Source organism: Ramlibacter cellulosilyticus (assembly GCF_014297465.1).
Taxonomy (GTDB): Bacteria; Pseudomonadota; Gammaproteobacteria; order Burkholderiales; family Burkholderiaceae_C; genus Ramlibacter; species Ramlibacter cellulosilyticus.
Map to the genome: position 1 here is coordinate 53,859 of NZ_JACORT010000005.1, position 53,901 is coordinate 107,759.

Genomic DNA, 53,901 nt, shown 5'->3' on the forward strand with positions numbered 1-53,901 from the left:
TCGTCCTCGCGGGCGGCGGCGCCGCCGTCGGCCTCCTGTTCGGGTTCTTTGCCCAGCGTTCCGCCTTCTGCCTGCGGGCCGCCGTGATCGAGTTCGCGCGCGGAACCCCCGGCGAGCGGCTCGCCGTCTGGCTGCTCGCCTTCTCGGCGGCGGTGGTCACGCTGCAGGCCCTGGTGCTGGGCGGGTGGGTCGACGTGAGCGGCACGCGCCAGCTCGCCGCGCGCGGCAGCCTCTCCGGCGCCATCGTCGGCGGCCTCCTGTTCGGCGCCGGGATGATCATGACGCGCGGCTGCGCCAGCCGGCTGCTGGTGCTCTCGGCCACCGGCAACCTCCGGGCGCTGCTCTCGGGCCTCATCTTCGCGGTCACGGCGCAGGCCGCCCTCGGCGGCGCGCTGGCGCCGGCGCGCGAAGCGGTCAGCGCCTGGTGGACCGTCGACGGTGGCAGCGCGCGCGACCTGCTGGCGGTGGTGCACGTGCAGCGCTGGGCCGGCCTGGCCTTCGGGCTGCTGTGGCTCGTGGCCGCCCTCTGGTATGCATGGCGCAGCCGGCGCGACGCCTGGAAGTGGCTGGGCGGGCTGGGCGCGGGCATCGCCGTGGCCTTGGCCTGGGCCTTCACGGCGCGGGTGGCGGCGGCGTCCTTCCAGGTCGTGCCGGTGCAGGGGCTCACCTTCAGCGGCCCGTCGGCGGAATGGCTGATGCGGGTGCTGGCGCAACCGGCGGCCCCCATGGGCTTCGACTTCGGCATGCTGCCCTCCGTCTTCGCCGGCTCCTTCCTCGGTGCGCTCGCGGGCGGGCAATGGCGGCTGGAGGGCTTCAAGGACGGCTACGGCATGCGCCGCTACATCGCCGGGGCCGTGGCCATGGGCTTCGGCGCCATGCTGGCGGGCGGCTGCGCCGTTGGCGCGGGCGTGAGCGGCGGGGCGATCTTCTCGCTCACGGCGTGGACGGCCCTGGTGGCGATGTGGGCCGGCGCCGCACTCACCGACCGCCTGCTGGATCGCGAAGGCCACCGGGCGCCCTGAGCCCCCGCGCGGGCGAGGCCTTCCCGCCGGACGGTAAACTCCGCGGCTTCGCCGCGCGGAGCCTCCGCGCGCCTTTCCTTTCCAGAGCAGTACCGCCAGAGCCATGCGCCCAACCGACCCCGCCACCCTCGCCCAATTCGTCGTCTGGGGCGGGCTCGTGCTCGGACTCGCGCTCGGCGCCGTCGGCCAGGCCACCCGCTTCTGCGTGCGCGGCGCCATCGCGGACTGGGTGCAGCTGCGCAGCCCCGGTCGCTTCGTTTCCTGGATGCTCGCGGTCGCCGTGGGCGCCCTGGCGCTGCAGGCCCTGATCAGCGCGGGAAGCTTCGACGCGACCCGCACCATCGCCTGGGGCGAGCGCTTCCCCTGGGTGTCCTACCTCGTGGGAGGCCTGCTGTTCGGCTACGGGATGATCCTCGCCGGCGGCTGCCCGCAGCGCTGCCTCGTCAAGGCGGGTTCCGGCAACCTCAAGGCGCTCGCGACGCTGGTGATCGTCGCCGTCGTGTCCCTCATGACCTTGCGCGGCGCCTTCGCGCCCATCCGCGCGAACGGCCTCGATGCCGTCGCGGCTTCCCTCGGTGGCTCGCAGGACCTCGGCGCGGTGCTCGGTCGCGCCCTCGCCTCCTCCGCCGGCACGATGCGCTGGATCGTCGCGCTGCTGGTCGCCGCCGCCGTGCTCGCCCTGGCCTGGCGCGTGCGCGCCCAGCTGAAGCCGGCCCACTGGTTCGGCGGCGTGGCCGTCGGCCTGCTGGTCGCGGCGGCCTTCTGGCTCACGGGCACGATCGGCTTCCTGCCGGAGCACCCGGAGACGCTGGAGCCGGCCTGGCTCGGCACGCAGTCGAAGCGCCCCGAAGGCCTCTCCTTTTCCGCGCCCCTGGGCCACGCGCTGGACCTGCTGACGCTGTGGACGGACAGGAACACCGTCGCCACCTTCGGCGTGACGGTCGCCCTCGGCGTGCTGCTCGGCGCCTTCGTGAGCGCGAAGCTGCGCGGCGACTTCAAGCTGGAGTCCTTCCAGACCCCGCGCGAGCTCGGCGCCCACACGGCCGGCGCGGCGCTCATGGGCTTCGGCGGCATCACGGCCCTGGGCTGCTCGCTGGGCAACGGCGTGACGGGGCTGGCGATGCTGTCCTCCGGCGCACTGCTCGCCACGGCCGGCATCACCGCGGGCGCCTGGCTGGCGCTGCTGCGGCAGGCGCCGCGCGTCGCGGCTTCGGCGCTGCCGGCGTCGCGAGCTGCCGGATGAAGAACTCGCGCAGCGGCTGCAGCGCCGGGTTGCGCTCCGCCGCCCGCCACGCGAGATAGATCTCCGCCACCACGTCGCGCCGCCACAGCGGCTTGTAGACGACGTTCTCCAGGCGCAGCTGCGCCGCCGACGCGGGCACGATCGCCAGCCCGATCCCTGCCCGCACGAGCGCCATGATCGTGTGCGTCTGGCCGATGTGGTGCACGTACTGCGGCTGCCCCGCGGCGGCCATGAAGAGGGCAGTGATCCTGTCGTGGAAGTAGCGGCCTTCCTTCTGCGAGTACATGATCAGCGGCTCGCCCGCGAGGTCCTGCATGCGGATGCGCTCCCGCGCCGCGAGCGGATGCGCCGCGGGTAGCGCCAGCAGCATGGGCTCGCGCGCGGCGAGGTGGTAGCGCAAGGGCCCGGATGCGTGCTGCGGCCGCACGAAGCCGATGTCGATCGTCCCCGCCTCCAGCGCATGCAGCTGCTCGGACGACACCATCTCCTCCAGCACGATCTCGATGTCCGGCAGCGCCTGGTTCGCCGCCGCGAGCAGCGCCGGCATGAGCGCGTAGCCGGCGACGGCGGTATAGCCCACCACCACCCGCCCCGCGAGCCCCTTGCCCGTGCGCTCCGCCGCAGCGGCCGCATCCTGCGCCAGGCGCAGGATGGCCGCCGCGTCGCGGTACAGCACCTCGCCCGCGGCGGTGAGGCGCACGCTGCGGCTGGTGCGTTCCAGCAGCCGCACCTTCACCGCGTGTTCCAGCAGCTGGATCTGCCGCGACAGCGGCGGCTGCGTCATGTGCAGGCGGGCGGCGGCGCGGCCGAAGTGCAGTTCCTCGGCGACGGCGACGAAGCAGCGGAGCTGGAACAGGTCGAGCATCGATCCACATTCTGCATCGAGCCATCCACATTCTGGCTTGGACTTGCATCGATCGCCTCCCTACACTGCGCCGGAACACCAGGAGACAAAGCCATGAAGAAGATCGCTTCCGCGCTGGCGCTGGCCCTCGCCGCCGCCGGCGCCTGCGCCCAGGGCGCCGCCGCCGGCTGGCCCTCGCGCCCGGTGACGGTGGTCGTGCCCTTCCCGCCCGGCGGTGGCACCGACACGGGCGCGCGCATCGTCGCGGAGCAGCTGGCGAAGAAGTGGGGCCAGCCCGTCGTGATCGACAACAAGGGTGGCGCGGCCGGCCAGATCGGCGCCGACGTGGTGGCGAAGGCGAAGCCGGACGGCTACACGCTCCTCATGGGCAACATCGGCACGCAGGCGATCAACCCCTCGCTGTACGCGAAGATGCCGTACGACCCGGACAAGGCGTTCGCGCCGGTGGCGCTCGTGGCGGACCTGCCGCTCGCGATGATGATCAACCCCAGCGTGCCGGCGAGGAACGTGAGGGAGTTCGTCGCCCTTGCCAAGGCGCAGCCGGGCAAGCTGACCTACAGCAGCTCCGGCGCCGGCGGCGGCCCGCACCTCGCGGCGGAGATGTTCAAGGACGCGACCGGCAGCTTCATCCTGCACGTGCCGTACCGCGGCGGCGGCCCCGCCATCGCGGACCTGCTCGCGGGCCACGTGCAGCTTTCGTTCATGACCGTGCTGGAGGCCAGCGGCCACATCAAGGCCGGCAAGCTGCGCGCGCTGGCGGTCACCAGCGACAAGCGCGTCCCCGCGCTGCCGGACGTGCCGACGCTCTCCGAAGGCGCCTTGCCGGGGTTCAACAGCATCTCCTGGATCGGCATCCTCGCGCCGGCGGGCACGCCGCGCGAACTGGTGGAGAAGATCTCCGCCGACATCCGCGAAGTGGTCGCGCGCGAGGACGTGAAGGACAGGCTGGTGCAGCTCGGGGCCGTGCCGAACGCCACCACGCCGGACCGGTTCTCCGCCTTGATCGACAATGACCGCAAGCGCTACGCCCAGATCATCCGCGAGCGCAGGATCACCGTGAACTGAAAGACCCATGCAACAGCGGCCCGTCCTCCTGCAAGTCCTGCCCCTGCTGCCCGCGCTAGAACGCGGGCTCGCCGAAAGCTACACCGTCCACCGCCTGCCGCCCGCCGGCACCGAACGCGAGGCGTTCCTCGCGCAGCGGGGGAAGGAGATCGAAGGCGTGGTCACGTCCGCGCAAGGGGGCGCCAGCAGCGCGCTGCTCTCGGCGCTGCCCAACGTCCGCGTGATCTCCAGCTTCGGCGTGGGCCTCGACCAGCTGGACCTGGCCACCGCGGCGCGACGCAACATCCCCGTGGGCTACACGCCCGACGTGCTGAACGACTGCGTGGCGGACATGGCGTTCTCGCTGGTACTGGCCAGCGGCCGTCGCATTCCGGAGGCGGACCGCTTCGTGCGCGCGGGGCGCTGGGCGCGCAAGGAAGCGTTCCCGCTCGGACGCCAGGTGAGCGGTGCCAGGCTCGGCATCGTGGGCCTGGGCCGCATCGGCCGCACGATCGCGAAGCGCGCCAGCGGCTTCGACATGGACGTGCGCTACCACAGCCGGCGTCCCGTGGAAGGCGTGGCGTGGACCTACGAGCCGCAGCTGCTGGAACTCGCGCGCTGGGCCGATTTCCTGGTGGTGATCACGGCGGGCGGCGCCGAGACGCGCCACCTGATCGACGCAAGCGTGCTCGACGCGCTGGGCCCGCAAGGCTTCCTGGTGAACGTGTCGCGCGGGACGGTCGTCGACGAAGCCGCGCTCGTGCGCGCGCTGCAGGAGAAGCGCATCGCGGGCGCCGGCCTCGACGTGTTCGAGGACGAGCCCAACGTGCCGCAGGAGCTCTTCGCCCTCGACAACGTCGTGCTCGCGCCTCACATCTCCAGCTCCACCGCCCAGACGCGCCAGGCGATGGCGCAGCGCGTGCTGGACAACCTCGCGGCCTTCTTCGCCGGCCGCGAAATGCCGAGCCGCGCTTCGGCCGGCTAGTGCTGCGTGACCTCGTCCTCGAATTCGATCTCGAGGACGGAAGGCGCGAGCGCGAACAGGTGCAAGGCGTCCGTACGGTCCGCGCGGTAGGTCTCGCCCGCCATCAGGATGACGTCGCGCGGGTCGCCGTCGTGCGTGATCCAGACGCTGCCCTGGTTGCACCGCACCGCGAAGCTGGCGTCCACCGTCTCGAAGACGTGCGCCTCGCCCTGCTCGATCTCGATCGCGAAGCGGCGGGTCACGCGCGGCGCGGGGCGCAGGCGGAATTCGCGGGCGAGGGGATGGTTGTGCCGCAGCCGTTCGTGCACGAACTGCAGTGAGTCCTCTTTGTTCATCTGTCACTCCTTGCTGGCATGGTGCCTTTGCAAGGGGAAACGGCTGGCCGGGACGGTCCGGCAGCAGGCGTCGGAGCGCGCCCCCGCGCCGGGTAAGGGCTGCCTCCTGAGCCGTTCCGCGGACTCAGCCGCGCTTGCCGGTGTCCGGATTGGCCCAGCGGTCGCCGCTGCCCTGCTCCGGCAAGCCGAGCACGGAGCGCACGGCACGCAGCAGCGCATGCGGCTCGAAAGGCTTGGTGATGTAGCCGTCGGCGCCGGCCGCGATGCCCTTGAGCACCGCCTCGCGCGTCGCCTTGCCCGTGAGCATGATCACGGGCACTTCCTTCAGTACGGGATGCTGGCGGACGCGCATCAGGATGTCGAAACCATCCGCATCGGGCAGCACCACGTCCAGCAGGATCAGGTCGGGCCGCGGCGGCCGCCGGATCTCGTGCACCACCTCCTCGCGCGTGCCCGCCTGGCGCACCGCGAAACCCGAGAGCGACAGCAGCGTGGCCGTGAAGCTGGCGAGCTGCGGGTCGTCTTCCACCACGACGACGTGGATGGCCTCGCCGGGCTGGCGCTGCGGCGGCGCGGCGCGCTGGCGTGCGATCTCCACGAAGAAGCCCGCGCGCTGCAGGGAAGCCAGGCTGGCGTCGGCCTCTTCCTTGCCCGCGGCACGGGAGAGCTGCTTGACGTCCGCGTTCCACTGCGCGGTGAACGGGTCCACCTCCACGCGCTGCACCAGGCGCCGGTCGCGCAGGTCCTTCAACGTCGCCTGGAATGCCGTGCTCTCCGCCGCGGTCATGCCGCGCGTGAGCTGCGCAACCTCCAGCCTGCCGTCGATGCGCACCAGCACGTTGATCTCCGCTGCGGACAGGCGCGTGGCGCCGCCGCGCAACTCGGTCTCGCCGAGCGGCGAGAGGGCATAGATCTCTTCGGGGAACAGCATGGGCGGCTCGCTTGGAAACAAGCCCGACCATAACGCAAAAACACAGGCTGGGCAGCAGGGCCGTGCCGCGTGCAAAAGAGTTTCACCCGCGTACTTGTACGCATCCTCGCCCCGCCCGTTCGGCGTAGCGTGGTGCCATCCCCAAGAAGAACGGAGACCCGCCATGAAGGAACCCTCCTCCCAGGCCGAGCTGGCCCTGCGCGACGCCGCCCGCGAGTACCACCGCACGCCCGGCAAGGGCAAGATCAGCGTCACCCCGACCAAGCCGCTGTCCAACCAGCGCGACCTGTCGCTCGCCTACTCGCCCGGCGTGGCCTACCCCTGCCTCGACATCCAGGCCGATCCCTCGCTCGCGGCCGAATACACCTCGCGCGGCAACCTCGTCGGCGTGATCACCAACGGCACGGCGGTGCTGGGCCTGGGCGACATCGGCCCGCTGGCGGGCAAGCCGGTGATGGAAGGCAAGGCCTGCCTGTTCAAGAAGTTCGCGGGCATCGACGTGTTCGACATCGAGCTCGCCGAGCGCGACCCCGACAAGCTGGTGGACATCGTGGCCGCGCTGGAACCCACGCTGGGCGGCATCAACCTCGAGGACATCAAGGCGCCGGAGTGCTTCTACATCGAGCAGCAGCTGCGCGAGCGCCTGAACATCCCCGTCTTCCACGACGACCAGCACGGCACGGCGATCATCTCCGGCGCGGCGCTGCTGAACGGGCTGGAGCTGGTGCGCAAGAGGATCGACGAGGTGAAGCTGGTGTCCTCGGGGGCCGGCGCCGCGGCGATCGCGTGCCTCGACCTGATGGTGGGGCTGGGCGTCAACCCGCGCAACATCTTCGTCGTGGACTCCAAGGGCGTGATCTACCAGGGCCGCCCCGGCGGCATGGACCCGTCGAAGCAGAAGTACGCGCAGGACACGTCCGCGCGTACGCTCGCCGACGTGGTGAAGGGTGCCGACGTCTTCCTGGGCTGCTCCACGGCCGGCGTGCTGACCGGGGAGATGGTGAAGACGATGTCGACGCAGCCGATCATCCTCGCGCTGGCGAACCCGGAGCCCGAGATCCGCCCCGAGGTGGCGAAGGAGGCGCGGCCGGACTGCATCATCGCCACGGGCCGTTCGGACTACCCGAACCAGGTGAACAACGTCCTGTGCTTCCCCTACATCTTCCGCGGCGCGCTGGATTGCGGCGCCACCAAGATCACCGAGGCGATGAAGCTCGCCTGCGTGCGCGAGATCGCGGAACTGGCCAAGGCGGACATCAGCGAGGAAGTGGCGAACGCGTACGCGGGCAAGGAGCTCTCGTTCGGGCCGGACTACATCATCCCGACGCCATTCGATTCGCGGCTGATCCTGCGCATCGCGCCCGCGGTGGCGCGGGCCGCGGCGGAATCGGGAGTGGCCACGCGGCCGATCACCGACTTCGAGGCGTATCGCCAGAACCTCACGCGCTTCGTCTACCAGACCGGCATGATCATGCGCCCGGTGTTCGTCGCCGCGCGCAACGCCAGCGCCAAGCGCGTGGCGTACGCGGAGGGCGAGGACGAGCGCGTGCTGCGCGCGGCGCAGCTCGCCATCGACGAGAAGCTGGCGCAGCCGATCCTGATCGGCCGGCCCGCGGTGATCGAGGCGCGCATCGCCAAGGCCGGCCTGCGCATGAAGCTCGGGCAGGACGCGGAATGCGTCAACCCGGAGAGCGACGCGCGCTTCCGCCAGTACTGGGAGACCTACCACCGCATCATGGGGCGCAACGGCATCACGCCGGAGGCGGCCAAGGCGGCGGTGCGGCGGTCGAACACGCTGATCGGCGCGCTGTCCGTGCACCTCGGCGACGCCGACGCGATGCTGTGCGGAATGGTGGGCCGCTTCGAGCACCACCTCGAGCACGTGCGCGACGTGATCGGCGCGCGGCCCGGCGAGGGCTTCGCGACGCTGAACGCGCTGATGCTGCCGAACCGCACCCTCTTCATCGCCGACACCTACGTCAACGAGGACCCCGACGCGGAGCTGCTGGCCTGCATCGCGCGCATGGCCGCCACGGAAGTGCGCCGCTTCGGGCTGCCGCCCAAGGTGGCCTTCCTCTCGCACAGCAACTATGGATCGTCGCACCGCGGCTCGGCGGGCAAGATGCGCCAGGCGCGGGAGCTCTTCGCCCGCATGTGCCCGGACATCGAGAACGACGGCGAGCTGCAGGGCGACGCCGCGCTCTCGGAGAAGGTGCGCCGCGACAGCCTGATGGACAGCACGCTGGCCGGCGAGGCCAACCTGCTGATCTGCCCGAACCTGGACTCGGCCAACATCCTGTTCAACGTGCTGAAGATGACCGGCGGGTCCGGGGTGACGGTGGGGCCGATGCTGCTGGGGGCCAAGGCGCCGGTGCACGTGCTCACGCCGACGGCGACGGTGCGGCGGGTGGTGAACATGACGGCGCTGGTGGCAGCGGCGGGGAAGCGGGGGGAGTGAGTGCTGGGGTCCGCTGCGCGGAACCCAGCCTACAGGGACCCTACGAACCCAGCGGTTCGTCCGTAGGCTGGGTTGCGCCGAAGGCGCACCCCAGCTTTTCCCGTTCCCCAAAGAAAAGGAGCGCCAACGGCGCTCCAGTGATGCGGGCGGCAGACCCGCGAATCTGTTTGTTGTGCTGTTCCCGGCTTAGCGGACGCGGCCGCGGCGGAACAGGTTGACGATGGCCAGCAGGATGATGGCGCCGATCAGCGAGACGACGATCGAGCCGACGCTGATGCCCTGGTTGATGGTGCCCACACCCACCAGCGGGGAGATGAGCCAGCCACCCAGGAACGCGCCCACGATACCCACCACCACGTTCAGCAGGATGCCCTGCTGGCCGTCAGTGCGCATCACGAGGCTAGCGAGCCAGCCGACGATACCGCCAACGATCAACCAAATCAGAAAACCCATAGTTGCACTCCTATAGCCGCGAACGGCGTGTTGTTGATGGTCGGGCCGCAACCCGACCCGGGTCACGTCCACCTGCCCCATCCGGGGCGGGTGCTGTTCACTATGGGCGGCGCCACCAAGCGCAGGCGTAGTCGCGCGTAAAGCGAGAAGGTGCGGGCCCGGCGCGTGGGGGCGTCGGACAACCCCTACCGGCACAGCCATATTCACGGGTTAGCCCTCGCAGGCGCCTCGCCGCGTCGCGCCGACAATACGGCCGGGCAGCCCGGCGCAGCTCGGCGGCACCGATCTTGCTTTGAACCCCTTCGTCTTCCTTTTCGAGAATTCCGGAGCGTTTTCCATGCACAAGAGGGTCCTTCTCCAGGCCGCAGCCGCCCTGGCGCTGTCCACCGGCCTCACGGCCGCCCACGCGCAGGCCGCCACCCCCATCAAGTTCCTGCTCGACTGGCGCTTCGAAGGGCCGGCCGCGCTGTTCCTGCAGCCCGTGGCCAAGGGCTACTTCAAGGCCGCCGGCCTCGACGTGCAGGTCGACGCGGGCACCGGCTCCGGCGCCGCCGTGCAGCGCGTGGCCACCGGCACCTACGACATGGGCTTCGCCGACCTGGCGGCGCTGATGGAGTTCCACGCCAACAACCCCGACGCGCCCAACAAGCCCGTGGCCGTCATGATGGTCTACAACAACACGCCGGCCGCCGTGATGGCGCTGAAGAAGTCCGGGATCAAGTCGCCCGCCGACCTGAACGGCAAGAAGATGGGCGCGCCCGTGTTCGACGCGGGCCGCCGCGGCTTCCCGATCTTCCAGAAAGCCAACGCCATCCCGAACGTGACCTGGGTGTCGATGGACCCGCCGCTGCGCGAGACCATGCTGGCGCGCGGTGACATCGACGCGATCACCGGCTTCTCCTTCACCTCGCTGCTGAACCTCGAGGCGCGCGGCGTCAAGCCGGAAGACATCGTCACGCTGCCGTATTCGCAGCACGGCGTGAAGCTGTATGGCAACGTGATCATCGCCTCGCCGAAACTGATCCGCGAGAACCCGAACGCGGTGAAGGCGTTCCTCGCCGCCTTCTCGAGAGGCGCCAGGGAAGTCATGGCGAATCCCGACGCCGCCGTCGACTACATCAAGCAGCGGGACGGCATCATCGACACGAAGCTGGAGACGCGCCGCCTGAAGATGGCGATCAACGACGTCATCGCCAGCCCCGACGCGCGCGCCGAGGGCTTCGGCCAGGTCAATCCCTCGCGCCTGTCGCTCATGGCCTCGCAGGTCTCCGACGCCTTCGCGACCAAGACCCGCGTGAACCCGGACGCCGTGTGGAACGGCTCCTTCCTGCCCGCGAAGGCGGACCTGAACGTGCTGCCTCCCGCCAAGAAGTGAGCCTCCCCACCGACTCCGCCTTCATCGATTTCCGGGACGTCTGGCTCGCCTACAACGACGAACTGCTGCGCGAAGGGCAGTTCGCCGTGGAGGCGATCGACCTGCAGGTGCGCCAGGGCGAGTTCATCGCCATCGTCGGGCCTTCGGGCTGCGGCAAGTCCACGTTCATGAAGCTCGCGACGGGGCTCAAGCCGCCGTCGCGCGGCCGCATCCTCATCGACGGCCAGCCCGTGACGGGGCCGCTCAAGATCTCCGGCATGGCGTTCCAGGCGCCGTCGCTGCTGCCCTGGCGGACGACGATCGACAACGTGCTGCTGCCGCTGGAGATCGTGGAGCCTTACCGCAGCCGCTTCAAGCAGAAGCGCCGCGAGTACGAGGAACGCGCGCGCGCCCTGCTGCGCAAGGTGGGCCTCGCCGGCTACGAGGACAAGTTCCCGTGGCAGCTCTCCGGCGGCATGCAGCAGCGCGCGAGCATCTGCCGCGCGCTGATCCACGAGCCCAAGATGCTGCTGCTCGACGAGCCTTTCGGCGCGCTCGACGCCTTCACGCGCGAGGAGCTGTGGTGCATCCTGCGCGACCTGTGGACCGAGCAGCGCTTCAACGTCGTCCTGGTCACGCACGACCTGCGCGAGTCGGTGTTCCTCGCCGACACCGTGTACGTCATGAGCAAGAGCCCCGGCCGCTTCGTGGTGAAGCGCGAGATCGGCTTCCCGCGCCCGCGCGACCTGGAGATCACCTACACCAAGGAGTTCACGGACGTCGTGCATGAACTGCGCGGGCACATCGGCGCGCTCCGGAAGCACGGGGCGGAGGTGGCGCAATGAAGCCCCACAAGCATTTCGAGCGCTGGGCGCCGCTGCTGCTGGTGCTGGCGCTGCTGGTCCTCTGGCAGGTGGTCGTGGCCGCCTTCGCGATCCCGGAGTTCATCTTCCCCAGCCCCTGGCAGATCGCGCAGCAGATGGCGGAGTTCAAGGGCCCGCTGCTCGCCGCGTCCTGGAGCACGTTCTGGGTGACGATGGTCGGCTTCGCGATCGCGATCGTCGTCGGCGTGCTGCTCGGGTTCCTGATCGGGTCCTCGCGCGTCGCGTATGCGGCGCTCTACCCGATCATGGTGGGCTTCAACGCGGTGCCCAAGGCCGCCATCGTGCCCATCCTCGTGGTGTGGTTCGGCATCGGGCTCGGGCCCGGCATCGTCACGGCTTTCCTGATCTCCTTCTTCCCGATCATGGTGAACATCGCGACGGGGCTGGCGACGCTGGAGCCGGAGCTGGAGGACGTGCTGCGCGTGCTGGGCGCGCGCCGCTGGGACGTGCTGGTGAAGGTGGGCCTGCCGCGCGCCATGCCTTACTTCTACGGCTCGCTGAAGATCGCGATCACGCTCGCCTTCGTCGGCACCGTGCTGGCGGAGATGACCGCGGGCGACAGCGGCATCGGCAACCTGATCCAGACCGCGGGCAGCCAGCAGCGCATGCCGCTCGCCTTCGCGGGGCTGGTCGTGATCAGCGTGATGGCGATGGCGATGTACGAGCTGTTCAGCGCGATCGAGAAGCACACGACGGCGTGGGCGCACCGCGGCTCGCAGGCGCAATGACATGGGCTGGCACGCGAGCCTGGCGCTCGACTACACCCGCGAGGGCGGCCGCAGCGTCGCCCGCTTCGCGCACGAGGGGCCCTTGCGCATCCTGCAAAGCCTGTGGCCGGAGGGCGGCGAGGTGTGCCACAACGTGCTCGTGCACCCCCCCGGCGGGCTGGTGGCCGGGGACACGCTGCAGGTCGCCGTGCGCGCCGGCGAAGGCAGCCACGGGCTGGTGACGAGCCCCGGTGCGGCGCGCTTCTACCGCAGCGAAGGCGCGCCCGCGGTACAGGACGTGCACCTGCGCATGGAAGGCGGCGCGCGCCTCGAGTGGCTGCCGCTGGAAGCGCTGTACTACAGCGGTTGCCGCGCCGAGAATCGCCTGCGCATGGACCTCGCACCCGGCGCCGAAGTCCTGGGGTGGGACATCGCGGCGCTGGGCCTGCCGCAGGCAGGCCAGCCTTTCGTGCGGGGCAGCGTGCTGCAGCACCTGGAACTCGCCGGCGCGTGGCTGGAGCGCGGCCGCATCGCGGCGGACGACGCGCGGCTGATGGACGGGCCGCTCGGCCTCGCCGGCCACCGCTGCCTGGCGAGCCTCTTCTTCGCCGCGGGGTCGGAGCTCCCGCGCGCGCGGCGCGAAGCGCTGCTGGACGCCGCACGGGAGGTGATCGAGCCGCACGCCCTCGCCAGCACGGCGGGGGCGACGGCGCCCGGGCCGCAGGTGGTCGTCGTGCGCGTGCTCGCGCCGCTGGTGGAGCCCGCCTTCCAGCTGCTGAAGTCCGTCCGGCGCGCCTGGCGGCCGCTGCTGTGGAACCGGGCCCCGGAAGAGCCGCGCGGCTGGACGATCTGACGGGCGCGTACCCGCCGGGTGCGCGCCGTCCTACCCGACCATGGGCCGCCCGCGCCCGGCACGCCCGCCCCTCTCCGGCAGCCCCGGAACGGCCTTGCACCGAGACTTGCAGCATTCAACGAACTGCAAGGAGTTCCCCCATGAAAAAGACGGACCGGTCGCTCAAGAGCATGCTGTCCTTCGGTGCCGCCGCGCTGCTGGCGGTCGGTGCCGCCACCGCCCAGGTTGCCACCACGGGCTCCGATGCGAGCTTCCCCGGCGCCTCCGCCATCGATTCCTCCGGTAGCTTCCGGTCCGAGATGCAGGCCTGCATGAGCGGCCAGACGCAGCAGGACCGCGACACCTGCATGAAGGAAGCGCGCAACGCCGCCGCCGAGAAGAACCGCGGCCGCCTGGAAACCTACGGCGCCAACGAACAGCACGCCACGGCGCGCTGCGACGTGCACACGACCGCCGAAGACCGTGCCGCCTGCCAGGCCCGCGTGATGGGCATGGGCAGCGTCGACGGCAGCGTCGCCGGCGGTGGCCTGATCCGCGAAGTGGAGACGGTGGTGATGCCGTCCGGCCAGAACTCGATCACCGTGGAGCCGCAGACCGAAGCCGGCCCCATCGTCCTGGTCCCGTCGCGCTAAGCCCGACGACTCCGTCCTACACCCTGGCCCGCCCCGCCGCATAAGCTGGGCGGGCCAGCCGTTTTTTGGGAGAAGCACGATGAACGACAGGAAGAAGGGCCCGGGCGAGGCCGAGGGCGACGGGACCGCGGAGCACGGCTACCGCAACGAGGTGAGCTGGGAAGCCGGCCAGGGCCGCCAGCCGTACGCGAACCGCGGCGATGCCGAACAGCACGCCGACGCGATGCCGGAACCGGAAGCAGGGAACGCGGGCGAGACCGCGGGACGGAACGTCGAGGACCTGGACGCCGTGAAGCGCAAGCCGGAGCGCCCCGAGAGCGAGGCGCCCCGCAGCACCTGACGCGAGGTCAGAGCACGCCGAACAGCATCAGCAACAGCACGATGCCGAGGGGCACGCCGAGAAGCCAGAGGATGACGGGCATGGTGTTCTCCTTGAGGTGGTACTGGGAACACCTTAAGGCCAGGGCCTCGGGCGAGGCGCCGGGAGCGGGAGAGGGGCCGGGTAGGAACAGGCCGCCTTTACATCCCCCGTGAACTAGATCGCCACCAGCTGCCGCACGCCGTTGGCCTCCATGTCCTTCCCGCGGCCCTGCGCGACCACTTCCCCCCGCTCCATCACCGCATAGGTGTCCGCGAGCTCCTGCGCGAAGTCGTAGTACTGCTCGACGAGCAGGATCGCCATGTCGCCGCGATCGGCCAGCATGCGGATCACGCGGCCGATCTCCTTGATGATGCTGGGCTGGATGCCTTCCGTGGGCTCGTCCAGCACCAGCAGCTTGGGCCTGGCCGCGAGCGCACGCGCGATGGCGAGTTGCTGCTGCTGGCCGCCGGAGAGGTCGCCACCGCGCCGGTGCAGCATCTGCTGGAGCACCGGGAACAGCTCGTAGAGCTCCGCGGGGATGGCCGTGCTGCCCGGCTTCGTCGCCAGCCCCATCCGCAGGTTCTCTTCCACCGTCAGCCGCGCGAAGATCTCGCGGCCCTGCGGCACGAAGCCGATGCCGGCGCGGGCCCGCTCGTAAGGCGTCTTGCCCTGGATGGGCTTGCCGTCGAAGAGGATGGTGCCGGACTTGATGGGGACGAGCCCCATCAGCGACTTCAGCAAGGTCGTCTTGCCAACCCCGTTGCGCCCGAGGATCACGGTCACCTGCCCGAGCTTCGCCTCGAGGCTCACGTCGCGAAGGATGTGGGAGCCGCCGTAGTACTGGTGGATGTTGTGGATGGTGAGCATGGTGTTGGATCTGCAAGAAGAACGCAGAGGTCGCAGAGGCTACGCAGAGGTCGCAGAGGAATATCTTTGGAAGGCTGTTCTCTGCGACCTCTGCGTATCTCTGCGACCTCTGCGTTCATCCTCTCATCGCCCCAGGTAAACCTCGATCACGCGCTCGTCGTTCTGCACCTGCTCCAGCGTGCCTTCCGCCAGCACCGAACCCTCGTGCAGCACCGTCACCTTCTCGGAGATCGCCTGGATGAAGGACATGTCGTGCTCCACGACCATCAGCGAATGCTGGCCCTTGAGCGTGAGGAACAGTTCCGCCGTGCGCGCAGTCTCCTCGTCTGTCATGCCGGCCACGGGTTCGTCCAGCAGCAGCAGCTTCGGGTCCTGCATCAGCAGCATGCCGATCTCCAGCCATTGCTTCTGCCCATGGCTCAAGGTGCCCGCGAGGCGGTTCACGCTGTCGGCCAGCTGGATCGTGCGCAGCACCTCGGCGAGCCGGTCGCTGTCGGCGGAGTCGGGCTGGAAGAACATGGACGCCCGCACGCCCTTGTCCGTCTTGAGCGCGAGCTCCAGGTTCTCGTACACCGTGAGCTGCTCGAAGACCGTGGGCTTCTGGAACTTGCGGCCTATGCCCATCTGCGCGATCTCCGCTTCCTTGTAGCGCAGCAGGTCGATGGTGCTGCCGAAGAAGACGGTGCCGGCATCGGGCCGCGTCTTGCCGGTGATGATGTCCATCATCGTCGTCTTGCCCGCGCCGTTGGGGCCGATGATGCAGCGCAGCTCGCCGGGCGCGATGTCCAGCGAGAGCTTGTTGATCGCGCGGAAGCCGTCGAAGCTGACGCTCACGTCTTCCAGGTACAGGATGCGGCCGTGCGCGACGTCCACTTCCCCGGGCACCACGGGACGGCCCGTCGCCGCGTGGCGTCCACCGGATTCCGTCCTGTCTTTCGCTGCCATCCGCGCGTAGGCGGATGCCCGTCGCGCGCCTTCTTCCATCAGGTCGGGCGTCATGCGGACTTGCCCCATTTCTTCAGCAGGCCGACGACGCCGTTCGGCAGGAACAGCGTGACGGCGATGAACAGCGCGCCCAGGAAATAGAGCCAGAACTCGGGCGCCGCCACGGTGAGCCAGCTCTTCGCGCCGTTGACGATGAAGGCGCCGAGGATGGGGCCGACCAGCGTCGCGCGCCCGCCGACGGCGGCCCACACCGCGATCTCGATGGAGTTGGCCGGGCTCATCTCGCCCGGGTTGATGATGCCCACCTGCGGCACGTAGAGCGCCCCGGCCACGCCGCACATCACGGCGCTGAGCGTCCACACCGCGAGCTTGTAGCCGATGGGGTTGTAGCCGGAGAACATGACGCGCGACTCCGCGTCGCGGATCGCCTGCAGCACGCGCCCGAACTTGCTGCGCACCAGCCAGCGCGCGAACAGGAAGAAGCCGAGCAGCGTGAGGCCCGTCAGCACGAACAGCACCATGCGCGTCTGCGGCGTGGCGATGGCGATGCCCACGATGCGCTTGAAGTCGGTGAAGCCGTTGTTGCCGCCGAAGCCCGTCTCGTTGCGGAAGAACAGGAGCATCGCCGCGAACGTGAGCGCCTGCGTGATGATCGAGAAGTACACGCCCTTGATCCGCGAGCGGAAGGCGAAGTAGCCGAACACGAAGGCGACCAGGCCGGGCACCGCCACGATGAACAGGCAGGTGGCGAGGAAGCTGTCCGAGAACGTCCAGTGCCAGGGCAATTCCTTCCAGTCCAGGAACACCATGAAGTCCGGCAGGTCGCTCTTGTAGTTGCCCTCCCGCCCGATCTGCCGCATCAGGTACATGCCCATCGCGTAGCCGCCGAGCGCGAAGAAGAGCCCGTGCCCGAGCGACAGGATCCCCGTGTAGCCCCAGATCAGGTCCATGGCCAGCGCGCAGATCGCGTAGCACATGATCTTGCCGACGAGCGCGACCGCGTAGTCGCTCAGGTGGAAGGGGCTGGCTTCGGGGACGACCAGGTTGAGGACGGGCGCGAGGGCACAGACGGCGATGAGCGCGAGGAGGAAGGCGGTCCAGCCGGTCCGGGTCAGCAAGGGCGCTCTCCCGGGGAGAACCACTCCCTCTCCCGCTTGCGGGAGAGGGTTGGGGTGAGGGTGGGAGGCACTACCCTCATCCCCCGCCTTCTCCCGCGAGCGGGAGAAGGAGCCGAATACCGCGCTCATGCTTCCGCACTCCTTCCCTTGACCGCAAACAACCCCTGCGGCCTCTTCTGGATGAACACCACGATGATCACCAGCACGGCAATCTTGGCCAGCACCGCGCCGGCCCAGCCTTCGATGAACTTGTTCAGGACGCCGAGCCCCAGCGCGGCGTACACGGTGCCCGCGAGCTGTCCCACGCCACCCAGCACCACCACCATGAACGCATCGACGATGTAGGCCTGCCCGAGGTCGGGCCCGACGTTGCCGACCTGGCTCAAGGCGCAGCCGGCGAGCCCCGCGATGCCGGAGCCGAGCGCGAACGCATAGGTGTCCACCCGCGCCGTGTTCACGCCCATGCAGGACGCGATCGGCCGGTTCTGCGTCACGCCGCGGACGAAGAGGCCGAGGCGGGTGCGCGAGATCAGCAGCGCCATCCCCGCCAGCACCGCGAAGGCGAAGGCGATGATCACGATGCGGTTCCAGGGCAGCTGCAGGTTGCCGAGCACGAGGCCGCCGCTCATCCAGCCCGGGTTCTCCACGCCGACGTTCTGCGCGCCGAAGGTGGAGCGCACCAGCTGCATCAGCATCAGGCTGATGCCCCAGGTGGCGAGCAGCGTCTCCAGCGGGCGGCCGTAGAGGAAGCGGATCACGCCGCGTTCGAGGATGGCGCCCATCACGGCGGACGCGAGGAAGGCGGCCGGTACCGCGGCGACCAGGTACCAGTCGAAGGCGCCGGGCAGGTACTTCCGGAACAGGCCCTGGACGACGTAGGTCGCGTAGGCGCCGATCATCATCAGCTCGCCGTGCGCCATGTTGATCACGCCCATCAGGCCGTAGGTGATCGCAAGTCCCAGCGCCACGAGCAGCAGGATGGACCCGAGGCTGATGCCGGAGAACACGGCGGCGGCACGCTCGCCCCAGGCGAGGGAGGCTTCGACGCTGCGCACGCTGGACTGCAGCGCGGCCTGTACCTCGGCGTCCGTCTCTTCCTTCAGCCGCTGCAGCAACAGGCTGCGCGTGGCGGGGCTGCGGCTGTCCGCGAGCAGGCGCGCGGCTTCGAGGCGCTTGCCCTTGTCCTCGCCGGACAGCAGCACGGCGGCGCGCACGAGGCCGAGCCGCTCCTTGATGTCCGCGTCGGTTTCCGCTGCCCAGGCCTTCTCGACCAGGGGCAGCTTGGAGGGGTCGGTGTCCTTCTGCAGCTCGGTGACGGCGGCGGCGCGCAGCTTCGCGTCCTTCGAGAACAGCTTGAGCGCCGCGAGCGCCGTATCGAGCTCGCCGCGCATGCGGTTGTTGTTGATCACGTCCTCGGCGTCGGGCGGCACGGGGACTTCGGCGCCGGTGACGGGGTCGCTGCCCTTGCCGTCACGCACGACGTACACCTGGCCGGCCGCGGTCTTCACGGCGTCGTCGACGAGGGCCTGGAGGAAGGCGGCGGTGCGGTCGTCGGCGTTGGCGACGGCCTTGTTCATCGCGGCGATGCGGTCGTCGGATTCACCGACGGCGATGGCTTTCGCTTCGTCGGCGGTGAGCGCGTGGGCGGTGCCGGCGAGGAAGAGCGTGAGCAGGAGGAGAAATCTGTAGGTCATGAAGAAACCGCTTTCACTCCCTCCCCCTCTGGGGGAGGGTTGGGGTGGGGGCGCCCCGGCCGTGCGTGCCCCTCACCCCCGCCCTCTCCCCGGGGGGGGAGAGGGAGGAACAGCCATCAGAGCTCGATCAGAGCTTGCTTTTCCCGTCCGGCTCGTCCTTCTTCTTGTCGTTGCCTTCGATGAAGGGCGACCACGGCTTCGCCTTCACCGGGCCCGGCGTCTTCCACACCACGTTGAACTGGCCATCGGACTTCACTTCGCCGATGAACACCGGCTTGTGCAGGTGGTGGTTCTTCTCGTCCATCTTGGCCGTAAAGCCCGAGGGCGCCTTGAAGGTCTGGCCGCCCATCGCGGCGATCACCTTGTCGACGTCCGTGGACTTGGCCTTCTCCACGGCCTGCTTCCACATGTAGACGCCGATGTAGGTCGCCTCCATCGGGTCGTTGGTCAGCGGCTTGTCCTTGTGGCCGGCGATGTTCTTCGCCTTGGCGTAAGCGGCCCACTTCTTCGTGAACTCGTCGTTGGTCGGGTTCTTCACGGACATGAAGTAGTTCCACGCGGCCAGGTGGCCCACCAGCGGCTTGGTATCCACGCCGCGCAGTTCCTCCTCGCCCACCGAGAACGCCACCACCGGCACGTCCTTCGCCTTCAGGCCGGCGTTGCCCAGCTCCTTGTAGAAAGGCACGTTGGAGTCGCCGTTGATCGTGGAGATCACCGCCGTCTTCTTGCCCTCGCTGGAGAACTTCTTGACCTTGGCGATGATGGTCTGGTAGTCCGCGTGGCCGAAGGGCGTGTACTCCTCCATGATGTCGGACTCGGCGACACCCTTGGACTTGAGGAAGGCGCGCAGGATCTTGTTGGTCGTGCGCGGGTACACGTAGTCGGTGCCCAGGAGCACGAAGCGCTTCGCGCCGCCGCCGTCCTTGGACATCAGGTACTCGACGGCCGGGATCGCCTGCTGGTTGGGCGCGGCGCCCGTGTAGAACACGTTCTTGGACAGCTCCTCGCCCTCGTACTGCACGGGGTAGAACAGCAGGCCGTTCAGCTCCTCGACGACCGGCAGCACGGACTTGCGCGACACCGAGGTCCAGCAGCCGAACATCACGGCCACCTTGTCCTGGGTCAGCAGCTGCTTGGTCTTCTCGGCGAACAGCGGCCAGTTGGAGGCGGGGTCGACGACCACCGGCTCGAGCTTCTTGCCCAGGACGCCGCCCTTGGCATTGATCTCCTCGATGGCCATCAGGGCCGTGTCCTTCAGGACGGTCTCGGAGATCGCCATGGTGCCGGACAGGCTGTGGAGGATGCCGACCTTGATGGTGTCGTCGGCGGCAAGGGCCGGCGCGCCCGCGGCGGCGAGGACGACGGCGGCGGTGAGCGCCTGGAGGGTGAATCGACGTTGCATGTGTGCTCCGGGGTTGGTAGGAAAACGCAAGGCCCATGCTAGGGATCGCGTCCTACGGAGGCCATACGACACATGGCGTACGGCCGCCACGCGCGCGCAAGGCGGGACGACAGCAGCCGCCGTCCGCGTCCGACAAGGCACGGCCGGCGCACGCGGCCCAATCGACGCAAACCACATACCGCGAGCGAGGCACGACATGCCATCCCTGATGTCCCAGCTGTCCCCCAGCGTGACCAACCAGATCCGGCTGGACCACACGCACGTGCTGACCGCGTTCCACCAGTACGAGATCGGCTCCTCCGCGCGCCTGAAGCGCGGGCTGGTCGACAACGTCTGCCTCGCCATCGAGATCCACGCGCAGCTGGAAGAGGAGATCTTCTATCCCGCCCTGCGCGCCGTCGCGGACACCGAGATCCTGCGCAAGAGCACGCCCGAGCACGACGAGATGCGCGGGCTCATCTCGCGCCTGCGCAACATGCCGGTCGAAGACCCGGCGTTCGACGACACCTTCTTCGAGCTGATGCGGCACGTGATGCACCACGTGGCCGACGAAGAGACGCTGCTGCTGCCCGCGGCGGAACGGCTGCTGCCCCAGCAGCTGACCGAGCTCGGGGCGCAGATGACGCGCCGCCGGCTGGAGCTGGCCGGGCCTCGCGCTCCGGAACTCGCGAGCAGCATGGCCCGTGCGATGAGCCTGGGCTCGATCTTCGCCGCCGGCAGCACCGCGCTCGCCGGCGCCTACATGCTCACCCGCCACCGCTACGGGGACCGCCTCGCCGCCGCGCGCAACCGCTTTGCCCGCGTGATCTGAGCGCGACGTGACGTGAGGGGGAGGGATGCGCGCTGGCGCGGCGGTGGGGTTCGCTGCGCTCACCTTCCGGCGCTGGCGCGCCGCCACCCTACAGCAAGGCCATGACGGAATTTCGTAGGGTGGCGCGGCGACAGCCGCGGAAGGTGAGCGCAGCGAACCCCACCGATCACCGCCCCACCAACACCTCGACAAACCCCGCCGCCGCCGGCGTCAACTCCCTGTGCTTCCGCGTCACCAGGTGCAGCGGCGGCACCTGCAAGGGCAACTGCAGCGGCACCACCTGCAACACCCCCAGCCGCGCGTAGTGGGCCGCCAGCGACGCCGGCATGATCGCCGCCATGTCGCTCGCCTCCAGCAGCACGGTGGTCGCCACCGTGGACGCGGTCTCGGTGATGTCCAGCCGGGCATGCAGGCCCGCGACGCGCAGCGCGGACTCGAAGCGGCTGCGCTGGGGCGAACCCGGCGGCTGCAGGATCCAGGGCCAGTGCACCAGGTCCTCCAGCGCCGGCTTGCGCTTCTTCAACAGCGGGTGTCCCGCGCGGACCACCGCCACCTGCGGCTCCCCGAGCAAGGGCCGGATCTCGAATTCGTCCCCGTAGTGGCCTTCGGTGGGCCGCCCGAGCACCAGGTCCACGTCCCCGCGCGCCAGCAGTTCCAGCATCACATCGCTCGTCTCCACGAGCACCGACACCGCCACGCGCGGATGCTGCTTCTTGTATGCAGCCAGCGCAGGCGCCAGCAGCTCCGGCAGCGCGCCCGGCACGCTGCCCAGTCGCAACCGCCCGTGCAGCCCGGAGCGGAGCGCCGCCATCTGCTCGCGGGCGAAGCCGAAGTCCACCAGCGATTGCCGCGCGAAGCGGATCAGCACCTCGCCCGCGCCCGTCGGCTCCATGCCGCGCGCCTGGCGCGTGAAGAGCTGCGCGCCGACCGCCTCCTCCACCTGCTGCAGGAGCTTGGTCGCCGCGGGCTGGCTCATGCCCAGCGCCGCCGCGGCGCGGCCCAGGTTGCGCTCCCGTCCGAGCGCCTCCAGCAGCAGGAGCTGCCGCGTGCGCAGCCGCATCAGGAGCGCGGTGTCGGAAAGGGCCTTGGCCATGGGAGCAATATACAAAAGGAGATGGCTCCTTCCGGAACTTTCATTGGCCGGGAATGGCTGCCGGCCGTACCCTGCGTCGCACGAGCGGGCGTCCGACCCGCCGCCAGGAGACAAGCCATGGCCTTTCCCACGCGCCGCCAGGCGGCACTTTCCCTGCTGGTGTTCGCCTGCACCGCAGCCGCACCCGCCTTCGCCCAGGCCTTGCCCGACAAGCCGGTGCGCATCATGGTCGGCGCCTCGCCCGGAGGCGGCACCGACATCCTCGCGCGCATGCTCGCCGACAAGTTCGCGCCCGACCTGAAGCAGACGGTCGTCGTGGAGAACCGCCCCGGCGCCTCGAACACCATCGCCGCGGAGATCACGGCCAAGGCCACGGCCGACGGCACGACGCTGCTGCTGGCGACCAACACCGCGCAGGCGATCGCGCCGCACCTGCTGAAGCTGAAGTTCGACCCGCTCAAGGACCTGCAGCCGATCGGGCTCGTCGCCGTGATGCCCAACGTGCTGGTCGTGTCCGCCGCCTCGCCCTACAAGTCGCTCAAGGATCTCGTCGCCGCGATGACCGCGCAGCCGGGCCAGATGAAGTACGCCTCCTCCGGCATCGGCAGCACGCAGCACATCGCGGGCGAAGCCTTCGGCCTGGCCACCGGGACCAAGTCCATCCACGTCCCGTACAAGGGCAGCGCGCAGGCGCACGTGGACATCATCGGCGGCGACGTCACCATGATGTTCGACTCCACCTCCTCCGCCATGGGGCAGATCAAGTCGGGCAAGTTCCGGCCGCTGGCGGTCATGTCGGACCACCGCGCGGCGGAACTGCCGGACGTGCCCACGATGTTCGAGCTGGGCATCAAGGGCATCGACGTCTCCACCTGGTACGGCCTCTACGTCACCGGCGGAACGCCCAAGCCCGTGGTGGACGGCCTGACGTCCGAGCTCGTGAAGGTGCTGAAGCTGCCGGACGTGCAGGCCCGCATCAAGGGCATGGGCGGCGAGGTGGGCACGCTCACCGCCGACGCGTTCGCCGACATGAACAGGCAGGAGTTCGAGCGCTTCAGGAAGCTGGTGAAGGACGCCAACATCAAGGCGGAAGGCCTGTGAGCGCCGAACGCAAGCCACGCATCGCGGTGCTGCTGGGCGACCCCGCGGGCGTCGGGCCGGAGATGGGCGTGAAGCTGCTCGCGCACCAGGCGAACGTGCTCGCGGCGGAGGTGCTGCTCGTGGCCGCGCCTTCGGTACTGGCAGGCGGCGAGCGCATCGCCAGGACGAAGCTGGACGTGGTGCGCATCGCGCGCGGCGAGCCCCTGCGCTTTGCGCCGGGCCGGGTCACGCACCTGGTGCTGGAGGAGCCCGCGGGTGGGGAGGCGCCGCTCGGCACCTGCACGGAAGCCGCCGGCCAGGCGGCGCTGCAGGCGCTGACCGCGGCCACGCACCTCGCCCGCGAAGGCGCGGTGAACGGCATCGTCTTCGCGCCGCTGAACAAGCACGCGCTGCGGCTCGCGGGCATGCAGCAGGAGGACGAACTGCGCTACATGCAGGACCTGTTCGGCGTGCGCGGCTTCACCTGCGAGTTCAACATCACCGACGGCCTGTGGACCTCGCGCGTCACCTCGCACGTGCCGCTGCGCGAAGTCGCGGACCTGGTTACCGAAGAAGCGGTGCGCGATGCGGTGCACATCCTCGATGGCGCGCTGCGCCGGTCCGGCATCGCGAAGCCGCGCATCGGCGTCTCCGGGCTGAATCCCCACGCCGGCGACGGCGGTTCCATCGGCCGCGAGGAGATCGAGGTGATCGCACCGGCCGTCGAGCGCCTGAAGCGCGACGGCGTGGAAGCGAGCGGCCCGTGGTCGCCGGACACCGTGTTCATCGCCGCGCGCCGCGGCGACTTCGATGCGGTGGTCTCCATGTACCACGACCAAGGCCAGATCGCGATGAAGCTCATGGGCTTCGAGCGCGGCGTGACGCTGCACGGCGGGTTGCCGGTGCCGGTGGCGACATCGGCGAGCGGCAGCGCCTTCGACATCGCCGGCAAGGGCGTGGCGCGCGTGGCGGGCCTGCAGCACGCCTTCGAGCTGTGCGCGCGCATGGCGGTGCAGCAAACGGCCTGATCTTTCCCGGGTGCTGTCGGCGCGCCGCGACAGGCAGGTGTATCAGCGGCGCAGAACGTGCGGAATCCGCAGGGGCGCGGCGCCTGCCTTCCTACACTGCGCGCATGAACGAGCTCCTCGAACACCCCGACGAGTTGCAGCGCGCGTACGCGATGGCCACGCCGGCCGCGCGCCTGCGCGTGATCAAGCAGCGGCTCGCCAGCGCGCACGGCGAGATGGGCTCCACGCGGCTGGTCACGATCGTGTCGGCGGTCGAGGCGCTCTCGCGTTCGCTCGTCGTGCATGCCGCGGGGCGGCCCGCCAGCACCGCGGAGATGCGGCACAAGCAGTTCCGGCACACGGGGCCGGTGGAGCTGGTCGAGGAAGTCCTGCGCCTGCGCGGCGCCGGCGCCGCGCCGCAGCACTTCGAGCGCGACACGTGGGAGCTCTTCGAAGTCGCGACGCGCTACCGCGACCTCATCGTGCACGAGTGCACCTATGTCGGCCAGGACCGGCATCCTTACCTGATCGCGGCCGCCGAGGCCGTGCTGCGCGGCCTGGTCGAACTGGCCGGGCTGGAAGTCAGGCCGAAGGCAGTGGGCTGAGGGCGCGCAGGTCCAGCTCGGCGGCGCGCCGCAGCTGCACGCGCGGGCCGAAGCTGGCCAGGCTGGCGAGCGTCGCCTCGTGGTGGGCGATCACCTGCTGCGGCGTCAGCACCTCGCTCGTCCACGGCCAGTGCGCATCCGAGACGAGCGTGACGGGATAACCCAGCGCCAGGGCGCGGCGCACGGTGGTGTCGATGCAGAACTGCGTGTGCAGGCCGCAGACCACGACGTCGCCCACGTGCCGCGCCTGCAGCAGCTCCTGCACGTTGGAGCGCAGGAAGGCGTCGGGCGTCGTCTTGGGCACGCGCAGGTCGCTGGCCTCCACGCGCAGGCCCTCGGCGAGATGCCAGCCCGGGCTGCCGTGCGGCAGCGCGGGGCCTTCGTGCTGGATGAAGAGCACCGGCGCGCCCGCTTCGCGCGCCGCGCGGGTCACCGCGTTGATGCGGGAGAGCAGTCCGTTCACGTCCCAGGACCGCGGCCCGCCGCAGAACTCCTGCTGGACGTCGATGACGAGGATGGCGCTGGTCATGGCAGGCACCTCCGTGGAGGAAACAATGCTAGCGCAGGAGGGACGCGGGCGCACCTTGGTCGGGTTCACCCTTCGAACTGTGGATGCAATTGCCGGATCCGGTTCATCGCCATCCCCGCGGCGGCCGTGCGGGTCTCCACGCCCAGCTTGGCGAAGATGCGCTCCAGGTGCTTCTTCACCGTCGCCGGGCTGGCGCCCAGGATGTCGGCGATGTCGCGGTTGATCTTGCCCTTCACCACCCAGTACAGCACCTCGGCCTCGCGGGCCGTGAGCTTGAAGGCGAGGCTCATGGACTCGATGATGGCCGCGTCGGAGACTTCGCGCATCACGATCAGCCAGTCGTCGTCGCCGGTCTGCTGGTGCAGGCGGATGGAGAGGCGCCGCGCGCCGTTCTCGGCGCACAGGCGCGGCGGCTCGATCTGCCGCTCGGCGTCGGCCAGGTGCCGGCGCAGCCATTGCAGGATGGCGGGCGGCGTCTCCGGGGCGCTGGTGCCGAAGTACGCGTGCAGCAGGTCGCGCGCGAGCGGCGTCTGCCACATCAGGCGGCCGTCGCTCGGGCGCACGGTGATGCTCGCGTAGCCGAACGCATCGAGCGCATTGCGGGTCTGCCGCGCGAGCCGCGCGCTCTGCAGGTGCACGCCCATGCGGGCCAGCACCTCCTTGGGCTTGATCGGCTTGGTGACGTAGTCGACGCCGCCCGCGTCCAGCGCGGCGACCAGGTGCTCGGTCTCGGTGAGCCCCGTCATGAAGATGATCGGGATGTGCGCGGTCTGCGCCTGCGCCTTCAGCCGGCGCGCGACCTCGAATCCGTCGAGGCCCGGCATCATCGCGTCGAGCAGGACGATGTCGGGCAGCGCTTGCGAGGCCCGCTGCAGCGCAGCCTCGCCATTCGTGGCGACCAGCACCGTGTAGCCGGATTCGTCCAGCGCATCGTGCAGCACCGAGAGGTTGTCGGGCACGTCGTCCACCACCAGCACGACGTCGCTGTCGCCGCGCTCGAGCAGGCTTTTCATCGCAGGGCTCCTTCGGGCTGGGCGCGCGAGAGCGCCCGGCCCATCGCCTCGAACTGGAACTGGCGCGCCAGCTCGCGCATCTCGCCGGCGAACGCGGCGCACTCCGGTTGCGCCACCTGGATCGCATCGAGCTGGTTCAGGATGCCGCGGTAGTACCCGAGCTCCACGGCGTTGCGCAGCGGAGCGAGCAGGTCGGGCCGCGGCCACACGCCCGGCACGCTGGCGGGCGCCGCGGCCGGCGCGGGCGCCACCTCCTCGTGCAGCCAGCGCAGGCCGAGCTGGCGCTCCAGCCAGTCCAGCAGCTCGCTGTGCCGCACGGGCTTGAGCAGGAAATCCTCCGCGCGCACGCCGGCATCGTTCTCCAGGCCCTTGTCGAAAGCGTTCGCGGACACCACGGCGACCTTCGCGTGCAGCTTGGGCAGGCGACGGATGCGCCGGATCGTCTCCCAGCCGTCGATGCCGGGCATGGCCAGGTCCATGAAGATGGCGTCGGGGCGCAGGCCGGCCGCCAGCAGGTCCAGCGCATCGTGGCCGCTTGCCGCCGTGCGCAGCTCGAAGCCCAGCGGCTCCAGCAGGGCGACCAGCAGCTCGCGGTCGGCCTCCTCGTTGTCGACCACCAGGATGCGGCGCCGCTGGCCCTCGTAACCCCGCCGCGGGCGGCTCTGGGCGGGCACGGCGGCGACCGGCGCATGCACCTCGGGCAGGAAGAGGCGCACGCGGAACACGGAGCCGCGGCCCGGCGCGCTCGTCGCCGAGAGTTCGCCGCCCATGAGGTCGGTCAGCATCTTGGCGATCGTGAGGCCGAGGCCCGCGCCCGGCGCGGAGCTCTGGCCGCGCGCGAAAGGCTCGAAGATCTGCGACAGCTCCTGCGGGCTGAGGCCTGGGCCCGTGTCCTCCACCTCCAGCACGGCCATCTCGCGCGCATGGCGCACGCGGAAGACGACCTGCCCCTGCGACGTGAACTTGATCGCGTTGCCCAGCAGGTTGATCAGGATCTGGCGCAGGCGCTTCTCGTCGGCGCGCACCACCTCCGGCAGCGTGCCTTCGGCCTCGAAGCGGAAGGCGAGGCCCTTGGCGGCCGCCTGCACTTCGAACAGCGCCGCGAGTTCGTGCACGCCGTCGGCGAAGCGCGCCGGCCTGACGTTGAGCGTGAGCTTGCCGGACTCGATGCGGGCGATGTCCAGCGTGCCCTCGATCAGCGACAGCAGGTGCTCGCCGCCGCGCTTGATCACGTGCACGGCATGCTTGCGGTGAGACGGAATCGCGGCGTCCTCGCCCATCAGCTGCGCGTAGCCCAGGATGGAATTCAGCGGCGTGCGCAGCTCGTGGCTGATGGCGCTGATGTAGCGGCTCTTCGCGTGGTTCGCCTGTTCGGCGGCGTGCCGCGCCTGGTCCGCCGCGCGGCGGGCCTGCTGCAGCGCCTCGTCGGTCTGGCGGTGCGATTCGATCTCGCGCATCAGCAGGTGCGTCTGCCGGTTCGATTCCTCCTGCGCCACCTGCCGGCTCTTGTGCGCGAGCACCAGCCACCAGGAGACGATGCCGGCCACCAGCAGCAGCGCGAAATACGCCTTGAGGAAGGTGGCGCGCAATGCTTCGACGCCCACGTGCTGCTCCGCCTGCAACTCCTGGTGGTACAGCAGGCCGAACAGCGCGGCGAGCAGCGGCGCGATCACCAGCATCAGCAGCAGGAAGTGACCGAGCCCCGTGTCCAGGTAAGGCCACACGCGGCGCGGCAGCAGCCAGCGCAGCGTGCCGGACCACTGCGCGGAGAGGCTCGCGTGCGGCTTGCACAAGTCGCCGCAGCGCGCATCGAGCGTGCAGCACAGGGAGCAGATCGGGCCCTGGTAGGCGGGGCAGTGCGCCATGTCGGGAGCTTCGTAGTCGCGGTCGCAGATGACGCAGCGGCGGCTCGCGTAGCGGCGGTAGCTTCCCTCCGGTGCGCGGGCGATGTAGTAGCGGCCGCGCGTGAACCAGGCGATCAGCGGCGCGCTCGCGAACGCCACGCCCATCGCGATCAGCGCCGAGAACGCCTGCGCGCCCGGACCGAACACGCCGAGGTAGGCGGCGATCGCCAGCGTCGACGCGAGCGCCATCGACACCACGCCCACTGGATTCACGTCATACAGGTAGGCGCGCTTGAACTCGATGCCCCGCGGCGACAGCCCCAGCGGCTTGTTCACCACCAGGTCCGCGACGACCGCCATGATCCAGGCGATGGCGATGTTGGAGTACAGCCCCAGCACGTCGCCGAGCGCCTGGAACACGTTCATCTCCATCAGCATGAAGGCGATGAGCGTGTTGAACACGACCCACACCACGCGCCCCGGGTGGCTGTGCGTGAGGCGCGAGAAGAAGTTGGACCAGGCCAGCGAGCCCGCATAGGCGTTGGTCACGTTGATCTTCAGCTGGGACACCACGACGAAGAGCGCCGTCGCGGCCACCGCCCACCCGTAGTGCGGGAACACGTACTCGTAGGCGGCCAGGTACATCTGGTTGGGATCCACCGCGCGGTCGGACGGCACCATGTGCTGGATCGCGAGGTAGGCGAGCAAGGCCCCGCCCAGCATCTTCACGACCCCGAGCAGCACCCAGCCGGGCCCGCCCACCAGCACGCCCGCCCACCAGGCCCGCCGGTTCGCGGCGGTGCGCGCCGGCATGAAGCGCAGGTAGTCGGCCTGCTCGCCCATCTGCGTGATCAGCGCGATGCCCACGGTCAGTGCAGCACCAAACAGGTGCAGGTCGAAGCCGGTGGCCTGCGCTTTTTCCCCGGCGTAGTGCACGATGCCGGTGAAGGCACCAGGATCGCGCACCATCACGTACACGAAAGGCACCACGAGCATCACCAGCCACAAGGGCTGCGTCCACATCTGCAGCCGGCTGATGGCGGACACCCCGTGCGTGACGAGCGGGATCACCACCAGCGCGCACACCAGGTAGCCCCAGGTCGGCGGGATGCCGAGCGCGAGCTCCAGCGCGTACGCCATGACCGCGGCTTCCAGCGCGAAGAAGATGAAGGTGAAGGACGCGTAGATCAGCGAAGTGAGCGTGGAGCCGATGTAGCCGAAGCCCGCGCCGCGCGTGAGCAGGTCCATGTCGACGCCGTAGCGGGCGGCATAGATGCTGATGGGAAGCCCCGCGAGGAAGATGATGAGGCCGGTGGCGAGGATGGCCCAGAAGGCGTTGAGGAAGCCGTACTGCACCAGCAGCGTGGCGCCCACGGCCTCCAGGATCAGGAAGGACGCGGCGCCGAATGCCGTGTTGGCGACGCGCCAGGGCGACCACTTGCGGAAACGCTGCGGCGTGAAGCGCAGCGCGTAGTCTTCCAGCGTTTCGCTCCCCACCCAGCTGTTGTAGTCCCGCCGGACCTTGACCACGCGCTGGGGCGCGGTGTCGGGGTCGGCGGGGAAGATGGGGATGGTGCGGCTCACGCGTCAGAGGTGCACTTTCCGTGCCGGGCACGACAGTTGCAACGTCCCCGCACCACCATGGAACTCACCCCCCGCGAGAAAGACAAGCTCCTGCTGTTCACGGCTGCCCTGCTGGCGGAGCGCCGCATGGCCCGGGGGCTGAAGCTGAATTACCCCGAAGCCATGGCCCTGATTTCGGCCGCCGTGATGGAGGGCGCCCGCGACGGCAAGTCCGTCGCGCAGCTCATGAGCGAAGGCCGCACCGTGCTCACGCGCGCCGACGTGATGGAAGGCGTCGCCGAGATGATCCCGGAGATCCAGGTCGAGGCCACCTTTCCCGACGGCACCAAGCTCGTGACCGTCCACCAGCCCATCGTCTGAGGAGAAGAAGAACATGCGCATCCTGCTCGCCACGCCGCTGCTCGCCCTCGCCAGCGGCGTCCACGCCCACCCCGGCCACGGCATCAGCGAACCCTGGCACTGGCACGCGAGCGACACCTGGGGCTTCCTCCTCGTTGCCGCGCTCGCCGCCCTCGCGATCTGGCTCTCGCGCGGCGAGTGAACCGATGATCCCCGGCGAACTGCTCCCCGAGCCCGGCGACCACGCACTGAACCCCGGCCGCCGCACGGTGGTCGTCGTCGTGCAGAACACCGCCGACCGCCCCATCCAGGTGGGCTCGCACTACCACTTCGCCGAAACGAACGGCGCGCTGTCGTTCGACCGCGCCGCCGCGCAAGGCATGCGCCTGAACATCCCCTCGGGCACGGCCGTGCGCTTCGAGCCCGGCCAGCAACGCACGGTGGAACTCGTGGACTACGCCGGCGACCGCAAGGTGCACGGCTTCCGCGGCCTCGTGCAGGGATCCCTCTGAGAACACCATGGCAACCATTCCCCGCCGCGCCTATGCGGACATGTTCGGCCCCACGAAGGGCGACCGCGTGCGCCTCGCCGACACCGAGCTCGTGATCGAGGTCGAGGAGGACTACACGCTGCGCGCCGGCGGCTACGGCGAGGAGGTGAAGTTCGGCGGCGGCAAGACCATCCGCGACGGCATGGCGCAGTCGCAGCGCACGCGTGCCGAGGGTGCGATGGACACGGTGCTCACCAACGCCCTCCTCCTCGACCACTGGGGGATCGTGAAGGCCGACATCGGCCTGAAGGACGGCCGCATCGCCGCCATCGGCAAGGCCGGCAACCCGGACACCCAGCCTGGCGTGGACATCGTCATCGGCCCGGGCACGGAGATCATCAGCTGCGAAGGCACGATCGTCACCGCGGGCGGCATCGACAGCCACATCCACTTCATCTGCCCGCAGCAGATCGAGGAGGCGCTCGCTTCCGGCATCACCACCATGTTCGGCGGCGGCACCGGCCCGGCGACGGGCACGCTGGCCACCACCTGCACGCCGGGGCCGTGGCACATCGAGCGCATGCTGCAGGCCGCCGATGCGTTCCCGATGAACCTCGGCTTCATGGGCAAGGGCAACGCCAGCCTGCCGCAAGCCTTGCGCGAGCAGGTGGAAGCCGGCGTCATCGGCCTGAAGCTGCACGAGGACTGGGGCACGACGCCTTCGGCGATCGGCAACTGCCTCGACGTCGCCGAAGCGATGGACATCCAGGTCGCGATCCACTCGGACACGCTCAACGAATCCGGCTTCGTCGAGAACACGATCGCGGCGACCAAGGGCCGCGGCCTCTGCGCCTTCCACACCGAAGGCGCGGGCGGCGGGCACGCGCCGGACATCCTGCGCGTGGTGGGCGAGGCGAACTTCCTCCCCTCTTCCACCAACCCGACGATGCCTTACACCGTCAACACGCTCGACGAGCACGTCGACATGCTGATGGTGTGCCACCACCTCGACCCCGCCATCCCCGAGGACCTGGCCTTCGCCGAGAGCCGCATCCGCAAGGAGACCATCGCGGCCGAGGACATCCTGCACGACCTGGGCGCGATCAGCATGTTCTCCTCGGACTCGCAGGCGATGGGGCGCGTGGGCGAGGTGATCCTGCGCTGCTGGCAGACCGCCCACAAGATGAAGCTGCAGCGCGGCAAGCTGCCGGGCGACAGCGAGCGGCACGACAACTTCCGCGCGAAGCGCTACATCGCCAAGCTGACCATCAACCCCGCGCTGGCGCACGGCATCGCGCACGAGGTGGGCAGCATAGCCCCCGGGAAGTGGGCCGACCTGGTGGTGTGGAAGCCGGCGTTCTTCGGCGTGAAGCCGGCGCTGATCCTCAAGGGCGGCAGCATCGCGATGGCCGCGATGGGGGACCCGAATGCCTCCATCCCGACGCCGCAGCCGGTGCACTACCGGCCCATGTTCGGCAGCTTCGGCGGCGCGCTGCACCGCAGCTCCATCACCTTCGTCTCGCAGGCCGGCATGGCCGCCGGCGTGAAGGAGAAGTTCGGCCTGCAGAAGCACGTGGCGGCGGCGCGCGACATCCGCCGCATCCGCAAGCAGCACCTCGTGCACAACGACTGGCTGCCGAAGATGGAGATCGACCCGCAGACCTATGCCGTGCGGGCGGACGGGCAACTCCTCACCTGCGAGCCGGCCACGGTGCTGCCGATGGCGCAGCGGTACTTCCTGTTCTAGAGTGGGGACCATGCTGCCCGACCTCCCCCTCCTGCTCGCCTTCGTGGGGGCCAGCCTCGCGCTGGCGCTCACGCCCGGCCCCGCCGTCGTCTACATCATCGCCCGCACCGTGGCGCAGGGCCGCGCCAGCGGCCTGGCGTCGGTGCTCGGCGTCGCGCTCGGCAACCTGGCCAATGCGGCCGGCGCCGCGCTGGGCCTGGCGGCGCTGTTCGCCGTGTCCTCGGCTGCGTTCACCGTGGTGAAGTGGGCGGGAGCGGCTTACCTCGTGTGGCTGGGCATCCGCCTGTGGCGCACGCCCGCCGCGGTGGACGCGAGCGTGCCGCGCCCCGCCGCGCAGCCGTGGCGGCGCATCTTCCGCGACGGCTTCGTCGTCGCGCTGCTCAATCCGAAGACGACGCTCTTCTTCGCCGCCTTCCTGCCGCAGTTCCTCGATGCGCACGGCAGCCCCCTCGTGCAGACACTGGCGCTCGGCTTCGTGTTCTGCGCCATCGCCGGCTGCACCGACCTGGGCTACGTGCTCGCCGCGAGCATCGTCGGCCCGCGGCTCGCGCGCGCCGGGCGGCACGCGGCCTGGGGCAACCGCATCGCCGGCACCTCGTTCATCGGCCTCGGCGTGCTCACGGCGTTCGGCCACCAACCCGCTTCGCGCTGATGCTGGCCGTCAACAAGATCCTCCCCGGCGGACAGGGGCTGGCGCCCGTGCTGCTCAAGCGCGCCGCCACCGTCGAACTCGACTGGGACGTGCGGCAGAAGAGCCGCTTCGAAGCGACGGATTCGCAAGGCCGCACGCTGGGCGTGTTCCTGCCGCGCGGCACGGTCGTGCGCGGCGGCGACGTGCTGGTGGCCGAGGACGGCTCCATGGTGCGCGTGCTGGCCGCGCCGCAACCGGTGCTGGTCATCACGCACTGCACCGGGCACGGCAGCCCCTTCGACCTGCTGCGCGCGGCCTACCACCTGGGCAACCGGCACGTGCCCCTCGAGCTGAGGCCCGACCACCTGAAGATCGAGCCGGACCACGTGCTGGCGGACATGCTGCGGTCCATGCACCTCATCGTGCGCGAGTCCAACGAAGGATTCGAACCGGAAGGCGGTGCGTACGGCAATGCGGGCGGGCACCACCACCACGAGCATGGATCGCACGACCACGACCACGACCACGACCACGGCCATGGACACTGACGCCGCGCTGCTGCGGCTGGTGTGGCTTGCCTCGCCGGCGCTGCCGGTGGGGGGCTTCTCGTATTCGGAAGGGCTGGAGGCCGCCGTCGAACACGGGCTCGTGCGGGATGAGCAGAGCGCCGGCGACTGGCTCGTCGACCAGTTGCATCTCACGCTGGCGCGCGGCGACCTGGCGGTCGTGGCAGCGGTTGCGCGCGATCCACGGCGGGCGGCAGAGCTCGATGCGTGGGTGCGGCAGACCCGGGAGACGGGCGAGCTGCGGCAGCAGGGCGAGCAGATGGGGAAGTCGCTTGCCGATTGGCAGCGGTCCGTCGGCTGGGTTGCCGAAGGCACCGTAGGCTGGGTTGCCGAAGGCACCCCAGCATTGGATCGCGGTTCCGCTGGGGTCGCTTCGCGAACCCAGCCTACGGCACACACCTACCCCGTGGCTTTCGCACTGGCCGCCCACGCCACCGGTGCCGCGGTGCGGCCCATCGCCCTCACCTACGCCTTCGCCTGGTCCGAAAACATGATGCAGGCCGCGATCAAGGCGGTGCCGCTCGGGCAGTCGGCCGGGCAGCGGATCCTGAAGCGACTCGCCGGCGACATCCCTTCGGCCGTCGACCACGCGCTCGCTCTGGGCGACGACGGCCGCCAGTCCTTCACCCCCATGCTGGCCATCCTCTCGGCCCGCCACGAAATCCAGTACTCCCGCCTGTTCCGATCATGAGCGCCGCCGTCCTCCACCACATCCCCCGCCGCACCAAGAAGCTGCCGCCGCTGCGCGTGGGCATCGGCGGCCCCGTCGGCTCCGGCAAGACCACGCTGCTGGAGATGCTCTGCAAGGCGATGCGCGAGCGCTACGACCTCGTGGCGATCACCAATGACATCTACACGAAGGAAGACCAGCGCCTGCTGACCGTCAGCGGCGCGCTGCCGGCCGAGCGCATCCTGGGCGTGGAGACCGGCGGCTGCCCGCACACGGCGATCCGCGAAGACGCGTCGATCAACCTCGAAGCCATCGACCGCATGCTGGCCGAGTTCCCGGAAGCGGACGTGGTGTTCGTCGAGTCCGGCGGCGACAACCTCGCGGCGACCTTCAGCCCCGAGCTGTCGGACCTGACCATCTACGTGATCGACGTGGCGGCCGGCGAGAAGATCCCGCGCAAGGGCGGCCCGGGCATCACCAAGAGCGACCTGTTCGTGATCAACAAGACCGACCTCGCTCCCCACGTCGGGGCCGACCTCGGCGTCATGGAGGCCGACACGAAGCGCATGCGCAAGGACAAGCCCTTCGTGATGACCAACCTGAAGACGCGCGACGGCCTGCAGGAGGTGGTCCGCTTCATCGAACAGCGCGGCATGCTGCAACAAACAGGACATGCGTAGTCACGAGATGTAACCCCAACGGGATGCCGTCCTACAGCGGAGCCGGCAAGGCAGGCCTACCTTCCGGGACCATGGAACTGCTGAAGGAACCCCCGCCGGCGTTCGAGAGCGTCGCGCGCCTGTTCGCGATGGCGAGGCAGTTGCCGACCTCGCGGCGCATGAACCTGCGGATCGGGCTCGCCTGCGACGGCAAGCTCTTCGCCCACGACAACCTCGATGGCTACCGGCAGGTCAACTTCGTGGCCGACCACCTGCGGGACCTGGGCTGGCGCGAGCACCTGCTGGGCGGCGAGGACGAGATGTTCGGGTGCGACATGCTGTTCTCGTGGCCGGGCGAGCACGCCCGCGTGGCCGAGGACGACCCGTCCTTCATCCGCAAGCCGGCGGTCGACCTCTGGCCTGGCAGCCATGGCTGAAGCCCAGGCCTACGACCAGGAGCAGCCCGACCTGCCTCCCCCGGGGCAGCGGTGGGGCTCGGGAGCGCAAAGCGTGCTGCCCTACCTGACCAAGTCGCTGCAGGCCAGGCCGGCGCATTCGGCGGATGCGCGCGAAGCCCGCGGGCGCGAGGCGCAGCCGCAAGAGGACGCGGCCTCGCGGCCGAGCGCCTGAGCACTTTTTCCGTACGCACCAAGAGAAAAGCGGCCCGCGGGCCGCTCGCTTGCCGTCGTGTCGCCGGCCCTCAGTTGGGGCCGTGGCGGCGCTTGCCGCCGGAATTGCTCGCGCGGCGCTGCTCCCAGATGCGCATCTGCTTCATGGCACTGTCGGAACCCTGGCCGGCATGGCCTTCGGGCCCGGACTGGGGCTGCTGTTGCTGCTGCTGCACCTCTTCCTTCGGCGGCGACTGGCCATCCTCGGGCAGCAGCTGTTCTTGCTGTTGGGACATCGGAAACCTTCCTGCTTGTGCGCATGTTCGCGCCGCGACTGCCGCGCAGGTGTAGGACGTCGCCCGTAACGGCTATGGGAAAGCGGCGGGCCAGCGGCGCCCGGCCGTTACCATGGCCGGGCAAGCGCTCCGACGCACATGCGATGATAATCGCGCCGATGTCTGAAGAACCCATCCAGGTCGGCGACCTGGTCGCGCCGAGCGCCGGCGGGCCGGAAATGACCGTGCAGGCGCGGTCCCAGAACCTCGCGTACTGCGCGTGGCTGGTCGACGGCCGCCTGCACCAGGGGACTTTCGAGATCGCCGCGCTGCGGCGCCTGCGCAGCGCCGGGCCGGCTTCGCGCGCGGGGCCGGACGCCTCCGGGCCCTGAATCAGGCCCCGCCACCCCGGGGCCACTCCAGCAGGAAAGTCGTGCCCTCCCCTGCCGCCGACTGCACGGCAACGGTGCCGCCGTGCGCCTGCACGATGGCGCGCACGATGTAGAGCCCCAGGCCCACCCCTTGCGCACGTGCCTGCGCGCCGCGCACCATCGGCTCGAACATGCGCGGGAGCAGCTCGGGCGGGATGGCCGGGCCGTCGTTGTGCACGCTCACCCGCATCCTGTCCGCGCTGCCTTCGCTGCGCACCGTGATCGGCCGCGCCGGGTCGCCGTGCGAGACCGCGTTGGCCACGAGGTTGCCCACCGCCTGCACGATGCGGTCGGCGTCGGCCAGGCAGCGGCCGTCGCCGCTGCGCTCGTGGCGCAGCTCCCGTGCCGGGAAAGCCACCGCGAGTTCGGACACGCTGTCGGCGATGGCCTGGTGCAGGTCGCCATCCGACTTCTTCATGCCCAGCCCTCCGCCCACGCGCGCCTGCGTGAAATCGAGCAGGTCCGCGATCAGCCGCTGCACGCGCTGCACGGCGCGGCTCACCCGCGCGACGGCCTGGGCCTGCTGCGCTGGCGCGAGCCCGCGCTCCAGCAGGGCGGTGCTCATGTGGATCACCGACAGGGGGTTGCGGATGTCGTGGCTGACGATGCCCACCAGCTGTTCGGCGAACACCGCGCGGTCCTCCGCCTCGCCACGCGCGACGGCCAGCTCCTGCTGGTCGCGCGCGACCTGCGCCGCGAGTTCCTCGGCCCGGCGCCGCTGCAGGAGCAGCTCGCGCTCGTACTTGTCGCGGTCTTCCGCGAGGAACACGGCCACGTGCAGCAGCGTGCCGCCGTTCCACGGCCGCTCGGCCATGTTGACCATCACGGGCACGCCCGACGCATCCTTGCGCCGCAGTTCCAGCTTCACCTCCGCCACCGACGCCTGGATGCGCAGCAGTGGCTGCAGGTGCGTCTGCCAGAAGATGCGCCCGCCCATGGTGAGCAGCTCCTGGAAGCGCAGCTGCCCCACCAGGTCCTCGCGCGCATATTGCAGCCAGCGGCAGAGCGTTGCATTGGCGCCGACGATGCGGCCGTCCGCCGCGGCCAGCAGCAGTCCGCAAGGGGCCGCTTCGTACAAAGCTTCCGCCCCGGGGAGGAGGGGCGTGTCCATCGCTAGAGCTGGCGCAGGAACTGCTCCATGGCGTCCGCGCTGGCACTCGGTGCGCTCAGGTGCGGGCAGTGCCCCACGTTCTCGATGATCCGCAGGGTGCAGTTCGGGATCTGCTTCTGCAGGTACTGCCCGACCGCGACGGGCGCGATCAGGTCCTCGCTGCACTGCAGGACCAGCGTGGGGGCCTGCAGCTTCGGCAGGTCGGCGCGGTGGTCCGAGAGGAAGGTGACGCGCGCGAACTGCTTGGCGATCTCGGGGTCGGTGCGGCAGAAGCTGTTGGTCAGTTCGACGGCGAGTTCCGGCTGGTCGGGGGCCCCCATGATGGCCGGCGCCATGTTGCTGGACCAGCCGAGATAGTTGCTCTCCAGCGTCTCCAGCAGCGAGTCGATGTCGCTGCGCTCGAAGCCGCCGACGTAGTCGCCGTCGTTGATGTAGCAGGGCGAGGGCCCCACCATCACCTGCGCCAGGAACTGGTCCGGCGACGCGATGTTGGCCAGCATGCCGATCATGGAGCTCACGGAGTGCCCCACGCAGATGGCCGGCGCGGTGGTCACGGCCGCGAGCACCTCGCACAGGTCCGACGCGTAGCCGTGCAGGCTGGAGTACTTCTGCTTGTCGTAGGCCGAGAGGTCGGACTGCCCGCTGCCCACGAGGTCGAGCAGGATGCAGGTGTACGTTTCGGCGAAGTGCGGCGCCAGCAGGCGCCACATGGCCTGGTCGCACCCGAAGCCGTGCACGAACACCATGGGCGGGCCTTCGCCCTGCACGTGCACGTTGTTGCGCTTGCGGACATCCATCAGGCTTCCTGCACCTCGTGCACGCGCCCGGGGAAGGCGTGCAGGTAGGCACGCAGTTCGCCGAACTGCCCCTTGGAGATCACGCCGTCCGCGCCCAGGCGAATGCAGCGCTGGCGCACGACGGGCGTCACGAAGTCGCTGAACACGACGACGGCGCCGGAAGGCTCCTTGTTCATGCGGCTCACGAGCGTGAAGCCCGAGCCCTCGGCCAGCAGCAGGTCGACGATCGCGAGGTCCCAGCCGCCGCGGTGGCGCAGCAGCCATTCGGTGGCAGCGGTCTCGTTGGTGGCCATGCCCACGAGCTCGAATCCGCCGACGGACTCGAGCAGGTCCCGCAGGAGCTCCTGCATGGGCTTCGAATCTTCCACCATGAACACGCGTACAGCCATACCACCTCCGGATCCGCAGCCGGGCCAATCGCCCGGCAGAGGACCAACATGACAGTCCAAAGCGGCGGATTCTGTCTGAAGCGCGCGAAGATGGCTGTAGGAATGCTCCGACTTTGCAGGAGCTGCGTACGCGCCGGTGGCGGAAGCGGTGAGATTCGAACTCACGGATGTCTTGCGACATCGCCGGTTTTCAAGACCGGTGCATTCAACCGCTCTGCCACGCTTCCGACCGGACGATTCTCTCAGAACCGCGTGGCCACCCCGATCACCAGCGCCTTGTCCGCGGTGAGCTGCACGCCGTTGACGTACTGGTACAGCGGTTGCTGCCAGAAGCCATAGAGGCGCCAGCGTTCCGACAGCTCGTAGCTGAAGCCAGGACTCACGAACAGGAAGCGGCCGCCGCTGTCCTCGGGCTCCGCGTTCGCGCCGCGGTCCCGCTGCTTGAAGACGGCATTGAGCTGCAGCAGTCCCGAGAACCTGTCCGTGACGGCATGCGCGTAGCCGAGGTCGGCCGACAGCTGCGCGCCGGGAGCGAACCCGTCGTGCTGGTGCAGGGCGGCCTGCACCTGCACCTGCGCGAACCAGGAGGCAGGGCGGGTCGTGAGCTGCTGGTGGAAAAAGGCGCCCAGGATCGCATCGGTGGTGCCGGTGCCCGGCTGCAGGCTGCGCTCCGCGACGTCGCCTTCGGCGTTGGCGATGTTCGTGCGGCCCGTGGGCAGCTTCAGCCCGAAGGTGACGCCGGCGCTCGCCGGGCCCGCGGACTGGTCGATCCAGGGTGCCTGGTAGCGGCCGGTCGCTCGCAGGTCGCCCGGCTCGCGGAAGTCCCAGCGCTCGGGCAGTTGCGCCCCGTGGTGGTTGTGCACGTGCAGGTGCTCGCGGTGCACCAGCGGCAGGGCGAGCGAGAAGCCCCAGCCGCCCGCGAAGTTCCTGCTGTAGTTGAGGAGCAGGTTGCGGTTGGTCGTCTCCACCTCGTCGTGGTGGTGCGGGATCTCGCCCACGCCGATGCGGCGCGAGCCGGCGCGCGGCTGGTCCTGCGGGATGTATTCGTAGCGCAGGTCGAGCACGGAGCCCTCCTGCAGGCCGAGGGCGTCGGAAGCCCAGTCGCCGTTGACGGCGCAGAAGGCGGCGCCGCAGCTGGCGTGCGCGGCAGGAAGGAAGGCGAAGGCCAGGACGGCGCCAAGCGCCGTGGCACGGAAAGAGGAACGCATCAGGATCTCCTGTTCGAAGGCAGGCTCCCGCCGCGCGTGCAGCGGGAGGAAAGGCAAGCGATCAGGAGAGCCGGGGTGGACCGCGGGCCGCGGGCGGCGCCGCGGCATTGCGCACGAAGCCGTGCGCCAGGATGGCTTCGGGCGCCTCGTGCGCCGGCGCGGGCGGCAGCCGCAGCGCGAAGGCCGGGGGCGGCGGCGCAGCGCCGGTGACGCAGGCAGGGCACTGCCCCAGGTGGCCGGAGAGCTTCGCGGGCGCGCCGTCGTCGCCCGACACCAGCTTGAAGGAGCCCCCAGCACAGACGAGTTGCAGGCCCGCATCGCCGACCAGGGGCGCCGCGAGCGTGGCGCCCAGCCACAGCGCGAACCACGCCAGCACGAAGCAGGCGAGGCGGCGGGCGTGGCGCAACGCGGACATGGAGCGGGATGATAGCCGCGGACAGACCTTGGCCCGCCCTGACGCCGGCTGGCAAGGCGGGCGCGGACTGGCTACCATCCGGCTTTGCATCATGTCGCAGTCCATCCCCTACCTCGATCCGGAGGTCAAGCCTCCCGATTACCGCGTGCCCCGGGGGCGCAGCGGCCAGGGGTCGAAGTCGGCGCTGGAAACGCTGCTCAAGGACATCGACCGCATCCAGCGCGCCAAGGAAGCCTACGGCGACCTGCCCAAGCGGCCGGACTCGTCGCTGCGCTTCTGAGCCTCAGCCCGGCACCAGGCCGGCCGCGCGCTGCACCTCGATGCGGATCTCCTCGGTGAGCTGCGCCTTCATCTGCGCGAACACGGGCGTCGTCTTCATCGCATAGTGCCGCGGGTGCGGCAGCGGCACCGGCAGGTCGCACTTGATGCGCCCGGGCCGCGCGCTCATCACGACCACGCGGTTGCCCATGAAGATGGCCTCGTCGATGTCGTGCGTGACGAACAGCACGGTCTTGCGCTCGGCTTCCCAGATCGACAGCAGCAGTTCCTGCATCAGCTCGCGCGTCTGGTGGTCCAGGGCGCCGAAGGGCTCGTCCATCAGCAGGATGCGGGGCGCGTTGGCCAGGGCCCGCGCGAGCGCCGTGCGTTGCTGCATGCCGCCCGAGAGCTGCTTGGGATAGTGCTGCGCGAAGTCCTGCAGGCCGACCTTCGCGAGGAAGGGACGCGCGATCGCCTCCTGCTCCGCGCGCGGGATGCCTTTCTCCCGCAGGCCGAAGCACACGTTCTGCAGCACCGTGAGCCAGGGAAAGAGCGTGTAGCTCTGGAACACCATGCCGCGGTCGGCGCCCGGCCCGGAGACCGTGCGGCCATCGAGCGTGATGCTGCCGCCGGTGGGCGTGTCCAGCCCCGCGACCATGCGCAGCAAGGTGCTCTTGCCGCAGCCGGAGGGGCCGAGGATGGTGATGAAGTCGTTCTCCTGCACGGCGAGGTCGGTGGCCTGCAGGGCGACGGTGCCGCCGGGGAAGGTCTTGCCGACACCTTCGATCCGCAGCACGTCGGACGTGTTGTCGCGTGCCACCGCGGAACCGGCTTTGCCGGGCCGCTGGTGGCGCCCCCTTGAGGGGGAGGCGCCGTAGGCGCTTCGGGGGTGGGTCATCATCATCTCAATTGCGCCCACGGGAAGACCTTTCTGTTCGCTGCCTTGAACGCGAAGTCCGTCACCAGCCCGATGAGGCCGATCACGAGGATGCCGAAGATGATCTGGTCGGTGGCCAGCAGCGCCTGGCTGTCCGTGATCATGTGGCCGATGCCGCTGGAGGCGCCGATCAGTTCCGCGACGATCACGTAGGTCCAGGCCCAGCCCAGCACCATGCGCAGCGTCTCGGCGATCTCCGGCGCGGCCGAGGGCAGCAGCACGCGCTTGACGATGCCGCCGTCGCCGGCGCCCAGCGTGTACGCCGCCTCCACCAGGTCGCGCCGCGTGTTGCCCACGCTCACGGCGACCATCAGCACCAGCTGGAAGAAGGAGCCGATGAAGATCACCGCGAGCTTCTGCGCCTCGCCGATGCCGGCCCACAGGATCAGCAGCGGGATGAAGGCCGAGGCGGGCAGGTAGCGCGCGAAGCTCACGAAAGGCTCGAAGAAGGCTTCCACCGGCTTGTACGCACCCATCACGACGCCGAGCGGGACGGCGATGGCCGCAGCGATGACGAACCCGCCCACCACGCGCCACACCGTCATGCCGATGTCGTGCAGGAAGCCCTGCGTGAGCAGGGACCAGCCCGATCGCATCATCGTGAGCGGATCGGCGAGGAAGGTCTTCGACACCGCGCCACTGAAGGTGACCGCCGCCCAGAGGGCGAAGAACACCACGAAGAAGGAGACCCCCAGAGTGACGCGCGAGGCGGGGGAGACGGGAACGAGCGGCTTCACTTCAGGAACCGCGTGTCCGCCAGCTTCGCGAGGTCCGGCACCTGCTTGATGATCCCCGCCTCCAGCAGCAGGTCCGCGGCTTCCTTGCTGAAGGCGGCGTGCTCGCCGGAGAAGAACTTCTGGTTGGCCGCGCGGTCCTGCCAGCGCAGGTACTTCTGGCTCGCCTCGAACTGCTCGCCGCTCTGCTTCACGTCGGCGCCCATGATCTCGAAGCTCTTCTTCGGTTCCTTCTGGATCATCTCCACCGCCTCGAAGTAGCTGTCCGCCAGCGCCTTCGCGGCCTTGGGGTTGTCGGAGAGGAACTTCGGCGTGCAGCCGAAGGTGTCCATCACCATCGGGTAGTCCAGCGTCGTCGCGATGATCTTGCCGGCCTCGGGCTTGGCGCGCACGGCGGAGAGATACGGCTCGTACGTCATCGCGGCATCGAGGTCCGCGGTGCCCGCGATCATGGCGTTGGCCGCGGCCTGCGGCTCGAGGTTCACGACCTTCACGTCCTTCGGCGTGAGGCCGTTCTTCTTCAGCATCCACGCGAGCGTGAAGTAAGGCGCCGTGCCGGGCGCGCTGGCGGCGACCGTCTTGCCTTTCAGGTCGGCGATCTTCGCGATGTTGCCCTTCACCACCATGCCGTCGGCGCCATAGGACTTGTCCAGCTGGAAGATCTGCGTGGTGGCGACGCCGTTGGCGTTCCACACGATCCAGGTCTCCACCGTCGTCGCTGCGCACTGCACGTCGCCCGAAGCGATGGCGAGGTGGCGGTCCTTCTGCGGGATCTTGCGGATGGTGACGTCGAGCCCGTTCTTCCTGAAGATGCCGGCATCCTTCGCGAGCGTCAGCGGCGCGAAGCCCGTCCAGCCGGACATGCCGATCGCGACCTTGGTCTCCTGCGCCTGGGCGGCCACCGCGGCGCAGGCCAGCAGGGCGAGGGGGAACAGCTTGTTCATGGATGCTCTCCGTTCGTGGAATGGTGATGGGACTCTATGCACGGCTCATGCCAGGCGCAATGCCTGCAACTCCGGGATCTGGTGCTCGATGGCGTGGCCGATGTCGCCCGCCGCCACGAGGTGGTGCACGGCCTCGATGTCGCGCGCGAGGCTGCGGTCGGCCGGCATGGCGGGCGAGACGCTGCGCACCAGGCGCAGCACCGCCTCGGGGCCGGGGGCGCTCGCCAGCGGCCGCAGGAACTCGATGCCCTGCGCCGCGGCGAGCAGCTCGATCGCGACGATGTGCGCCGTGTTCGCGAGCATGGCGCGCAGGCGCCGCGCGGCGAACGTCGCCATGCTCACGTGGTCTTCCTGGTTCGCCGAGGTCGGGAGGCTGTCGACGCTGGCGGGATGCGCCAGCGACTTGTTCTCGGAGGCGAGTGCCGCCGCCGTCACGTGCACGATCATGAAGCCGGAGTTGAGCCCCGGCTCGGGCGTGAGGAAAGGCGGCAGCCGCGAGACGACGGTGTCGACGAGCATCGCGACGCGCCGCTCCGAGATGGCGCCGATTTCCGCGATGGCGACCGCCAGTGCATCGGCCGCGAGCGCCACCGGCTCCGCGTGGAAGTTTCCGCCGGAGACCATGGTCGGCGCCTGCCCGGCGTCGCCCGCGAACACCAGCGGGTTGTCGGTCACCGCATTGGCTTCGCGCACCAGCACCTGCGTGGCGTAGCGCATCTGGTCGAGGCAGGCGCCCATCACCTGCGGCTGGCAGCGCAGGCAGTACGGGTCCTGCACGCGGTCGTCTTCTTCGAGATGCGAATGGCGGATGGCGCTGCCGACCAGCAGCGCCCGGTAGGCGGCCGCGCAATCGACCTGGCCCGGTTGCCCACGCACGGCATGGATGCGGGGGTCGAAGGGCGCATCGCTGCCGCGTGCGGCATCGAGGGTCAGGGATCCCGCGATGACCGCCGCCTCGAACAGCTTGTCCGCCGAGAGCAGCGCGTCGAGCGCGAGTGCGGTGGACACCTGGGTGCCGTTGATGAGGGCGAGGCCTTCCTTGGCGCCCAACTGCAGCGGCTTCAGCCCCGCGCGCTCCAGGGCTTGGCCGCCCGGCATGCGAACGCCTTCCAGGAACGCTTCGCCTTCGCCGATCAGGGGCAGGCACAGGTGCGCGAGCGGCGCGAGGTCGCCACTGGCGCCGACCGAGCCTTGCGCCGGGACGACGGGCACGACGCCGCGGTTGTGCATGGCGAGCAGGCCGTCGATGACCTCCTCGCGCACGCCGGAGTAGCCGCGCGCGAGGCTCGTCGCCTTCAGCAGCAGGATCAGGCGCACGACGCGCGGCGCGAGCGGCTCGCCGACGCCGACCGCGTGCGAGCGCAGCAGCTTCAGTTGCAGCAGCGCCAGGTCTTCCCGCGCGATGCGCTGCGTGGCCAGCTTGCCGAAGCCGGTGTTGACGCCGTACACCGGGGCGTCGCCTTCGGTGGCGCGGCGCACCGCTTCCGCGCTGGCGCGCACCGCGGCGCGACACGAGGGGTCCAGCGCCACCTGCACGTCGGGGGTGTCGACGAGGCGGCGGAGCTGGGCGAGCGTGAGCTCGCCGGGGGTGAGGAGTTCGTTGTTCATGTGCTGCGTCGGTGGGGTTCGCTGTCGCTCACCTTCCGCGGCTTCGCCGCGCCACCCTACAAAAGAGGCAAACGAATGGCCGGAACGCCGGCCGTCCTGTAGGGTGGCGGTGCGAGAGCACCGGACGGTGAGCGACGGCGAACCCCACCGTCAACCTCACCGCACCATCGGCAGGTCCAGCCCCTGCTCCCGCGCGCATTCCACGGCGATCTCGTACCCCGCATCCGCATGGCGCATCACGCCGGTCGCCGGGTCGTTCCACAGCACGCGCCGGATCTTCTCGTCGGCTTCCCGCGTCCCGTCGCAGACCATCACCACGCCGGCGTGCTGCGAGTACCCCATGCCGACGCCGCCGCCATGGTGGAAGCTCACCCAGCTGGCGCCACTCGCCGTATTGAGCAGCGCATTCAGCAGCGGCCAGTCGCTCACGGCGTCGCTGCCGTCGCGCATCGCTTCCGTCTCGCGGTTCGGCGACGCCACCGAGCCGCTGTCCAGGTGGTCGCGGCCGATCACGATGGGCGCCTTCAGCTCGCCCGTGCGCACCATCTCGTTGAACGCGCGCCCCGCCAGGTGGCGCTCGCCCAGGCCGATCCAGCAGATGCGCGCGGGCAGCCCCTGGAAGGCGATGCGCTCGCCCGCCATGTCCAGCCAGCGGTGCAGGTGCCGGTTCTGCGGGAACAGCTCCTTCATCTTCGCGTCCGTCCTGCGGATGTCTTCCGGGTCGCCCGAGAGCGCCACCCAGCGGAACGGCCCCACGCCGCGGCAGAACAGCGGCCGGATGTACGCGGGCACGAAGCCCGGATAGGCGAAGGCGTCGGCGACGCCGAAGTCCTGCGCCACCTGCCGCAGGTTGTTGCCGTAGTCCACCGTCGGCACGCCCATGGCGTGGAAGGCCAGCATGGCCCGCACGTGCTGCGCGCAGGACTCGCCCGCGGCCTGCTTCAGGGCGTCGTGCTGCGCCGGGTCTTTCTGCGCGGCCTGCCACTGGTCCACGCTCCAGCCGATCGGCAGGTAGCCGTTGATGATGTCGTGGGCCGAAGTCTGGTCGGTGACGATGTCCGGCTTGCGGCCGCCCGCCTGCGCACGGCGGGCGAGCTCCGGCACGATCTCGGCCGCGTTGCCGCACAAGGCGATGGAGACGGCTTCCTTGCGGGCGGTGTGGTGCTCGATCAGCTGCAGCGCCTCGTCGAGGTCCTTCGCCTGCCTGTCGAGGTACTTCGTGCGCAACCGGAAGTCGATGCGCGACTGCTGGCACTCGATGTTCAGCGAGCAGGCGCCGGCGAACGAAGCGGCCAGCGGCTGCGCGCCGCCCATGCCTCCCAGGCCCGCCGTGAGCACCCAGCGGCCGGCGAGGTCGCCGCCGTAATGCTGGCGGCCAGCCTCCGCGAAGGTCTCGTAAGTCCCTTGCACGATGCCCTGGGTGCCGATGTAGATCCAGCTGCCCGCCGTCATCTGGCCGTACATCATCAGGCCCTTGCGGTCGAGCTCGTTGAAGTGCTCCCACGTCGCCCAGCGCGGCACCAGGTTGGAGTTGGCGATCAGCACGCGCGGCGCGCCCGGGTGCGTGCGGAACACGCCCACCGGCTTGCCGGACTGGACGAGCAGGGTCTCGTCGGGCTGCATGCGCTTCAGCGTCGCCAGGATGGCCTCGAAGGCGGGCCAGTTGCGGGCCGCCTTGCCGATGCCGCCGTAGACGACGAGCGCATCGGGGTTTTCGGCAACGGCGGGATCCAGGTTGTTCTGGATCATGCGGAAGGCGGCCTCGATCTGCCAGTCGGCGCAGGTGCGCTGGCTGCCTTGCGGCGCGCGCACCGCGCGGGGGCCGGCAGTGAGGAAGCTGGCCTGGGAAAGGTCGGACATGGCGGGCTCCGGAAGTACGGCCGAGTTGTCTATACAAGCTGCTGGAGGCGGAATGTAGTTGTCTATACAAGCCGTGTCAACGGGGGTATGCTCGGGCCCATGGCAAAGGACGAACGGCCGGCATACGAACAGGTCAAGGGCTGGATCCGGCAGCACATCGCCAGCGGCGAGTGGAAGCCGGGCGACGTGGTGCCCAGCGAGGCTTCGCTCATGGAGCGCTTCGCCATCAGCCGCATGACGGCCAACCGCGCGCTGCGCGAGCTGGCGACGGAAGGACTGGTGAAGCGCGTCCAGGGTTCCGGCACGCGCGTGGCGCAGCTGCACCGCATCTCCTCGCAGCTCGTGATCCGCGACATCCACGAGGAAGTCGCCGAGCGCGGCCACGTGCACAGCACGCGGGTGATCAAGGTGGTGCAGGAGAAGGCGGAGGCCGCGCTCGCGGAGTCCCTGGGGGTCAAGCGGGGTGCGCGCGTGTTCCACAGCGTGCTGGTGCACCTGGAAAACGGGGTGCCGATCCAGTACGAGGACCGCTACGTCAACCCGCAGGCGGCGCCGCACTACCTGGAGACCGACTTCACCCGCATCTCGCCGACGCACCACCTGCTGGAGCACGCGCCGCTCACGGAAGCGAGCTACACCATCGAGGCCTGCCTGCCGAGCGCGGAGGAAGCGAAGGCGCTGCAGATCCGCACCTCCGAACCCTGCCTGGCGATGGTGCGGCGCACCGTCAGCGGCGCCAACGTGGCGAGCGTCGCGCGCCAGCTCTATCCGGGCACGCGCTACAGCTTCAGCGGACAGTTCCAGGCATGAACTGGCAACTCGTGTCACTGGAACGGCAGCCCGCCCAGCCATGGCGCAACGGCGGCGGCCTCACGCGCGAGCTGCTCGCGTGGCCCCAGCCGCACGACTGGCGCATCCGCCTCTCGGTAGCGGACGTGCAGGCGTCCGGCCCCTTCTCCCGCTTCGACGGCATCGAGCGCTGGTTCGCGGTGCTGGAGGGCGACGGCGTGGTGCTGCACACCGAGGACGCCACGCACCGCCTCACGGCCGACAGCGCGCCCTTGCGCTTCGACGGCGCGCTCGCCGTCGACTGCAGCTTGCTCGGTGGGCCGACGCGCGACTTCAACCTGATGGCGCGGCCGGGGGCCTCGCGCATGCAGCGCGTGTGGGGCGCATCGGAGCTGCGCGGTGAAGCAGGCGCCCTGCTCGCCTTGTACACGCACGGAACCGGCGCGGAACTGCGCAGCGGCAAAGATCGCCTGGCCCTTCCGCCCTTCCACCTCGCCTGGCGCGTGGCGGAAGAGGCGGTGCAGGCGCACGTTGCCGCCCAGGACGCGCTCTGGATGGAGGCCTTCGCATGAACATCGAGGTGTGGAGCAACGCCCGCATCACGACGATGGCGCCCGATGCCACCGTTCCCTACGGGCTCGTGGACGACGCTGCGCTGGCGGTGGAAGGCGGGCGCATCGCGTGGGTCGGCCCGCGCGCGGAGTTGCCCGCCGCCTTGCGCCACGGCGCGGTCGAACACGACGCGCAAGGCGCCCTGCTCACGCCGGGCCTCGTCGACTGCCACACGCACCTGGTGTGGGGCGGCGACCGCGCCGCCGAGTTCGAGGCGCGGCTGAACGGTGCCACTTACGAGGAGATCGCGCGTGCCGGTGGCGGCATCGTGTCCACGGTGAAGGCGACCCGCGAGGCGAGCGAAGAGGAGCTGCTGCTCCAGTCGCTCAAGCGCCTGCGCCCCCTGCTGGCCGAAGGCGTGACCACGATCGAGATCAAGTCCGGCTATGGCCTGGACGAAGCGAACGAGGCCAAGTGCCTGCGCGTCGCGCGGCGCCTGGGCGAACGGGAGAACGTGGCGGTCCGCACGACCTTCCTCGGTGCGCACGCGCTGCCGCCGGAGTTCCGCGGCCGCGCCGACGACTACATCGCGGAGGTCTGCCGCATGCTCCCGCGCCTGCACGCGCAAGGGCTGGTGGATGCGGTGGATGCCTTCTGCGAGAACATCGGCTTCTCCCTCGTGCAGACGCGCCGCGTGTTCGAGGCCGCGCAGGCGCTCGGCCTGCCCGTCAAGCTGCACGCCGAACAATTGAGCGACAGCGCCGGCGCGGAGCTCGCGGCCTCCTTCGGGGCGCTGAGCTGCGACCACCTCGAGTGGCTGGGCGAGGAAGGCGCGCAGGCCATGGCCCGCGCGGGCACCGTCGCCGTGCTGCTGCCGGGCGCCTTCTACTTCCTGCGCGAGACGAAGCTGCCGCCGGTGGCGCTGCTGCGCGAACACCAGGTGCCCATCGCCGTCTCGACCGACTGCAATCCGGGCACGTCGCCCTGCACCTCGCTGCTGCTGATGCTGAACATGGCGTGCACGCTGTTCCGCCTCACGCCGGAAGAAGCTTTCGCCGGCATCACCCGCAACGCCGCACGGGCGCTGGGCCTCGCGGACCGCGGCGTGCTGGCGCCCGGCCTGCGCGCCGACTTCGTGCTCTGGGACGCGCGCAGTCCCGCCGAACTCGCCTACGCCCTCGGCGCCAACCCGCGCCTCGCCACGATCGTCGAAGGAACCGAACGATGACCTACACCTTGCACCGCGGCACGGCGCCGCTGCTGGTGAGCATCCCGCACATGGGGACGGAGATCCCGCAGGAGCTGCGCGGCGGCTACGTTTCGCGCGCCCTCGAAGTCGAGGACGCCGACTGGCGCCTCGACCGGCTCTACGCCTTCGCGCGCGATCTGGGCGCGAGCATCCTGCAGCCCACCGTCGCCCGCTACGTGATCGACCTCAACCGGCCGCCGGACGATGCGCCCATGTACCCCGGCGCGTCCAACACCGAGCTGTGCCCCACCCGCTTCTTCGACGGTGATGCGCTGTACCGCGAGGGTTCGGCACCGGGTGCGGAAGAGAAGCTGCGCCGGCGTGCCGCCTGGTGGCAGCCCTACCACCAGGCGTTGCAGGAGGAGCTCGCACGCCTGCGCGCGCAGCACGGGCACGTCCTGCTGTGGGATGCGCACAGCATCCGCGCCGAGATCCCGTGGCTGTTCGAAGGCCGCCTGCCCGACCTGAACATCGGCACGGCCGATGGCAAGGCCGCGGATCCCTCCATCGCGCAGGCCGTGGTCGCCGCCGCGGCGCGCGACCCGCGCTTCACCCACGTCCTGAACGGCCGCTTCAAGGGCGGCTACATCACGCGCCAGTACGGCCGGCCGGCCGAACACGTGCACGCGGTGCAGCTCGAGATGTGCCAGTCCCTGTACATGCGCGAAGCCCCGCCCTGGAACTACGAGCCGGAGCAGGCCGCGCGCGTGGCGCCGGTGGTGCGCTCCATGGTGGAAGCGGCGATGGCCGCGTGCGATGCACTGTATGCCTGAAGCACGCCGCTTCTTCGCGCCGCAAGCGTGGGTGCAGGGAGGCTGGCAACGCGACGTGCTGCTCGTCGCCGGGGCCGACGGCTCCTGGCAGGAGGTGCGCGCGGGCGCGCAACCGGACGGCGCGGAAGTGCTCGCCGGCCCCGTGCTGCCGGGGCTGGTGAATGGCCACAGCCATGCCTTCCAGCGCGCCATCGCCGGCCTCACCGAGCGCAGCGCGGCGGGGCACGACGACTTCTGGAGCTGGCGCGACCGCATGTACGCCGCGGCCCTGCGCATCTCGCCGGAGCAGCTGGAAGCCATCGCCACCCAGCTCTATGGCGAACTGCTTGCCGCGGGGTACACGCAGGTGTGCGAGTTCCACTACCTGCACAACGCGGTCGATGGCCGCCCGTACGCGGACCCCGCGGAGATGTCGCTCGCGCTCGTGCGCGCGGCGCAGCGCGCCGGCATCGGCCTGACCCTGTTGCCGACGCTCTACATGCGCTCGGGCTTCGGGGCCGCAGGCCTGCGCGAGGACCAGCGGCGCTTCGCGTCCACGCCGGAGTCGGTGCTGCGCATCGCGCAGGCCGTGCGCGCGCAGGCTTCGCCGCTCGTCACCGCCGGCATCGCGCTGCATTCACTGCGCGCGGTGGACGCGGCAGCCCTGCGCGAATGCGCCGACGCGGCGCGCGCGGCAGGCATGCCCGTGCACATCCACGTCGCCGAGCAGCAGCAGGAGGTGGACGACTGCGTGCAGGCCCACGGCGTGCGACCCATCGAGTGGCTGCTGCGGAACGCGAAGCTCGACGCCCGCTGGAACCTGGTGCACGCCACGCAATCGACGCGCGCCGAACTCGAGGGCGTGCAAGGCATGGGTGCAGCCATCGTGCTGTGCCCGAGCACCGAAGCGAACCTGGGCGACGGCGTCTTCGACCTGCCGTCCTGGCTGGCGGTGCGCGGCGCCTGGTCCATCGGATCCGACAGCCACGTCACGCGCAGCTGGAGCGAGGAGCTGCGCCTGCTCGAATATTCGCAGCGGCTGGCGCTGCGGCAACGCAACGTGGCCGCACGGGCCGGGCGTGCGGAGAGCACGGCGGCCGTCCTCTTCGAAGGCGCGCTGGCCGGAGGAAGCGCCGCCTGCGGCGTCACCACCGGGGGCCTCGCCGTCGGCCAGCGGGCGGACCTGTGCGTGGTCGACACGCACGCGCCGGCCCTGGCGGGCCTCCCGGCGGATCACCTGCTCGACGCGCTCGTCTTCTCTTCGCCCGCGGCGTCGATGCTGCGCGTCGTCGTGGCCGGCAAGGACGTCGCGGCGAAGCCCGACTCCGCGGGCTTCGTGCAGGCTATGCGCGCGCTGTGGTGACGATCACTCCGCCTTCGCGCCCGAGACCTGGACGATCTTCGCCCACTTCTCGGTTTCCATGCGGTGGATCTTCCAGAAGTCTTCCGGCGTCCCGGGGATGGGCACGCCGCCCAGCTCCGCGAGCTTGGCCTTCATCGCCGGATCCGCGAGCGCGGCGTTCACTTCGCGGTTGATGCGGTCGATGATGGGCCGCGGCGTGCCCTTGGGCACCGCGACGCCGAACCAGGCGCTGGCTTCGTAGCCGGGAACCACTTCGCCGACGGCGGGCACGTCGGGCAGCGCCGGCGAACGCTGCGCGCTCGTGACGCCCAGCGCGCGCACGGAGCCGCCCCGGATGTGCGAAATGATGGAAGGCATGTTGTCGAACAGCACGTCCACCTGGCCGCCGATCAGGTCGGTGATGGCGGGGCCCGCGCCCTTGTACGGCACGTGCTTCATGTCGACGCCGGCCATGTGCTTGAACATCTCGCCCGAGAGGTGCACCGAGGTGCCCGCGCCCGAGGACGCCATGTTGATCTTGCCCGGGTTCTTCTTGCCGTACTCGATGAACTCCTGGATGTTCTTCGCGGGGAAGTTCTTCGTCACGGTCATCACGTTGGGCACGCGGATGAAGCCCGCCACCGGCGCGAAGTCTTCCAGGAAGTTGAAGTTCAGCTTGGGGTACAGCGACGCGTTGATCGCGTTGGCCGGGTTCACCAGCTGCCACGTATAGCCGTCCGGCGCGGACTTCGCCGCGAACTCGGTGCCGATGTTGTTGCCGCCGCCGGCGCGGTTCTCGACCAGGATCTGCTGCCCCAGCTTCGTGGAAAGGTACTGCCCCATCAGCCGCGCGAGCAGGTCGGTCGAGCCGCCAGGCGGGTAGGGCACGATCCACTTGATCGGCTTGTTGGGATAGTCGGACTGGGCCGCCGCGGGCAGCGCGATCGTGGCGCATGCGAGGGCGAGCGCAGGCACGAGTTTGGACAGCAGGCGCATCTTGTCTCCTTGCCTTGGGAAGGCAGGCAGACTAGCGAGCGGGCCGCGGAGGCGTCAACCGGGGTTACGCGCTTCGGGGAGACCCTCGGTGCATGCTGGGGTGCGCTTCGCGCAACCCAGCCTACAGGCGCCCGGGCTTCGTGGGCTTCGTGGGCTTCGTGGGCTTCGTGGGCTTCGTGGGCTTCGTGGGCTTCGTGGGCTTCGTGGGCTTCGTGGGCTTCGTGGGCTTCGTAGGCTGGGTTGCGCGAAGCGCACCCCAGCACCCCCCCGCCCCCATCAAACCATCAGCTCGATCACGAACGGCCCCTCCCGCCCGAAGCTGGAGCGCATCAGGTCGGCGCACTCCTCCATCGTCGTGGCCCGTGCCGCCTCCACCCCCATGCCTTCGGCCAGCTTCACGAACGACAGCCCCGGATCCCCCAGGTCCAGCATCCGCATCGCCGTCGGTCCCGGCGTCGCACCGACACCTTTGTACTCACCGACGAGGATGTTGTAGCTGCGGTTGTTCAGCAGGATCGTGGTCACGGGCAGCTTCTCGCGCGCCTGCGTCCACAGCGACTGCAGCGAATACATCGCGGAGCCGTCCGCCTGCAGGCCGATGACGCGGCGCTGGCCGCCCGCGGCGATCGCGGCGCCGGTGGCGACCGGCAGGCCGTCGCCGATGGCGCCGCCGGCGAGGTGCAGCCAGTCGTGGGGCGGCGCGACGTGCGAGCTCTTGTAGAAGCCGCGGCCGTAGGAGACGCTTTCGTCCGAGACGATGGCGTGCTCCGGCATCAGCGCGGCGACGGTCTGCGCCAGCTTGTCGGACGTGGGCTCGCCCGAGGCAGGCTGCGGGCGCGGGCCGGGATCCGGCAGCGCCGCTTCCGGCGCGTGCAGGGCTTCCACCAGCGCGCGCAGGGCGACCAGCGCATCCTGTTCGGGACGCGACAGCACGTGCAGCTGTGCCTCCGGCGGGTACTGGATGGACGGCAGCCCCGGGTACGCGAAGAAGCCCACCGGTGCCTTCGCGTTCACCAGCACGATGTGCTCGAAGCCCGCGAGCGCCTTCATCGCCAGCTCGCTCTTGTACGGCACGCGCTCCAGTTGCAGGCGGCCGCGGCCGCGCGCGACTTTCGGATTGACGAAGTCCGCCAGCACCTGCGCGCCGGTGGCTTGGGCGATGCGCCACGCGAGCGCCTGGCCTTCGGCCTGCACCGCGGCCCCCGCGAGCAGCAGCAGCACCTTGCCGCCCTTCGCACGCAGCACGCGCGCTGCCTGCTCCACCGCATGCGGGTCGAGCGGCTGCGCGGCGGGCACGGGCAGCGGCTGTGCCGTGATGCCGCCCTCGTCCCAGGAAGCGTCCGCGGGCAGGATCAGCGTGGCGACCTGGCCCGGGTAGGACCGCGCGGCCTGCACGGCCGCCGCAGCGTCGCGCCCCACGTCCGCGGAGCGCATGCTCGCGCGCACCCAGCCGGAGACGCCGCGTGCGAAGCCTTCCGTGTCGGCCGTGAGCGGCGGGTCGTGCGGCCGGTGGTACGTCGCCTGGTCGCCGACGATGTTGACGATGCCGCTGCGCGCGCGCCGCGCGTTGTGCAGGTTGGCCAGGCCGTTGGCCAGGCCCGGGCCGCAATGCAGCAGCGTGCAGGCCGGCTTGCCCGCGATGCGGTAATAGCCGTCGGCCATGCCGGTGACGACGTTCTCCTGCAGGCCCAGCACGCAGCGGATGCCCGCGTGCTGGTCCAGCGCCGCGACGAAGTGCATCTCGCTCGTGCCGGGATTGGCGAAGCATGTGTCCACGCCCGCCGCGACCAGCGTCTCGACCAGGCTGCGCGCGCCATTCATCCG

At 70.0% G+C, this 53,901-nt stretch carries 57 protein-coding genes, 1 tRNA gene and 1 pseudogene (1 of these 59 cut by a window edge); 32 read left to right on the forward strand and 27 right to left on the reverse strand.

Annotation, left to right across the window (positions count from 1 at the left end):
- Together H8N03_RS12940 and H8N03_RS12945 are read left to right on the forward strand one after the other, a co-directional pair.
- Positions 1-1,022, forward strand: the 3' portion of a protein-coding gene (locus H8N03_RS12940; RefSeq protein WP_187076608.1) for a YeeE/YedE family protein. It extends 40 nt beyond the left edge of the window; 1,022 of the gene's 1,062 nt are visible here — the last part of the coding sequence; the start codon falls outside the window, past its left edge; its stop codon occupies positions 1,020-1,022.
- 103 nt (positions 1,023-1,125) lie between these two features.
- On the forward strand, positions 1,126-2,265 hold the full coding sequence (locus H8N03_RS12945; RefSeq protein ID WP_222622974.1) for a YeeE/YedE family protein: 1,140 nt from the start codon (positions 1,126-1,128) through the stop codon (positions 2,263-2,265).
- On the opposite strand, the gene H8N03_RS12950 is transcribed toward H8N03_RS12945, so the two are convergent.
- A complete protein-coding gene (locus H8N03_RS12950) occupies positions 2,180-3,130 on the reverse strand; it encodes a LysR family transcriptional regulator (protein WP_187076609.1) in 951 nt (316 codons plus the stop codon). The two genes, H8N03_RS12945 and H8N03_RS12950, sit on opposite strands and share 86 nt — an antisense overlap.
- Before the next feature lie 93 nt (positions 3,131-3,223).
- Between H8N03_RS12950 and H8N03_RS12955 the strand changes: the two genes are divergently transcribed.
- Both H8N03_RS12955 and H8N03_RS12960 read left to right on the forward strand, forming a co-directional pair.
- Positions 3,224-4,195, forward strand: coding sequence for a Bug family tripartite tricarboxylate transporter substrate binding protein (locus H8N03_RS12955; protein WP_187076610.1), 972 nt, complete (start codon positions 3,224-3,226; stop codon positions 4,193-4,195).
- A gap of 7 nt (positions 4,196-4,202) precedes the next feature.
- Complete coding sequence (locus H8N03_RS12960; protein WP_187076611.1) at positions 4,203-5,159, forward strand: 2-hydroxyacid dehydrogenase; 957 nt, start codon at positions 4,203-4,205, stop codon at positions 5,157-5,159.
- On the opposite strand, the gene H8N03_RS12965 is transcribed toward H8N03_RS12960, so the two are convergent.
- Complete coding sequence (locus H8N03_RS12965; protein WP_187076612.1) at positions 5,156-5,494, reverse strand: DUF2917 domain-containing protein; 339 nt, start codon at positions 5,492-5,494, stop codon at positions 5,156-5,158. The genes H8N03_RS12960 and H8N03_RS12965 overlap by 4 nt on opposite strands.
- 124 nt (positions 5,495-5,618) lie before the next feature.
- A complete protein-coding gene (locus H8N03_RS12970) occupies positions 5,619-6,425 on the reverse strand; it encodes a response regulator transcription factor (protein ID WP_187076613.1) in 807 nt (268 codons plus the stop codon).
- Positions 6,426-6,588: 163 nt separating this feature from the next.
- Between H8N03_RS12970 and H8N03_RS12975 the strand changes: the two genes are divergently transcribed.
- A complete protein-coding gene (locus tag H8N03_RS12975; protein ID WP_187076614.1) occupies positions 6,589-8,883 on the forward strand; it encodes an NADP-dependent malic enzyme in 2,295 nt (764 codons plus the stop codon).
- A gap of 186 nt (positions 8,884-9,069) precedes the next feature.
- On the opposite strand, the gene H8N03_RS12980 is transcribed toward H8N03_RS12975, so the two are convergent.
- Positions 9,070-9,336, reverse strand: coding sequence for a GlsB/YeaQ/YmgE family stress response membrane protein (locus H8N03_RS12980; protein ID WP_187076615.1), 267 nt, complete (start codon positions 9,334-9,336; stop codon positions 9,070-9,072).
- Positions 9,337-9,673: 337 nt separating this feature from the next.
- Here H8N03_RS12980 and H8N03_RS12985 point away from each other — a divergent pair, with 337 nt between their 5' ends.
- From H8N03_RS12985 to H8N03_RS13010, 6 genes are all read left to right on the forward strand, one after another.
- On the forward strand, positions 9,674-10,711 hold the full coding sequence (locus tag H8N03_RS12985; RefSeq protein ID WP_187076616.1) for an ABC transporter substrate-binding protein: 1,038 nt from the start codon (positions 9,674-9,676) through the stop codon (positions 10,709-10,711).
- Positions 10,708-11,535 carry an ABC transporter ATP-binding protein gene (locus tag H8N03_RS12990; protein ID WP_187076617.1) on the forward strand — a complete coding sequence of 276 codons (828 nt, stop codon included), beginning with the start codon at positions 10,708-10,710 and terminating at the stop codon, positions 11,533-11,535. Before H8N03_RS12985 ends, H8N03_RS12990 begins: the two co-directional genes overlap by 4 nt.
- Positions 11,532-12,302, forward strand: coding sequence for an ABC transporter permease (locus H8N03_RS12995; RefSeq protein WP_187076618.1), 771 nt, complete (start codon positions 11,532-11,534; stop codon positions 12,300-12,302). The genes H8N03_RS12990 and H8N03_RS12995 overlap by 4 nt, the downstream gene beginning before the upstream one ends.
- A 1-nt stretch (position 12,303) precedes the next feature.
- Complete coding sequence (locus H8N03_RS13000; protein ID WP_187076619.1) at positions 12,304-13,134, forward strand: urease accessory protein UreD; 831 nt, start codon at positions 12,304-12,306, stop codon at positions 13,132-13,134.
- A gap of 140 nt (positions 13,135-13,274) precedes the next feature.
- The gene (locus H8N03_RS13005; RefSeq protein WP_187076620.1) at positions 13,275-13,766 is read left to right on the forward strand and encodes a hypothetical protein; all 492 of its coding nucleotides are present in this window, start codon (positions 13,275-13,277) and stop codon (positions 13,764-13,766) included.
- Between the two features lie 79 nt (positions 13,767-13,845).
- Positions 13,846-14,106, forward strand: a complete 261-nt coding sequence (locus H8N03_RS13010) for a hypothetical protein (RefSeq protein WP_187076621.1) — start codon at positions 13,846-13,848, stop codon at positions 14,104-14,106.
- 195 nt (positions 14,107-14,301) lie between these two features.
- Here the strand turns inward: H8N03_RS13010 and urtE are convergent, their stop codons facing one another.
- From urtE to urtA, 5 genes are all read right to left on the reverse strand, one after another.
- Positions 14,302-14,994 carry an urea ABC transporter ATP-binding subunit UrtE gene (urtE, locus tag H8N03_RS13015; protein WP_187076622.1) on the reverse strand — a complete coding sequence of 231 codons (693 nt, stop codon included), beginning with the start codon at positions 14,992-14,994 and terminating at the stop codon, positions 14,302-14,304.
- 123 nt (positions 14,995-15,117) lie between these two features.
- Positions 15,118-15,993 carry an urea ABC transporter ATP-binding protein UrtD gene (gene urtD, locus H8N03_RS13020; protein WP_187076900.1) on the reverse strand — a complete coding sequence of 292 codons (876 nt, stop codon included), beginning with the start codon at positions 15,991-15,993 and terminating at the stop codon, positions 15,118-15,120.
- On the reverse strand, positions 15,990-17,057 hold the full coding sequence (gene urtC / locus H8N03_RS13025; RefSeq protein ID WP_255428200.1) for an urea ABC transporter permease subunit UrtC: 1,068 nt from the start codon (positions 17,055-17,057) through the stop codon (positions 15,990-15,992). Before urtC ends, urtD begins: the two co-directional genes overlap by 4 nt.
- Positions 17,058-17,182: 125 nt before the next feature.
- On the reverse strand, positions 17,183-18,751 hold the full coding sequence (gene urtB, locus H8N03_RS13030; RefSeq protein WP_187076624.1) for an urea ABC transporter permease subunit UrtB: 1,569 nt from the start codon (positions 18,749-18,751) through the stop codon (positions 17,183-17,185).
- A 127-nt stretch (positions 18,752-18,878) separates the two neighbouring features.
- Positions 18,879-20,153: an urea ABC transporter substrate-binding protein gene (urtA, locus tag H8N03_RS13035; RefSeq protein WP_187076625.1), complete on the reverse strand. Its 1,275-nt coding sequence runs from the start codon at positions 20,151-20,153 to the stop codon at positions 18,879-18,881.
- Positions 20,154-20,349: 196 nt separating this feature from the next.
- Here urtA and H8N03_RS13040 point away from each other — a divergent pair, with 196 nt between their 5' ends.
- On the forward strand, positions 20,350-20,964 hold the full coding sequence (locus H8N03_RS13040) for a hemerythrin domain-containing protein (RefSeq protein WP_187076626.1): 615 nt from the start codon (positions 20,350-20,352) through the stop codon (positions 20,962-20,964).
- A gap of 166 nt (positions 20,965-21,130) precedes the next feature.
- On the opposite strand, the gene H8N03_RS13045 is transcribed toward H8N03_RS13040, so the two are convergent.
- Complete coding sequence (locus tag H8N03_RS13045; RefSeq protein WP_187076627.1) at positions 21,131-22,057, reverse strand: LysR family transcriptional regulator; 927 nt, start codon at positions 22,055-22,057, stop codon at positions 21,131-21,133.
- Positions 22,058-22,174: 117 nt separating this feature from the next.
- Here H8N03_RS13045 and H8N03_RS13050 point away from each other — a divergent pair, with 117 nt between their 5' ends.
- The 3 genes from H8N03_RS13050 to H8N03_RS13060 all read left to right on the forward strand — a co-directional run bounded on the left by H8N03_RS13050 (position 22,175) and on the right by H8N03_RS13060 (position 24,749).
- Positions 22,175-23,158 (forward strand): Bug family tripartite tricarboxylate transporter substrate binding protein, encoded by a 984-nt coding sequence (locus H8N03_RS13050; protein WP_187076628.1) that lies wholly within the window; start codon positions 22,175-22,177, stop codon positions 23,156-23,158.
- Positions 23,155-24,165: a 4-hydroxythreonine-4-phosphate dehydrogenase PdxA gene (locus H8N03_RS13055; protein WP_354005119.1), complete on the forward strand. Its 1,011-nt coding sequence runs from the start codon at positions 23,155-23,157 to the stop codon at positions 24,163-24,165. Before H8N03_RS13050 ends, H8N03_RS13055 begins: the two co-directional genes overlap by 4 nt.
- A gap of 104 nt (positions 24,166-24,269) precedes the next feature.
- Positions 24,270-24,749 carry a hypothetical protein gene (locus H8N03_RS13060; RefSeq protein WP_187076629.1) on the forward strand — a complete coding sequence of 160 codons (480 nt, stop codon included), beginning with the start codon at positions 24,270-24,272 and terminating at the stop codon, positions 24,747-24,749.
- Here the strand turns inward: H8N03_RS13060 and H8N03_RS13065 are convergent.
- The 3 genes from H8N03_RS13065 to H8N03_RS13075 form a co-directional block, all read right to left on the reverse strand.
- On the reverse strand, positions 24,727-25,278 hold the full coding sequence (locus H8N03_RS13065) for a cysteine hydrolase family protein (protein ID WP_187076630.1): 552 nt from the start codon (positions 25,276-25,278) through the stop codon (positions 24,727-24,729). The two genes, H8N03_RS13060 and H8N03_RS13065, sit on opposite strands and share 23 nt — an antisense overlap.
- A gap of 65 nt (positions 25,279-25,343) precedes the next feature.
- Entirely contained in the window at positions 25,344-26,291 is a 948-nt protein-coding gene (locus H8N03_RS13070; RefSeq protein WP_187076631.1) for a response regulator transcription factor, read from the reverse strand.
- The gene (locus H8N03_RS13075; protein WP_187076632.1) at positions 26,288-29,719 is read right to left on the reverse strand and encodes an ATP-binding protein; all 3,432 of its coding nucleotides are present in this window, start codon (positions 29,717-29,719) and stop codon (positions 26,288-26,290) included. Before H8N03_RS13075 ends, H8N03_RS13070 begins: the two co-directional genes overlap by 4 nt.
- Before the next feature lie 57 nt (positions 29,720-29,776).
- On the opposite strand from H8N03_RS13075, the gene H8N03_RS13080 reads away from it, so the two are divergent.
- The 10 genes and pseudogenes from H8N03_RS13080 (at position 29,777) to H8N03_RS13125 (ending at position 35,452) form a co-directional block, all read left to right on the forward strand.
- Positions 29,777-30,079 (forward strand): urease subunit gamma, encoded by a 303-nt coding sequence (locus H8N03_RS13080; protein ID WP_187076633.1) that lies wholly within the window; start codon positions 29,777-29,779, stop codon positions 30,077-30,079.
- A 13-nt stretch (positions 30,080-30,092) separates the two neighbouring features.
- Positions 30,093-30,260 carry a hypothetical protein gene (locus tag H8N03_RS13085; RefSeq protein WP_187076634.1) on the forward strand — a complete coding sequence of 56 codons (168 nt, stop codon included), beginning with the start codon at positions 30,093-30,095 and terminating at the stop codon, positions 30,258-30,260.
- 4 nt (positions 30,261-30,264) lie between these two features.
- Positions 30,265-30,570 carry an urease subunit beta gene (locus tag H8N03_RS13090; RefSeq protein ID WP_187076635.1) on the forward strand — a complete coding sequence of 102 codons (306 nt, stop codon included), beginning with the start codon at positions 30,265-30,267 and terminating at the stop codon, positions 30,568-30,570.
- 7 nt (positions 30,571-30,577) lie between these two features.
- Entirely contained in the window at positions 30,578-32,296 is a 1,719-nt protein-coding gene (gene ureC, locus H8N03_RS13095; RefSeq protein WP_187076636.1) for an urease subunit alpha, read from the forward strand.
- Between the two features lie 10 nt (positions 32,297-32,306).
- Positions 32,307-32,948 carry a LysE family translocator gene (locus H8N03_RS13100; protein ID WP_187076637.1) on the forward strand — a complete coding sequence of 214 codons (642 nt, stop codon included), beginning with the start codon at positions 32,307-32,309 and terminating at the stop codon, positions 32,946-32,948.
- Positions 32,948-33,472 (forward strand): annotated as a pseudogene (ureE, locus tag H8N03_RS13105) (urease accessory protein UreE); the annotation flags it as partial. The gene H8N03_RS13100 and the pseudogene ureE, both read left to right, overlap by 1 nt.
- Positions 33,465-34,184, forward strand: coding sequence for an urease accessory protein UreF (locus tag H8N03_RS13110; RefSeq protein WP_255428202.1), 720 nt, complete (start codon positions 33,465-33,467; stop codon positions 34,182-34,184). The pseudogene ureE and the gene H8N03_RS13110, both read left to right, overlap by 8 nt.
- The gene (gene ureG, locus H8N03_RS13115) at positions 34,181-34,843 is read left to right on the forward strand and encodes an urease accessory protein UreG (RefSeq protein ID WP_187076640.1); all 663 of its coding nucleotides are present in this window, start codon (positions 34,181-34,183) and stop codon (positions 34,841-34,843) included. The genes H8N03_RS13110 and ureG overlap by 4 nt, the downstream gene beginning before the upstream one ends.
- 71 nt (positions 34,844-34,914) lie before the next feature.
- Positions 34,915-35,259, forward strand: coding sequence for a hypothetical protein (locus H8N03_RS13120; protein WP_187076641.1), 345 nt, complete (start codon positions 34,915-34,917; stop codon positions 35,257-35,259).
- Positions 35,252-35,452 (forward strand): hypothetical protein, encoded by a 201-nt coding sequence (locus tag H8N03_RS13125; RefSeq protein WP_187076642.1) that lies wholly within the window; start codon positions 35,252-35,254, stop codon positions 35,450-35,452. Before H8N03_RS13120 ends, H8N03_RS13125 begins: the two co-directional genes overlap by 8 nt.
- A gap of 70 nt (positions 35,453-35,522) precedes the next feature.
- Here H8N03_RS13125 and H8N03_RS13130 read toward each other — a convergent pair whose 3' ends face one another.
- On the reverse strand, positions 35,523-35,726 hold the full coding sequence (locus H8N03_RS13130; protein ID WP_187076643.1) for a hypothetical protein: 204 nt from the start codon (positions 35,724-35,726) through the stop codon (positions 35,523-35,525).
- Positions 35,727-35,884: 158 nt separating this feature from the next.
- On the opposite strand from H8N03_RS13130, the gene H8N03_RS13135 reads away from it, so the two are divergent.
- Positions 35,885-36,097, forward strand: coding sequence for a DUF2158 domain-containing protein (locus tag H8N03_RS13135; RefSeq protein WP_187076644.1), 213 nt, complete (start codon positions 35,885-35,887; stop codon positions 36,095-36,097).
- Position 36,098: 1 nt separating this feature from the next.
- On the opposite strand, the gene H8N03_RS13140 is transcribed toward H8N03_RS13135, so the two are convergent.
- From H8N03_RS13140 to H8N03_RS13165, 6 genes are all read right to left on the reverse strand, one after another.
- Entirely contained in the window at positions 36,099-37,247 is a 1,149-nt protein-coding gene (locus H8N03_RS13140) for a PAS domain-containing sensor histidine kinase (protein WP_187076645.1), read from the reverse strand.
- 2 nt (positions 37,248-37,249) lie between these two features.
- Entirely contained in the window at positions 37,250-38,044 is a 795-nt protein-coding gene (locus tag H8N03_RS13145; protein ID WP_187076646.1) for an alpha/beta fold hydrolase, read from the reverse strand.
- Positions 38,044-38,433 (reverse strand): response regulator, encoded by a 390-nt coding sequence (locus H8N03_RS13150; RefSeq protein ID WP_187076647.1) that lies wholly within the window; start codon positions 38,431-38,433, stop codon positions 38,044-38,046. Before H8N03_RS13150 ends, H8N03_RS13145 begins: the two co-directional genes overlap by 1 nt.
- A 137-nt stretch (positions 38,434-38,570) precedes the next feature.
- A tRNA-Ser gene (locus H8N03_RS13155) sits at positions 38,571-38,660 on the reverse strand.
- Positions 38,661-38,675: 15 nt separating this feature from the next.
- Positions 38,676-39,641, reverse strand: coding sequence for a transporter (locus H8N03_RS13160; RefSeq protein ID WP_187076648.1), 966 nt, complete (start codon positions 39,639-39,641; stop codon positions 38,676-38,678).
- 61 nt (positions 39,642-39,702) lie between these two features.
- Complete coding sequence (locus H8N03_RS13165) at positions 39,703-40,056, reverse strand: hypothetical protein (RefSeq protein ID WP_187076649.1); 354 nt, start codon at positions 40,054-40,056, stop codon at positions 39,703-39,705.
- 91 nt (positions 40,057-40,147) lie between these two features.
- On the opposite strand from H8N03_RS13165, the gene H8N03_RS13170 reads away from it, so the two are divergent.
- Positions 40,148-40,336: a hypothetical protein gene (locus H8N03_RS13170; RefSeq protein WP_187076650.1), complete on the forward strand. Its 189-nt coding sequence runs from the start codon at positions 40,148-40,150 to the stop codon at positions 40,334-40,336.
- Positions 40,337-40,339: 3 nt separating this feature from the next.
- Here H8N03_RS13170 and H8N03_RS13175 read toward each other — a convergent pair whose 3' ends face one another.
- The 5 genes from H8N03_RS13175 to hutU all read right to left on the reverse strand — a co-directional run bounded on the left by H8N03_RS13175 (position 40,340) and on the right by hutU (position 46,397).
- On the reverse strand, positions 40,340-41,134 hold the full coding sequence (locus H8N03_RS13175) for an ABC transporter ATP-binding protein (protein WP_435531667.1): 795 nt from the start codon (positions 41,132-41,134) through the stop codon (positions 40,340-40,342).
- An 80-nt stretch (positions 41,135-41,214) separates the two neighbouring features.
- Positions 41,215-41,988 (reverse strand): ABC transporter permease, encoded by a 774-nt coding sequence (locus tag H8N03_RS13180; RefSeq protein WP_187076652.1) that lies wholly within the window; start codon positions 41,986-41,988, stop codon positions 41,215-41,217.
- Complete coding sequence (locus tag H8N03_RS13185) at positions 41,985-42,929, reverse strand: ABC transporter substrate-binding protein (protein ID WP_187076653.1); 945 nt, start codon at positions 42,927-42,929, stop codon at positions 41,985-41,987. Before H8N03_RS13185 ends, H8N03_RS13180 begins: the two co-directional genes overlap by 4 nt.
- A 45-nt stretch (positions 42,930-42,974) precedes the next feature.
- Positions 42,975-44,537: a histidine ammonia-lyase gene (hutH, locus tag H8N03_RS13190; RefSeq protein ID WP_187076654.1), complete on the reverse strand. Its 1,563-nt coding sequence runs from the start codon at positions 44,535-44,537 to the stop codon at positions 42,975-42,977.
- 156 nt (positions 44,538-44,693) lie between these two features.
- Complete coding sequence (gene hutU, locus H8N03_RS13195; RefSeq protein ID WP_187076655.1) at positions 44,694-46,397, reverse strand: urocanate hydratase; 1,704 nt, start codon at positions 46,395-46,397, stop codon at positions 44,694-44,696.
- 99 nt (positions 46,398-46,496) lie between these two features.
- Between hutU and hutC the strand changes: the two genes are divergently transcribed.
- Genes hutC through H8N03_RS13220 form a run of 5 tightly spaced genes read left to right on the forward strand, consistent with a single transcriptional unit; the run spans position 46,497 to position 51,102 of the window.
- Positions 46,497-47,207, forward strand: a complete 711-nt coding sequence (hutC, locus tag H8N03_RS13200) for a histidine utilization transcriptional repressor HutC (protein WP_255428203.1) — start codon at positions 46,497-46,499, stop codon at positions 47,205-47,207.
- Positions 47,204-47,758 carry a HutD/Ves family protein gene (locus H8N03_RS13205; protein ID WP_187076657.1) on the forward strand — a complete coding sequence of 185 codons (555 nt, stop codon included), beginning with the start codon at positions 47,204-47,206 and terminating at the stop codon, positions 47,756-47,758. Before hutC ends, H8N03_RS13205 begins: the two co-directional genes overlap by 4 nt.
- Positions 47,755-48,966: an imidazolonepropionase gene (hutI, locus tag H8N03_RS13210; RefSeq protein ID WP_187076658.1), complete on the forward strand. Its 1,212-nt coding sequence runs from the start codon at positions 47,755-47,757 to the stop codon at positions 48,964-48,966. The genes H8N03_RS13205 and hutI overlap by 4 nt, the downstream gene beginning before the upstream one ends.
- Positions 48,963-49,760, forward strand: a complete 798-nt coding sequence (gene hutG, locus H8N03_RS13215) for an N-formylglutamate deformylase (protein WP_187076659.1) — start codon at positions 48,963-48,965, stop codon at positions 49,758-49,760. The genes hutI and hutG overlap by 4 nt, the downstream gene beginning before the upstream one ends.
- Positions 49,753-51,102: a formimidoylglutamate deiminase gene (locus H8N03_RS13220; protein ID WP_187076660.1), complete on the forward strand. Its 1,350-nt coding sequence runs from the start codon at positions 49,753-49,755 to the stop codon at positions 51,100-51,102. Before hutG ends, H8N03_RS13220 begins: the two co-directional genes overlap by 8 nt.
- Positions 51,103-51,105: 3 nt before the next feature.
- On the opposite strand, the gene H8N03_RS13225 is transcribed toward H8N03_RS13220, so the two are convergent.
- Both H8N03_RS13225 and H8N03_RS13230 read right to left on the reverse strand, forming a co-directional pair.
- Positions 51,106-52,077, reverse strand: a complete 972-nt coding sequence (locus H8N03_RS13225; protein WP_187076661.1) for a Bug family tripartite tricarboxylate transporter substrate binding protein — start codon at positions 52,075-52,077, stop codon at positions 51,106-51,108.
- Positions 52,078-52,353: 276 nt separating this feature from the next.
- Positions 52,354-53,898: an acetolactate synthase large subunit gene (locus H8N03_RS13230; protein ID WP_187076662.1), complete on the reverse strand. Its 1,545-nt coding sequence runs from the start codon at positions 53,896-53,898 to the stop codon at positions 52,354-52,356.
- Positions 53,899-53,901 lie beyond the last annotated feature (3 nt).

Coding starts and splice junctions, on each gene's coding strand:
- H8N03_RS12945 (WP_222622974.1), top strand. CDS start 1,126: ATGCGCCCAACCGACCCCGCCACCCTCGCCCAATTCGTCGTCTGGGGC.
- H8N03_RS12950 (WP_187076609.1), bottom strand. CDS start 3,130: ATGCTCGACCTGTTCCAGCTCCGCTGCTTCGTCGCCGTCGCCGAGGAA.
- H8N03_RS12955 (WP_187076610.1), top strand. CDS start 3,224: ATGAAGAAGATCGCTTCCGCGCTGGCGCTGGCCCTCGCCGCCGCCGGC.
- H8N03_RS12960 (WP_187076611.1), top strand. CDS start 4,203: ATGCAACAGCGGCCCGTCCTCCTGCAAGTCCTGCCCCTGCTGCCCGCG.
- H8N03_RS12965 (WP_187076612.1), bottom strand. CDS start 5,494: ATGAACAAAGAGGACTCACTGCAGTTCGTGCACGAACGGCTGCGGCAC.
- H8N03_RS12970 (WP_187076613.1), bottom strand. CDS start 6,425: ATGCTGTTCCCCGAAGAGATCTATGCCCTCTCGCCGCTCGGCGAGACC.
- H8N03_RS12975 (WP_187076614.1), top strand. CDS start 6,589: ATGAAGGAACCCTCCTCCCAGGCCGAGCTGGCCCTGCGCGACGCCGCC.
- H8N03_RS12980 (WP_187076615.1), bottom strand. CDS start 9,336: ATGGGTTTTCTGATTTGGTTGATCGTTGGCGGTATCGTCGGCTGGCTC.
- H8N03_RS12985 (WP_187076616.1), top strand. CDS start 9,674: ATGCACAAGAGGGTCCTTCTCCAGGCCGCAGCCGCCCTGGCGCTGTCC.
- H8N03_RS12995 (WP_187076618.1), top strand. CDS start 11,532: ATGAAGCCCCACAAGCATTTCGAGCGCTGGGCGCCGCTGCTGCTGGTG.
- H8N03_RS13000 (WP_187076619.1), top strand. CDS start 12,304: ATGGGCTGGCACGCGAGCCTGGCGCTCGACTACACCCGCGAGGGCGGC.
- H8N03_RS13005 (WP_187076620.1), top strand. CDS start 13,275: ATGAAAAAGACGGACCGGTCGCTCAAGAGCATGCTGTCCTTCGGTGCC.
- H8N03_RS13010 (WP_187076621.1), top strand. CDS start 13,846: ATGAACGACAGGAAGAAGGGCCCGGGCGAGGCCGAGGGCGACGGGACC.
- urtE (WP_187076622.1), bottom strand. CDS start 14,994: ATGCTCACCATCCACAACATCCACCAGTACTACGGCGGCTCCCACATC.
- urtD (WP_187076900.1), bottom strand. CDS start 15,993: ATGACGCCCGACCTGATGGAAGAAGGCGCGCGACGGGCATCCGCCTAC.
- urtB (WP_187076624.1), bottom strand. CDS start 18,751: ATGACCTACAGATTTCTCCTCCTGCTCACGCTCTTCCTCGCCGGCACC.
- urtA (WP_187076625.1), bottom strand. CDS start 20,153: ATGCAACGTCGATTCACCCTCCAGGCGCTCACCGCCGCCGTCGTCCTC.
- H8N03_RS13040 (WP_187076626.1), top strand. CDS start 20,350: ATGCCATCCCTGATGTCCCAGCTGTCCCCCAGCGTGACCAACCAGATC.
- H8N03_RS13045 (WP_187076627.1), bottom strand. CDS start 22,057: ATGGCCAAGGCCCTTTCCGACACCGCGCTCCTGATGCGGCTGCGCACG.
- H8N03_RS13050 (WP_187076628.1), top strand. CDS start 22,175: ATGGCCTTTCCCACGCGCCGCCAGGCGGCACTTTCCCTGCTGGTGTTC.
- H8N03_RS13060 (WP_187076629.1), top strand. CDS start 24,270: ATGAACGAGCTCCTCGAACACCCCGACGAGTTGCAGCGCGCGTACGCG.
- H8N03_RS13065 (WP_187076630.1), bottom strand. CDS start 25,278: ATGACCAGCGCCATCCTCGTCATCGACGTCCAGCAGGAGTTCTGCGGC.
- H8N03_RS13070 (WP_187076631.1), bottom strand. CDS start 26,291: ATGAAAAGCCTGCTCGAGCGCGGCGACAGCGACGTCGTGCTGGTGGTG.
- H8N03_RS13080 (WP_187076633.1), top strand. CDS start 29,777: ATGGAACTCACCCCCCGCGAGAAAGACAAGCTCCTGCTGTTCACGGCT.
- H8N03_RS13085 (WP_187076634.1), top strand. CDS start 30,093: ATGCGCATCCTGCTCGCCACGCCGCTGCTCGCCCTCGCCAGCGGCGTC.
- H8N03_RS13090 (WP_187076635.1), top strand. CDS start 30,265: ATGATCCCCGGCGAACTGCTCCCCGAGCCCGGCGACCACGCACTGAAC.
- ureC (WP_187076636.1), top strand. CDS start 30,578: ATGGCAACCATTCCCCGCCGCGCCTATGCGGACATGTTCGGCCCCACG.
- H8N03_RS13100 (WP_187076637.1), top strand. CDS start 32,307: ATGCTGCCCGACCTCCCCCTCCTGCTCGCCTTCGTGGGGGCCAGCCTC.
- H8N03_RS13110 (WP_255428202.1), top strand. CDS start 33,465: ATGGACACTGACGCCGCGCTGCTGCGGCTGGTGTGGCTTGCCTCGCCG.
- ureG (WP_187076640.1), top strand. CDS start 34,181: ATGAGCGCCGCCGTCCTCCACCACATCCCCCGCCGCACCAAGAAGCTG.
- H8N03_RS13120 (WP_187076641.1), top strand. CDS start 34,915: ATGGAACTGCTGAAGGAACCCCCGCCGGCGTTCGAGAGCGTCGCGCGC.
- H8N03_RS13125 (WP_187076642.1), top strand. CDS start 35,252: ATGGCTGAAGCCCAGGCCTACGACCAGGAGCAGCCCGACCTGCCTCCC.
- H8N03_RS13130 (WP_187076643.1), bottom strand. CDS start 35,726: ATGTCCCAACAGCAAGAACAGCTGCTGCCCGAGGATGGCCAGTCGCCG.
- H8N03_RS13135 (WP_187076644.1), top strand. CDS start 35,885: ATGTCTGAAGAACCCATCCAGGTCGGCGACCTGGTCGCGCCGAGCGCC.
- H8N03_RS13140 (WP_187076645.1), bottom strand. CDS start 37,247: ATGGACACGCCCCTCCTCCCCGGGGCGGAAGCTTTGTACGAAGCGGCC.
- H8N03_RS13145 (WP_187076646.1), bottom strand. CDS start 38,044: ATGGATGTCCGCAAGCGCAACAACGTGCACGTGCAGGGCGAAGGCCCG.
- H8N03_RS13150 (WP_187076647.1), bottom strand. CDS start 38,433: ATGGCTGTACGCGTGTTCATGGTGGAAGATTCGAAGCCCATGCAGGAG.
- H8N03_RS13160 (WP_187076648.1), bottom strand. CDS start 39,641: ATGCGTTCCTCTTTCCGTGCCACGGCGCTTGGCGCCGTCCTGGCCTTC.
- H8N03_RS13165 (WP_187076649.1), bottom strand. CDS start 40,056: ATGTCCGCGTTGCGCCACGCCCGCCGCCTCGCCTGCTTCGTGCTGGCG.
- H8N03_RS13170 (WP_187076650.1), top strand. CDS start 40,148: ATGTCGCAGTCCATCCCCTACCTCGATCCGGAGGTCAAGCCTCCCGAT.
- H8N03_RS13185 (WP_187076653.1), bottom strand. CDS start 42,929: ATGAACAAGCTGTTCCCCCTCGCCCTGCTGGCCTGCGCCGCGGTGGCC.
- hutH (WP_187076654.1), bottom strand. CDS start 44,537: ATGAACAACGAACTCCTCACCCCCGGCGAGCTCACGCTCGCCCAGCTC.
- hutU (WP_187076655.1), bottom strand. CDS start 46,397: ATGTCCGACCTTTCCCAGGCCAGCTTCCTCACTGCCGGCCCCCGCGCG.
- hutC (WP_255428203.1), top strand. CDS start 46,497: ATGGCAAAGGACGAACGGCCGGCATACGAACAGGTCAAGGGCTGGATC.
- H8N03_RS13205 (WP_187076657.1), top strand. CDS start 47,204: ATGAACTGGCAACTCGTGTCACTGGAACGGCAGCCCGCCCAGCCATGG.
- hutI (WP_187076658.1), top strand. CDS start 47,755: ATGAACATCGAGGTGTGGAGCAACGCCCGCATCACGACGATGGCGCCC.
- hutG (WP_187076659.1), top strand. CDS start 48,963: ATGACCTACACCTTGCACCGCGGCACGGCGCCGCTGCTGGTGAGCATC.
- H8N03_RS13220 (WP_187076660.1), top strand. CDS start 49,753: ATGCCTGAAGCACGCCGCTTCTTCGCGCCGCAAGCGTGGGTGCAGGGA.
- H8N03_RS13225 (WP_187076661.1), bottom strand. CDS start 52,077: ATGCGCCTGCTGTCCAAACTCGTGCCTGCGCTCGCCCTCGCATGCGCC.
- H8N03_RS13230 (WP_187076662.1), bottom strand. CDS start 53,898: ATGAATGGCGCGCGCAGCCTGGTCGAGACGCTGGTCGCGGCGGGCGTG.